The sequence below is a fragment of the Elongatibacter sediminis genome, from assembly GCF_037892215.1.
Taxonomy (GTDB): domain Bacteria; phylum Pseudomonadota; class Gammaproteobacteria; order Xanthomonadales; family SZUA-36; genus Elongatibacter; species Elongatibacter sediminis.
On the sequence record NZ_JAZHOG010000003.1, the window covers coordinates 1 to 57671 of the forward strand.

General features: G+C 64.8%; 51 protein-coding genes and 1 tRNA gene (1 of these 52 running past the window's edge). 29 read left to right on the plus strand and 23 right to left on the minus strand.

Annotation, left to right across the window (positions count from 1 at the left end; genetic code table 11):
• Positions 1–86: 86 nt before the first annotated feature.
• A tRNA-Met gene (locus tag V3330_RS04805) sits at positions 87–163 on the minus strand.
• 227 nt (positions 164–390) lie between these two features.
• Entirely contained in the window at positions 391–1323 is a 933-nt protein-coding gene (locus tag V3330_RS04810) for a carbohydrate kinase family protein (RefSeq protein ID WP_354694259.1), read from the minus strand.
• A 277-nt stretch (positions 1324–1600) separates the two neighbouring features.
• On the opposite strand from V3330_RS04810, the gene V3330_RS04815 reads away from it, so the two are divergent.
• The 13 genes from V3330_RS04815 to V3330_RS04875 all read left to right on the plus strand — a co-directional run bounded on the left by V3330_RS04815 (position 1601) and on the right by V3330_RS04875 (position 16423).
• Complete coding sequence (locus V3330_RS04815; RefSeq protein ID WP_354694260.1) at positions 1601–2650, plus strand: rod shape-determining protein; 1050 nt, start codon at positions 1601–1603, stop codon at positions 2648–2650.
• Between the two features lie 119 nt (positions 2651–2769).
• Positions 2770–3798, plus strand: coding sequence for a rod shape-determining protein MreC (gene mreC, locus V3330_RS04820; RefSeq protein WP_354694261.1), 1029 nt, complete (start codon positions 2770–2772; stop codon positions 3796–3798).
• Complete coding sequence (gene mreD, locus V3330_RS04825; protein ID WP_354694262.1) at positions 3795–4289, plus strand: rod shape-determining protein MreD; 495 nt, start codon at positions 3795–3797, stop codon at positions 4287–4289. Before mreC ends, mreD begins: the two co-directional genes overlap by 4 nt.
• Positions 4286–6163: a penicillin-binding protein 2 gene (mrdA, locus tag V3330_RS04830; RefSeq protein ID WP_354694263.1), complete on the plus strand. Its 1878-nt coding sequence runs from the start codon at positions 4286–4288 to the stop codon at positions 6161–6163. The genes mreD and mrdA overlap by 4 nt, the downstream gene beginning before the upstream one ends.
• The gene (gene rodA / locus V3330_RS04835) at positions 6160–7251 is read left to right on the plus strand and encodes a rod shape-determining protein RodA (RefSeq protein WP_354694264.1); all 1092 of its coding nucleotides are present in this window, start codon (positions 6160–6162) and stop codon (positions 7249–7251) included. The genes mrdA and rodA overlap by 4 nt, the downstream gene beginning before the upstream one ends.
• A gap of 112 nt (positions 7252–7363) precedes the next feature.
• Entirely contained in the window at positions 7364–8356 is a 993-nt protein-coding gene (mltB, locus tag V3330_RS04840) for a lytic murein transglycosylase B (protein ID WP_354694265.1), read from the plus strand.
• Between the two features lie 35 nt (positions 8357–8391).
• Positions 8392–9204, plus strand: coding sequence for a septal ring lytic transglycosylase RlpA family protein (locus tag V3330_RS04845; protein WP_354694266.1), 813 nt, complete (start codon positions 8392–8394; stop codon positions 9202–9204).
• A 38-nt stretch (positions 9205–9242) separates the two neighbouring features.
• On the plus strand, positions 9243–10490 hold the full coding sequence (locus V3330_RS04850; protein ID WP_354694267.1) for a D-alanyl-D-alanine carboxypeptidase family protein: 1248 nt from the start codon (positions 9243–9245) through the stop codon (positions 10488–10490).
• On the plus strand, positions 10480–10752 hold the full coding sequence (locus V3330_RS04855) for a YbeD family protein (protein ID WP_354694268.1): 273 nt from the start codon (positions 10480–10482) through the stop codon (positions 10750–10752). The genes V3330_RS04850 and V3330_RS04855 overlap by 11 nt, the downstream gene beginning before the upstream one ends.
• A gap of 2 nt (positions 10753–10754) precedes the next feature.
• On the plus strand, positions 10755–12263 hold the full coding sequence (locus V3330_RS04860) for an amidohydrolase family protein (protein ID WP_354694269.1): 1509 nt from the start codon (positions 10755–10757) through the stop codon (positions 12261–12263).
• Between the two features lie 102 nt (positions 12264–12365).
• Positions 12366–13064 (plus strand): lipoyl(octanoyl) transferase LipB, encoded by a 699-nt coding sequence (gene lipB / locus V3330_RS04865; RefSeq protein WP_354694621.1) that lies wholly within the window; start codon positions 12366–12368, stop codon positions 13062–13064.
• Positions 13065–13147: 83 nt separating this feature from the next.
• The gene (gene lipA / locus V3330_RS04870) at positions 13148–14071 is read left to right on the plus strand and encodes a lipoyl synthase (protein WP_354694622.1); all 924 of its coding nucleotides are present in this window, start codon (positions 13148–13150) and stop codon (positions 14069–14071) included.
• A gap of 183 nt (positions 14072–14254) precedes the next feature.
• Complete coding sequence (locus V3330_RS04875) at positions 14255–16423, plus strand: carboxy terminal-processing peptidase (RefSeq protein WP_354694270.1); 2169 nt, start codon at positions 14255–14257, stop codon at positions 16421–16423.
• Positions 16424–16533: 110 nt separating this feature from the next.
• On the opposite strand, the gene mscL is transcribed toward V3330_RS04875, so the two are convergent.
• Entirely contained in the window at positions 16534–16935 is a 402-nt protein-coding gene (mscL, locus tag V3330_RS04880) for a large-conductance mechanosensitive channel protein MscL (RefSeq protein ID WP_354694271.1), read from the minus strand.
• 174 nt (positions 16936–17109) lie between these two features.
• On the opposite strand from mscL, the gene V3330_RS04885 reads away from it, so the two are divergent.
• Positions 17110–19308 carry a primosomal protein N' gene (locus tag V3330_RS04885; protein ID WP_354694272.1) on the plus strand — a complete coding sequence of 733 codons (2199 nt, stop codon included), beginning with the start codon at positions 17110–17112 and terminating at the stop codon, positions 19306–19308.
• A gap of 39 nt (positions 19309–19347) precedes the next feature.
• On the opposite strand, the gene V3330_RS04890 is transcribed toward V3330_RS04885, so the two are convergent.
• Entirely contained in the window at positions 19348–19566 is a 219-nt protein-coding gene (locus tag V3330_RS04890) for a hypothetical protein (RefSeq protein ID WP_354694273.1), read from the minus strand.
• Between the two features lie 274 nt (positions 19567–19840).
• Here V3330_RS04890 and V3330_RS04895 point away from each other — a divergent pair, with 274 nt between their 5' ends.
• Genes V3330_RS04895 through V3330_RS04920 form a run of 6 tightly spaced genes read left to right on the plus strand, consistent with a single transcriptional unit; the run spans position 19841 to position 26945 of the window.
• On the plus strand, positions 19841–20881 hold the full coding sequence (locus tag V3330_RS04895) for an AAA family ATPase (RefSeq protein ID WP_435791391.1): 1041 nt from the start codon (positions 19841–19843) through the stop codon (positions 20879–20881).
• Between the two features lie 16 nt (positions 20882–20897).
• Positions 20898–21842: a DUF58 domain-containing protein gene (locus V3330_RS04900; protein WP_354694274.1), complete on the plus strand. Its 945-nt coding sequence runs from the start codon at positions 20898–20900 to the stop codon at positions 21840–21842.
• Between the two features lie 10 nt (positions 21843–21852).
• Positions 21853–22377, plus strand: a complete 525-nt coding sequence (locus V3330_RS04905) for a DUF4381 domain-containing protein (RefSeq protein ID WP_354694275.1) — start codon at positions 21853–21855, stop codon at positions 22375–22377.
• On the plus strand, positions 22370–23443 hold the full coding sequence (locus tag V3330_RS04910; protein WP_354694276.1) for a vWA domain-containing protein: 1074 nt from the start codon (positions 22370–22372) through the stop codon (positions 23441–23443). Before V3330_RS04905 ends, V3330_RS04910 begins: the two co-directional genes overlap by 8 nt.
• Entirely contained in the window at positions 23440–25170 is a 1731-nt protein-coding gene (locus V3330_RS04915) for a VWA domain-containing protein (protein WP_354694277.1), read from the plus strand. The genes V3330_RS04910 and V3330_RS04915 overlap by 4 nt, the downstream gene beginning before the upstream one ends.
• Positions 25164–26945, plus strand: coding sequence for a BatD family protein (locus tag V3330_RS04920; protein ID WP_354694278.1), 1782 nt, complete (start codon positions 25164–25166; stop codon positions 26943–26945). Before V3330_RS04915 ends, V3330_RS04920 begins: the two co-directional genes overlap by 7 nt.
• Positions 26946–26949: 4 nt before the next feature.
• Here the strand turns inward: V3330_RS04920 and V3330_RS04925 are convergent, their stop codons facing one another.
• Together V3330_RS04925 and argS are read right to left on the minus strand one after the other, a co-directional pair.
• Positions 26950–27513: an SPOR domain-containing protein gene (locus V3330_RS04925; RefSeq protein ID WP_354694279.1), complete on the minus strand. Its 564-nt coding sequence runs from the start codon at positions 27511–27513 to the stop codon at positions 26950–26952.
• Positions 27514–27535: 22 nt separating this feature from the next.
• A complete protein-coding gene (gene argS / locus V3330_RS04930) occupies positions 27536–29296 on the minus strand; it encodes an arginine--tRNA ligase (protein WP_354694280.1) in 1761 nt (586 codons plus the stop codon).
• A gap of 339 nt (positions 29297–29635) precedes the next feature.
• On the opposite strand from argS, the gene V3330_RS04935 reads away from it, so the two are divergent.
• Positions 29636–30262 carry a gamma carbonic anhydrase family protein gene (locus V3330_RS04935; RefSeq protein WP_435791396.1) on the plus strand — a complete coding sequence of 209 codons (627 nt, stop codon included), beginning with the start codon at positions 29636–29638 and terminating at the stop codon, positions 30260–30262.
• A 4-nt stretch (positions 30263–30266) separates the two neighbouring features.
• Positions 30267–31640, plus strand: coding sequence for a TRAP transporter large permease (locus tag V3330_RS04940; protein ID WP_354694281.1), 1374 nt, complete (start codon positions 30267–30269; stop codon positions 31638–31640).
• Positions 31641–31650: 10 nt separating this feature from the next.
• On the opposite strand, the gene V3330_RS04945 is transcribed toward V3330_RS04940, so the two are convergent.
• Genes V3330_RS04945 through ttcA form a run of 3 tightly spaced genes read right to left on the minus strand, consistent with a single transcriptional unit; the run spans position 31651 to position 34072 of the window.
• On the minus strand, positions 31651–32034 hold the full coding sequence (locus tag V3330_RS04945; protein WP_354694282.1) for a hypothetical protein: 384 nt from the start codon (positions 32032–32034) through the stop codon (positions 31651–31653).
• 15 nt (positions 32035–32049) lie between these two features.
• A complete protein-coding gene (locus tag V3330_RS04950) occupies positions 32050–33150 on the minus strand; it encodes a TRAP transporter substrate-binding protein (RefSeq protein WP_354694283.1) in 1101 nt (366 codons plus the stop codon).
• The gene (gene ttcA, locus V3330_RS04955; RefSeq protein ID WP_354694284.1) at positions 33140–34072 is read right to left on the minus strand and encodes a tRNA 2-thiocytidine(32) synthetase TtcA; all 933 of its coding nucleotides are present in this window, start codon (positions 34070–34072) and stop codon (positions 33140–33142) included. The genes V3330_RS04950 and ttcA overlap by 11 nt, the downstream gene beginning before the upstream one ends.
• A 101-nt stretch (positions 34073–34173) precedes the next feature.
• On the opposite strand from ttcA, the gene V3330_RS04960 reads away from it, so the two are divergent.
• Positions 34174–34386, plus strand: coding sequence for a YdcH family protein (locus V3330_RS04960; RefSeq protein ID WP_354694285.1), 213 nt, complete (start codon positions 34174–34176; stop codon positions 34384–34386).
• Positions 34387–34393: 7 nt separating this feature from the next.
• Here the strand turns inward: V3330_RS04960 and plsB are convergent, their stop codons facing one another.
• The 10 genes from plsB to pyrE form a co-directional block, all read right to left on the minus strand.
• On the minus strand, positions 34394–36901 hold the full coding sequence (plsB, locus tag V3330_RS04965) for a glycerol-3-phosphate 1-O-acyltransferase PlsB (protein ID WP_354694286.1): 2508 nt from the start codon (positions 36899–36901) through the stop codon (positions 34394–34396).
• Between the two features lie 450 nt (positions 36902–37351).
• Entirely contained in the window at positions 37352–38086 is a 735-nt protein-coding gene (gene pyrF / locus V3330_RS04970) for an orotidine-5'-phosphate decarboxylase (protein ID WP_354694287.1), read from the minus strand.
• Positions 38083–38973 carry an alpha/beta fold hydrolase gene (locus V3330_RS04975; protein WP_354694288.1) on the minus strand — a complete coding sequence of 297 codons (891 nt, stop codon included), beginning with the start codon at positions 38971–38973 and terminating at the stop codon, positions 38083–38085. The genes pyrF and V3330_RS04975 overlap by 4 nt, the downstream gene beginning before the upstream one ends.
• Positions 38974–38983: 10 nt before the next feature.
• On the minus strand, positions 38984–41173 hold the full coding sequence (gene uvrD / locus V3330_RS04980) for a DNA helicase II (protein WP_354694289.1): 2190 nt from the start codon (positions 41171–41173) through the stop codon (positions 38984–38986).
• A 3-nt stretch (positions 41174–41176) separates the two neighbouring features.
• On the minus strand, positions 41177–42466 hold the full coding sequence (gene purD, locus V3330_RS04985) for a phosphoribosylamine--glycine ligase (RefSeq protein ID WP_354694290.1): 1290 nt from the start codon (positions 42464–42466) through the stop codon (positions 41177–41179).
• A 34-nt stretch (positions 42467–42500) separates the two neighbouring features.
• Positions 42501–44075 (minus strand): bifunctional phosphoribosylaminoimidazolecarboxamide formyltransferase/IMP cyclohydrolase, encoded by a 1575-nt coding sequence (gene purH / locus V3330_RS04990; protein ID WP_354694291.1) that lies wholly within the window; start codon positions 44073–44075, stop codon positions 42501–42503.
• 91 nt (positions 44076–44166) lie between these two features.
• Positions 44167–44451, minus strand: a complete 285-nt coding sequence (locus V3330_RS04995) for a helix-turn-helix domain-containing protein (protein WP_354694292.1) — start codon at positions 44449–44451, stop codon at positions 44167–44169.
• Positions 44452–44569: 118 nt separating this feature from the next.
• The gene (locus V3330_RS05000) at positions 44570–45328 is read right to left on the minus strand and encodes a zinc-ribbon and DUF3426 domain-containing protein (RefSeq protein ID WP_354694293.1); all 759 of its coding nucleotides are present in this window, start codon (positions 45326–45328) and stop codon (positions 44570–44572) included.
• An 8-nt stretch (positions 45329–45336) separates the two neighbouring features.
• A complete protein-coding gene (locus V3330_RS05005; protein ID WP_354694294.1) occupies positions 45337–46020 on the minus strand; it encodes a DUF4124 domain-containing protein in 684 nt (227 codons plus the stop codon).
• A gap of 1 nt (position 46021) precedes the next feature.
• Positions 46022–46663, minus strand: coding sequence for an orotate phosphoribosyltransferase (pyrE, locus tag V3330_RS05010; RefSeq protein WP_354694625.1), 642 nt, complete (start codon positions 46661–46663; stop codon positions 46022–46024).
• A gap of 133 nt (positions 46664–46796) precedes the next feature.
• On the opposite strand from pyrE, the gene V3330_RS05015 reads away from it, so the two are divergent.
• Together V3330_RS05015 and V3330_RS05020 are read left to right on the plus strand one after the other, a co-directional pair.
• Positions 46797–47591, plus strand: coding sequence for an exodeoxyribonuclease III (locus V3330_RS05015; protein ID WP_354694295.1), 795 nt, complete (start codon positions 46797–46799; stop codon positions 47589–47591).
• A complete protein-coding gene (locus V3330_RS05020) occupies positions 47588–48958 on the plus strand; it encodes an AmpG family muropeptide MFS transporter (RefSeq protein WP_354694296.1) in 1371 nt (456 codons plus the stop codon). The genes V3330_RS05015 and V3330_RS05020 overlap by 4 nt, the downstream gene beginning before the upstream one ends.
• Before the next feature lie 60 nt (positions 48959–49018).
• On the opposite strand, the gene V3330_RS05025 is transcribed toward V3330_RS05020, so the two are convergent.
• The 3 genes from V3330_RS05025 to V3330_RS05035 form a co-directional block, all read right to left on the minus strand.
• Positions 49019–49399 (minus strand): YccF domain-containing protein, encoded by a 381-nt coding sequence (locus V3330_RS05025; RefSeq protein WP_354694297.1) that lies wholly within the window; start codon positions 49397–49399, stop codon positions 49019–49021.
• 425 nt (positions 49400–49824) lie between these two features.
• The gene (locus V3330_RS05030; RefSeq protein WP_354694298.1) at positions 49825–50949 is read right to left on the minus strand and encodes an anhydro-N-acetylmuramic acid kinase; all 1125 of its coding nucleotides are present in this window, start codon (positions 50947–50949) and stop codon (positions 49825–49827) included.
• Positions 50950–50979: 30 nt separating this feature from the next.
• Positions 50980–52302 (minus strand): OapA family protein, encoded by a 1323-nt coding sequence (locus V3330_RS05035; RefSeq protein WP_354694299.1) that lies wholly within the window; start codon positions 52300–52302, stop codon positions 50980–50982.
• 190 nt (positions 52303–52492) lie between these two features.
• Here V3330_RS05035 and tyrS point away from each other — a divergent pair, with 190 nt between their 5' ends.
• The 4 genes from tyrS to V3330_RS05055 are packed head-to-tail and all read left to right on the plus strand — an operon-like array spanning position 52493 to position 56348.
• Positions 52493–53692 (plus strand): tyrosine--tRNA ligase, encoded by a 1200-nt coding sequence (gene tyrS / locus V3330_RS05040; protein ID WP_354694300.1) that lies wholly within the window; start codon positions 52493–52495, stop codon positions 53690–53692.
• A gap of 36 nt (positions 53693–53728) precedes the next feature.
• Entirely contained in the window at positions 53729–54241 is a 513-nt protein-coding gene (locus tag V3330_RS05045) for an 8-oxo-dGTP diphosphatase (RefSeq protein ID WP_354694301.1), read from the plus strand.
• 34 nt (positions 54242–54275) lie between these two features.
• Positions 54276–55487, plus strand: a complete 1212-nt coding sequence (locus V3330_RS05050) for a dipeptidase (RefSeq protein ID WP_354694302.1) — start codon at positions 54276–54278, stop codon at positions 55485–55487.
• 57 nt (positions 55488–55544) lie between these two features.
• Positions 55545–56348 carry a TSUP family transporter gene (locus V3330_RS05055; RefSeq protein ID WP_354694303.1) on the plus strand — a complete coding sequence of 268 codons (804 nt, stop codon included), beginning with the start codon at positions 55545–55547 and terminating at the stop codon, positions 56346–56348.
• Between the two features lie 71 nt (positions 56349–56419).
• Here V3330_RS05055 and V3330_RS05060 read toward each other — a convergent pair whose 3' ends face one another.
• On the minus strand, positions 56420–57671 hold the end of the coding sequence (locus tag V3330_RS05060) for a hypothetical protein (RefSeq protein WP_354694304.1). 1919 nt of this gene lie beyond the right edge of the window; the window shows 1252 of its 3171 coding nt (coding positions 1920–3171); its start codon lies beyond the right edge, outside the window; the stop codon is at positions 56420–56422.

Consider the following 57671-nt stretch of genomic DNA (forward strand, 5'->3'; position numbering starts at 1 on the left):
TCCTGATCCGTTCGCGCCGGGCACAGTGTTAACCATGTGCCCGGAATAAGGTGTAAACCATGTGATCGGAATGCACCCTTTTGGACTGGTGGTGATGGGTGGACTTGAACCACCGACCTCAGCATTATGAGTGCCGCGCTCTAACCAGCTGAGCTACATCACCGGAAACTGGATTGTGCCGGTTGAAACCGGGCCGGCAATTCTGTCTCCGGCGCGCGGGAAAGTCAACAGGCGCGCCGTTCGGGCGGACGGTATCAATCGGCGATTCGGGGTGTCCTCCAGACGTTTCCGCGGAAACGCAGGAAGCGTGCCAGATTGCGGATGGCGGTTGGGTCAGGGGTTGATGTTGCGTTGTGCGCAGCGATGTGTCTCTTTTTGGGCGTTTCCCTCTCAGAAGCGGTAGCCGTAGGCGGCTTCGAAGCGGTCCTGGATTTCGTCGAGGCTGGGCGTGTGGTTCTGGGGGCCCTGGTGGGCGATTTTGATGGCGCCCATGACGGAGCCGATGCGGCAGCCGGTGACGAGGTCCATGTCGTTCAGCAGAGCGTGGAGGATGCCTGCGCGGTAGGCGTCGCCGCAGCCGGTGGGATCCTTGACGGCGTCTGCCAGGGTTGGCTCGATGTCAGTGTGGCCGTACGCCGTGATCAGTTCCGAGCCATCGGGGCCGCGGGTGACGATGAGGGCTTCGACCTGGCGGGCGATCAGGTGGCCGGGCATGCCGGTGCGTTCCTGCAGCACTTCGTACTCATAGTCGTTGACGATGAGCCAGTTGGCTTCGGAGATGAAGTTGCGTAGCTGGTTGCCGTTGAACAGGATCATGCCCTGGCCGGGGTCGAACAGGTGGGGGATGCCGGCCTCGACGAAGTCGTGGCTGTGCTGGATCATGGCTTCGCGGCCGTCCGGGCCGACGACACCAATGGTGATGCCTTCGGCATCCGCCACGTGGTTGAGATGGCTCTGTGCCATGGCGCCGGGGTGGAAGGCGGTGATCTGGTTGTCGTCGAGGTCGGTGGTGATGAAGGCCTGCGGCGTGAATTCGTCCTCGAGGTAGCGGACGTAGCGGTCCGAGATGCCCCACTTCGCCAGGTGTTCCCGGTACGGTTCGAAATCGGCGCCCACCGCGCCCATGGGGTAGGGCTCGCCGCCGAGCAGTTTCAGGTTGTACGCGATGTTGCCGGCACAGCCGCCAAATTCCCGGCGCATCTCCGGCACCAGGAAAGACACGTTCAGGATGTGCACCTTGTCGGGCAGGATGTGTTCCCGGAATCGTTCGGGGAAAACCATGATGGTGTCGTAGGCGAGCGAGCCGCAGATCAGTGCTGACATGTCGTGTCCCTGCCCGGATGGGTCATCCGGTGATATCCCAAACCCGCGCATTCTAGCGGAATTGTTGAAAAACAGGGAAATACGTTGCCCGGGAATTCGAAAAACTGATATATCAGTTACGCGATCCAGCCCGTTTTCGGGCCGGGTCCGATTCAGCGAGGTTCGGCTGCAGGCCGCGTAAATACTAGGTTTTGCTCGATTTTTTCCCTTGCGGCAGTCGGCTGCTGCTGATACATTAGCCAACCCCGGTCACCCCGACCCACTGGACTGTCTCGTCATGGTATTCAAAAGTCTTCGCGGCCTGTTTTCCAACGATCTGTCGATCGACCTGGGCACGGCCAACACCCTGATTTTCGTGCGTGGGCAGGGCATCGTCCTCAACGAGCCTTCCGTGGTGGCGGTGCGCATGGACCGGGGGCCGGGCGGCCCGCAGCACGTGGCGGCCGTCGGCATGGAGGCGAAGCGCATGCTCGGTCGAACACCGGGCAATATCCGCACGGTGCGCCCCCTGAAGGATGGCGTGATCGCCGACTTCAACATGACCGAGGCCATGCTGCAGCACTTCATTCGCAAGGTGCACACCTCGCGCTTTCTGCGGCCCAGTCCGCGGGTGCTGGTGTGCGTTCCGTGCAGTTCCACCCAGGTGGAGCGCAAGGCCATCAAGGAATCGGCCGAGGGCGCGGGTGCGCGCGAGGTGTTCCTGGTCGAGGAACCCATGGCGGCAGCCATCGGTGCCGGCATCCCGGTGCACGAAGCGCGCGGCGCCATGGTGCTGGACATCGGCGGCGGCACTTCCGAGGTTGCGGTCATTTCTCTGAACGGGCTGGTGTATTCCAACTCGGTGCGCATCGGTGGCGATCAGTTCGACGATGCCATCGTCAATTACGTGCGCCGCAATTACGGCACGCTCATCGGCGAGACCACGGCCGAACGCATCAAAATCGAGATCGGCTGCGCCTGGCCGGACGAGGAGCCCGAGACGATGGAAGTCTCGGGCCGCAACCTGGCCGAAGGCGTGCCGCGCAATGTCACCATCACCAGCAACGAAGTGCTCGAAGCGCTGAACGAAAGCCTTTCCAGCATTCTCGATGCGGTGAAAACCGCGCTGGAACAGACGCCGCCCGAACTGTGTGCGGACGTGGCCGAAACCGGCATCGTCCTGACCGGTGGTGGTGCGCTGCTGCGCGGCTTCGACCGCCTCATCAGCGAGGAAACCGGGTTGCCGGTGTTCGCCGCCGACGATCCGCTCACCTGCGTCGCCCGGGGCGGCGGCCGCGCACTCGAACTGATGGATCAGAATAACGGTGATTTCTTCACGGCCAGCTAGCAGCCGGTTTCGCGGGCCCGGCCGCGATGGCCGCGGCGGGCGCCACGACCCCGGGCTTTTCGCGCTGATGCGCCCGGCGCTGCAAGTCCGCGTGTCGATTCGGTTACGGGCCTGATCCCGTGGTCGGCGGCAGAGGCGGCGTTGGTGCGAACATCTCAGGCCAGGCCGCGCTCACCGCGCGGCTGATGCTGTATTCCCTGCTGGCCGTGGTCCTGATGGCGATGGATCATCGCGGCCAGTACGTTCCGAAGTTGCGCGGCATGGCCAGCTACCTCGTTGAACCCGTATATCACCTCGTTGAATGGCCGGTACAGGCCCTGCGCGGCGCGTTCGGGTTTTTTCAGACCACACAAACCCTGCGGGGCGAGAACCAGCGCCTGGAAGAAGAATTGCTGCGGAAACGGGCCGGCTTGCAGAAACTGGCCAGCCTGCGTGAAGAAAACGAGCGTTTGCGCGCCTTGCTGGACGGCTCGCAGACGCTGCGCGACGACTACCAGTTCGCCGAACTGCTGTCCGTGGACCTCGACCCCTTCGCGCACAAGGTGGTTATCGACCGCGGCACCAACGCGGGCGTGACGGTTGGCCAGGCGGTGATCGACGGGCACGGAGTGATGGGCCAGGTGGAGGATTCGAAGAAGCACTTTGCCACGGTTCGGCTGATTTCCGACCCGAACCATGCGCTGCCGGTGCAGATAAACCGCACCGGCCTGCGCACCGTGGCGTTCGGAACCGGCGACACCGGCCGCTTGCGCCTTCCCAGCGTCCCGCGCGAGGCCGATGTGCGTGAGGGTGACCTGATCGTCACGTCCGGTCTGGGTGACCGCTTCCCCGGCGGGTACCCGGTGGCTGAAATCGTGCGTATCGATCGTCGCGAAGGCCAGATGTTCGCCGCTGTCGAGGCCCGGCCTCTGGCGGCGCTGGATCGAGGGCGCGAGGTGCTTCTGATACGTACCGTTGCGGAATCGGATCATGAGGTTGCGGATAAAGCCGGGAGCACCGAAGCCCCGGCCGGAACGTCTGACGCAACGCAGTCGGGGGCCGAGGGCGCCGTGGCAGGCCAGCCAGATTCCGGTTCCGCCGCAGATGGTTCCGATACGAATGATGTAGTCACCGAGCCTGAGTCCGCTGAAGAAGGCGCCGGTCCGTGAACGCCAATCGCGACCGTTACGGCCCGATCCTGATCACGCTGGTGGTGGCGATGGTGCTTACCATCGTGCCGCTGCCGGCGATGGTGCAGCCCTTGCGGCCGTACTGGGTGGCGCTGGTACTGGTGTACTGGTGTCTCGAAACCCAGGACATGGTGGGGCTGGGTGGTGCGTTCGCGACCGGGCTGATACTGGATCTGCTCACGGGCAGCCTGCTGGGCATGCACGGCCTGACTCTGGTCATCCTGGTCTACCTCGTGACCCGCTTCCGCGCCCGGCTGCGGTTTTTCCCGCCCTGGCAGCAGGCGTTGTCGGTGCTGGCCCTGCTGATCAACGATCGCATAGTCGTGCTGTGGATCATCGGCCTGCGAGGCGACCCGTTCCCGCCGGTTTCTTTCTGGCTGGCGCCGGTGGTGGGTACCTTTTTGTGGCCGTGGATTTTTCTGCTGCTGGATCGCTACCGGGGCAGGGCACGGCAGCGGAGTACGGTATGAACGTGGCGCGCCTGCTGGGTGGGCCGCACCGTCACCCGATCAAGGATCCGGCGCAGGAGGTGCGGCTGTTCAGCCGCCGGGTTCTGGTGGGGTTCGGCTTCGTGGTGGCCGCGGTGCTGCTGTTGCTGATCCGCTATGTCTGGCTGCAGGTGGTGCGCCACGAGGAGTTCACCACGCGTTCGATCTCCAACCGCGTTCGTCTGGTGCCGGTCGCGCCGAACCGGGGATTGATCTATGACCGCCGTGGCCGGCCCGTGGCCGAAAATCGGCCGGCTTACCGGCTCGAGGTCGTGCCTGAAAAAGCCGGCGAACTCGATGCGGTGCTCGCGGCCCTGGCCGACATCGTGGACCTCCCCGATGATGTTCGCGAGCAGTTCGAGCGCGACCGGCGACGCTATCGCGACTTCGAGGCGGTGCCGCTGAAGTTCAATCTGAGCGAAACGGAGGTGGCGCGGCTGGCGGTCGACCGGCACCGGTTTCCGGGCGTGGACATCGTGCCCTACATTTCCCGTTATTACCCTTACGGCCCGCTGCTGACCCATGTGCTGGGCTACGTCGGCCGGCTGGATGAGAACGATCTGGCCCGGGTGAATGCCGACGACTACCGTGCCAGCACCCACATCGGCAAAAACGGCATCGAGCGCCAGTACGAGTCCCTGCTGCACGGCCGCAGTGGCCTGGAACGGGTGGAAACCAATGCCGAGGGCCGGCCGATCCGGACCTTGGAGCGAACCGACCCCGTGCACGGTGCCGACCTGGTTTTGTCGCTGGACATGCAGGTGCAGCGCGCGGCCTGGGAGGCTCTGGGCGACCGGCCCGGGGCCGTGGTGGCGATGGACCCGAATGACGGATCGGTGCTGGCTCTGGTGAGCAAACCGGCGTACGACCCCAACGAGTTCGTGCATGGCATCAGCGCGGCCGGCTACCGGGCCATTCTCGAGGCGCCCGGACGGGCCCTGTTCAACCGGGCCATCCAGGGCGGCTACGAGCCGGGTTCCACCCTCAAGCCGTTCGTTGGCCTGGCCGGGCTGGAACTGGGCGTGGTGACTCCGGAACAGACCATATTCTCCGGCGGCCGATTCTACCTGCCCGGCGTCGCCCGGCCCTACCGGGACTGGCGTCCCGGCGGACACGGTTGGGTCGCGGTGCGCGACGCGCTCGAACAGTCGGTGAACACCTACTTCTACCAGTTGGCGGTCGATCTGGGCATCGATCGCATGCACGACTACCTGCAGCAGTTCGGTTTCGGCAGCCCCACGCAGATCGACATGCCCGGCGAGAGTGCCGGTGTGCTGCCGTCGCGTGCCTGGAAGCGCGGCCGCTTCAGCCAGCCTTGGTACCCCGGTGAAACCGTGATCGCCGGTATCGGGCAGGGCTTCAATGTCGTAACGCCGGTGCAGCTCGCCAGTGCCCTGACCACGCTGATCAATGGCGGGATCCGCTACCAGCCCCGCCTGCTTTACGCCGCGAAGGGTGAGCGCGATCAGCCCGCCGCGCGGGTCGGTGCACCGGTGGCCGGCCGGGTGCCGGTGGCGGATCCGGAAAACTGGCGCGCGGTGCACGACGGCATGCGGCGGGTCATCCACGGCGTCAAGGGCACGGCGCGCGCGCTGCTGCCGATAGAAGGTTACGAGATGGCGGGCAAAAGCGGCACGGCGCAGGTCGTGGGGCTGAACCCCAACGAGGAATACGACGAAGAGGAAGTCGCGGCCCACCTGCGCCACCATGCGCTGTTCATCGCCTACGCGCCGGCCGACCGGCCGGTCATCGCCGTGGCCGCCGTGGTCGAGCACGGCGGCGGTGGATCGCGTAACGCGGCGCCGGTGGCCAAGGCCGTTATCGAGGCCTGGATGGCGCAGGAACCCGGTCGGTGAGACGTCGGGTTCCGGGATGGATTGGCCTGCCGCGGCTGGATTGGCCACTGCTGCTGGCCCTGTTGTTGTTGATGGGCGGCGGCCTCGCCGTCCTGTATTCGGCCAGCGGGGGCGATGGCGGCACCGTGCTGCGGCAGTGTGTGCGCATGGGCGCGGGCCTGGTGGCCCTGCTGACCCTCAGCCTGGTGCCGCCGCATATCCTGCGCACCTGGACTCCGTGGTTGTATGTTTTCGGCCTGGTGCTGGTGGTGGCCACGCTGTTGGCCGGGGAAGGGCGTGGCGCCAGCCGCTGGCTGGATTTCGGGGTGGTGCGCTTTCAACCCTCCGAGATCATGAAACTGGCGGTGCCGATGATCGTCGCCTGGTACTTCCACCCGCGGGAACTGCCGCCCGCCTTTCGCGACGTGCTGGCGGCGTTCTGCCTGCTGGCGGCGCCGGCGGTGTTGATCGCCCAGCAGCCCGATCTGGGCACGGCCCTGTTGATCGGCATCAGTGGTTGCATCACGATTTTTCTGGCCGGTCTGCGCTGGCGGATGATTTTCGGACTGGCCGGGCTGGCGGCCGCCGCGGCCCCCGCGCTGTGGCTCGTCATGCACGAGTATCAGCGCAACCGCGTGCGCACCTTTCTCAACCCCGAGTCCGACCCGCTGGGCACCGGCTGGAACATCATCCAGTCGGAAATCGCGGTGGGATCGGGTGGCTTGCTGGGCAAAGGCTGGCTGAACGGAACGCAATCACGGCTGGAGTTCATTCCGGAGCGCCACACCGACTTCATCCTGGCGGTTCTGGCCGAGGAATTCGGGCTGATCGGGGTCCTTGTGCTGTTGATCCTCTACGCTTTCATCACCGGCCGCTGCGCCTTTATCGCGGCCATGGCCAAGGACACCTACTCGCGCTTGCTGGCCGGCAGCCTGGGTTTCACCTTTTTCGTCTACGTCCTGGTCAACGCCGGCATGGTGTCCGGATTGTTGCCGGTGGTGGGGGTGCCACTGCCGCTGGTGAGCTACGGGGGCACCTCCATCGTGACCTTGCTGGCGGCTTTCGGTATCGTGATGTCGATCCATGGCCATCGGAAATTTCTGCGGTGATTCGTGGTCAGATCAGCCGTGCCCGGCACCGGGCCGGATTCCCGGGTTTCGGGTACACTGCGTTCGGATTCGGATTCCGAATTTGTCATACCGCATTCAAAGGTCATTACGCATGTTGCAAACCCTGAACCGGATAGTCCTGATGACGGTCGTCGCGATGACGACCGCGTCGTGTTTCGCCCAGGATCACCCGGGTGCCGATAACTTTGCCCGCCAGGCGGCCGAGGAACACGAGCTCGACGAAGCCGAGGTGCTGGAGCTGTTGCGCAACGCGCGGTTCAAGCAGTCCATCGTCGATGCGATCTCCCGTCCCGCCGAGGGCAAACCCTGGTACCAGTACCGGCCGATTTTCATCACGCCGGAACGGATCGAGGGCGGCGTCGCGTTCTGGCGTGAAAACGAAGAACGGGTGGCCGCGGCCGCCGAGAAATTCGGTGTGGACGCCGAATATATTGTGAGCATCATCGGCGTCGAGACCTATTACGGCCGCATTACCGGCAATTACCGGGTGCTGGACGCGCTGGCCACCCTGTCGTTTCACTACCCGGATACCGGCAACGACCGCTCCGGGTTTTTTTCCAGCGAGCTGATGAATTTCATCCTGCTCGGCCAGGAAGAAGGCCTGCCGCTGCAGGATGTAACCGGTTCCTACGCCGGCGCCATGGGTCTGGGCCAGTTCATGCCCAGCAGCTACCGCGCCTACGCGGTGGACCTGGATGGCGACGGCCGTCGTGATCTGTGGAGTTCACTGGATGATGTGATCGGGTCGGTCGCCAATTACCTGCACGTTCACGGCTGGGCCTACGGCGAGCCTGTGGTCGCTCCGCTCGAGGCCGGCCCGGAGGCCGACGGAAGCCTGGTCGCCCGGCGGAATTTCAAACCCGCCCACACGGTGGCTGAACTGAGTGCGGCTGGTTACCGAACGGATGATGTACTGGCCGCCGATGCGATGGGCGCGGTTGTGCGCCTGGACGAGGAGGAGGCACAATCCTTCTGGCTGGCGTTCAACAATTTCTACGTGATCACGCGGTATAACCGCAGTCCGCTGTATGCGATGGCCGTGCATGAACTGAGTCAGGCAATTCGCGAGGGGATGGGACGGTGAGGAGCCGACCGGCTGCCCACGGTGCGCGCTTGGCGATGCGCCGGTGGCGTGTGTGGAAGGCGGCTGCTCCGACAATTGTCACGGGCACGGTGCTGTGCTTTATGCTGGCGGCCTGTGCCGGCAAGGGCGACCGGCGCCCGGATGGCGGTGCCGAACCCGTGGACGGGCCATCCAATATCGGCCTCTCCGCCGCGGATGTCGTGGACGCCGTGCCGCGGCAGGAGCCGCGCGCCCGCTACGGCAATCACTCTCCCTACGAGGTTTTCGGCCGGAAATACTACGTGATGCCGACCGCGGATGGCTACGTCGAGCGCGGCATCGCCTCCTGGTACGGTACCAAGTTTCACGGCCGTCGCACGTCCAGTGGCGAGCCCTACGACATGCACCTGGCGACGGCCGCGCACAAGACCCTGCCGCTGCCGACCTATGCCGAAGTCACCAACCTGGAAAATGGTCGCCGGGTGGTGGTCAAGATCAACGATCGCGGACCGTTCAAGGACGATCGCATCATCGATCTGTCCTACGGTGCCGCGTTGCGCCTGGGCATGACCGGCAAGGGTACGGCCCGGGTCGAAGTGCGCGCCATCGACACGGCGGGACTGCAACTGGCCGACAGCCGTGATCCGGCCGGCACCTACCTTCAGGCCGGCGCATTCGGACAGCGCGCCGGGGCCGAGGCGCTGGTCGGACGGCTGAAGCGAGCGAGTCTGCAACCCGTCACCATCGACGATGGTGGTAACCTGTTCCGGGTCTGGCTGGGACCGTTCGACAGTACCGTGGAAATCGAACGTGTTATCCAGCGAGCCATTGAACTGGGCTTCGAGCGGCCGCATAGAGTGACCCGCTGAACGGTCCACAAACCCGAATCCGAACCGAACCCCATCCCATGAAGATACTCAGAGTGTTACTGCCGATGTTGCTTCTCAGCGCCGCGACCGCCATGGCGCAGGTGCCGCCGCGGCCGCAACCCGGGCCGCAGCCCGTGCCGGCGCCGCCGCAACTGGGGGCCAACAGTTACATCCTGATGGATTACTACAGCCGGCAGGTGCTGGTCGATCAGAATTCCGGGATGCGGGTGGAGCCGGCCAGCATCACCAAGGTGATGACGGCCTACGTGGTGTTCCAGGAACTGGCCCAGGGCAACATTACCCTGGACGAAACCGTGGCGGTGAGCGAGCGGGCCTGGCGTACCGGCGGTTCGCGCATGTTCATCGAGCCCAGCATGACGCCCACGGTCGAAGAACTGCTGCATGGCATGGTGATCCAGTCCGGCAACGACGCCAGTGTCGCGCTGGCCGAACACGTCGCCGGCACCGAGGAAGCTTTCTCCGATCTGATGAATCATTATGCTGAAGTGCTGGGCATGACCGGTACGCACTTCATGAACGCCACCGGCCTGCCGCACGAGCAGCATTACACGACGGCTCGCGATGTCGCTCTGCTGAGTATCGCGACCATCCGCGATTTCCCGGAATATTACGACTGGTATTCCGAGAAGGAATACACCTTCAACGAAATCCGCCAACACAATCGGAACACCCTGTTGTGGCGAGACCCGGCCATCGATGGTCTGAAAACCGGCCACACCGATGCGGCCGGTTACTGCCTGGCCGCTTCGGCGATGCGCGACGGCATGCGCCTGGTCAGCGCGGTAATGGGTTCCGCCTCGGAGTCGTCGCGAGCGAGCGAGAGCCAGTCGCTGCTCAATTACGGTTTTCGATTCTTCGAAACCGTGCAGCTCTACCAGGCCGGCGATGAACTGTCGCGTGCCCGGGTCTGGAAGGGGTTGAATGACGACGTGCCGCTGGGCCTGGCCGAGCCGCTGTTCGTTACCATCCCGCGCGGCCGCTACGACGATCTCGAAGCCCGGGTTGAACTCGAGCCGGAACTGACCGCGCCGCTGGAACAAAACAGCATCGTGGGCACCATATCGGTGAGGCTCGACGATGGTGAAATCGCCAGCCGCCCGCTGATCGCTCTGGAGGCTGTGGAGCAAGCCGGATTCGTCGGCCGTACCTGGGACGGACTGAAGCTCTGGGTCGGCGGTCTGCTCGAAGGCGACGAGGAAGGCGAGGCCGAAACGGGCGGGGAAGAGGAGGCCGAACCGGAAGCGGAATCCGCCGATGGCGAGTGACGTTCCCGATACCCTGCTCGAGTTTCCGTGCGCCTTCCCGATCAAGGCCATGGGCCGCCAGTCACCCGAATTCGAAAGTATCGTGGCCGGCATCATTTTCGAACATGCCGAACTGGTCGTTGGCGAGGAACTGCGCAGCGTGGCCAGCAAGGCCGGCAACTTCGTTTCGGTGACCGCCGTCATCGAAGCCCAATCGCGTGAACAGCTCGATGCCATCTACCAGGCCCTGACCGACTGCGAGCAGGTTCTGATGGCGCTTTGACCATGGGCGCGTCACCCTGGCCTGAACACCGGTCTCCGGGGTTGATCGTGGCCGCGCTGTGGTTGGCCGTGGCGCCGATTCAGGCGGCCCAGGCCGCCAGCCAGGCCGCTGAACCCATCACGGGTCCCACCGCGGAGCCCGTCACTGATCCCACCGCTTCCCGGCCAGCCCCCGAGCCTGCCGATCTGATCATTTTCAATGCCACCGTGCTGACCCTGAACGCGGCCGGCGACACCGTGGAAGACGGTGCACTGGTGGTGCGGGACGGACGCATCGAAGCCGTGGGCGGTGCCGGCCTGCTGGAGCGCTACGAGACCGAAACCCGGCTGGATGCCGAGGGCGGCATCGTCATGCCCGGCATGATCAACCTGCACAATCATCTGCCGATGGTCGCGTTTCGCGGACTGGGTGAGAACGGCGTGCCCAACCGCCTGGTCGACTTTTTCTTCCCGCTGGAGAAGGCCCTGCTGTCGCGGGAGCTGATCCGCACGGCCGCCCGGCAGGCGGCCATCGAGTCGGCGCTCGCCGGCGTGACCCTGGTCACCGACATGTATTACCACGAAGACGAGGTGGCCCGGTCGGTGAGCGACGTGGGTATCCGCGGCGTGCTGGGAGAAAGCGTGATCGGTTTCCCGGTGGTGGACGCACCGCAGCCGTACGGTGGTCTGGCCTACGCCGAGCGCTTCATCGCCGAATGGAAGGGGCATCCCCTGATCACGCCGGCGGTGGCGCCGCACGCGCCGTATACCGTTTCCCCGGAATGGCTGCTGCGGGCCCGCGAGCTGGCTGAGCGCGAAGCGGTGCCCTTGCTGATGCACGTGGCGGAAATGGTCGATGAACCCGATCGTATTCGGGCCGGCATCGGCCATTTTCCGGAGGACCGGACGGTGATCGCCTATCTGGCCGAAATCGGGTTTCTCAGTGACCGACTGGTGGCTGCCCACGTGATCCACGCGTCGGACGCGGACATCGCGCTGCTGCGCAGGCACGGCGTGGGCGTGGCTTACAACCCCAAGGCCAATGGCTTCGGCGCGCACGGCTTCGCACCGGCCTGGGACATGGCCCGGGCCGGGCTGGAAATGGGCCTGGGTACCGATGGCCCGATGAGTTCGAACCAGATGGACTTGATCAATGTGATGGGTTTCGCCGCTTATGCCGCGCGCAATCGCGGCGTGGCCGATTCCACTCGCTTCACGCCGTTCGATCTGGTTCGCATGGCCACACTGGGTGGCGCACGGGCGCTCGATCGTGAACACGAGCTGGGTTCGCTGGAGGCCGGCAAGTGGGCCGATGTGGTCATCGTGGACACCGCGGCGCCGAACATGCAGCCCAACTACGATCCCTACGCCACCCTGGCGTTCGCGGCTTATCCGCGGAACGTTCGCACGGTCCTGGTGGCGGGCCGCTTCGTGGTGCGCGACCGGGTGCCGGTACAGGTCGATCTCGATGCGCACCGGCGGGAATGGCGGGCCGTCACGGAGCGGGTCGCGGCGTTCGCGGAGCCGCTATAGGCGCCGGACACCGGCCGGGCGGGGTGTACAATGGGAAGACCGTTCCAGGCTGGATTCACCCCCGGTGACGAAATCTCAATGGCTGGTATCGACCCTCAAGAAATGACGGACGCCGCACCACCCGCGGACGCAGGTGGCGATGCCGCCGGTGGCGGGGATACCTTGCACGTGCGACGGCTCGGCCGGGCCGATTATCTACCCACCTGGCGGGCGATGCAGGACTTCACCGATGCCCGCGACGAGAGCACGCCGGATGAGTTGTGGCTGGTCGAACACCCGCCGGTGTTCACCCAGGGGCAGGCCGGCAAGGCCGAGCATGTGCTGGCGCCGGGGGATATCCCGGTCATCCAGGTCGACCGGGGCGGACAGGTCACCTATCACGGCCCGGGTCAGATCGTGGCCTACCCGCTGGTGAACCTGCGCCGCCGTGGCATTGGCGTGCGCAGCCTGGTGCGGCGCATCGAGGAAGCCATTCTCGACGTGCTGGCCGCATATGGGGTGAGCGGCGCGCGCCGCGAGGGTGCGCCGGGTATCTACGTCGACGGTGCCAAGATTGCGTCCCTGGGGCTGCGGGTACGGCGCGCTTGCTCGTTCCACGGTCTGGCCTTCAACATCGACATGGACCTGGAGCCGTTTCAGCGCATCAATCCCTGCGGTTTCGAGGGACTGCAGGTCACGCAACTGGTAACATTCACCCCCGTGAGCATCGAAGATGCGAGCCGGCGCCTGGTCCAGGCGCTGGCCGAACAACTCGAATACCGTGACGTCCGGGAAATCCGCGACGGGAAGGTGAATGCATGAGTGAACGCGACACGCTGCCGTTGCGGGTCACCGGTAATGCCGGGGGGCCGGTGGCGGGCCAGGCACAACTGGGTGAGGCCAAAATGGCGCGCAACACGGCGCGTTTCGACGCCGATGCGCCGCGCTTGCGCAAGCCCGACTGGATCCGGGTGCGGCTGCCGGCCGGCAATGCCGTGGGCGAGTTGAAGTCGCGGCTGCGCGAGCGCGAACTGGTCACGGTCTGCGAGGAAGCTTCCTGCCCCAACATCCACGAGTGCTTTTCCAAGGGTACGGCCACCTTCATGGTGCTGGGTGAAATCTGCACGCGGCGCTGTTCGTTCTGCGATGTGGCGCACGGCCGCCCGCTGCCGCCGGATTCCGCCGAGCCGGCACAACTGGCTCGCACGGTCGCCGAAATGAAGCTCCGCTACGTGGTCATCACCTCGGTGGACCGTGACGATCTGCGCGACGGCGGGGCCGGCCATTTCGCCCAGTGTATTGATGCCGTGCGGGCCGCGAGCCCGGGTATCCGGGTGGAAATCCTGGTGCCGGATTTTCGCGGCAAGGGTCGCATGGAACGGGCGCTGGATATCTTCGCCGCCTCGCCGCCCGACGTGTTCAATCACAACATTGAAACGGTCGAGCCCCTGTACCGCAACGTGCGGCCCGGTGCCGACTATGCCTGGTCGCTGACCCTGCTGCAGCGGTTCAAACAACGTCACCCCGCCATCCCGACCAAGTCGGGCATCATGCTGGGCCTGGGCGAGACTCGCGAGCAGGTGGAACAGACCCTGTCTGATCTGCGCGCTCACGACGTGGACCTGGTCACCATCGGGCAGTATCTGCAGCCCACCGCGCACCATCACCCGGTGCTGCGCTACTGGACCCCCGACGAGTTCGACGCGCTGGCCGACACGGCGCGCGCCATGGGCTTCACCCACGTGGCCTCCGGACCGCTGGTGCGCTCGTCCTACCATGCCGATGAACTGGCTCACGAATCCGGTCTGGTCGAACTCGCCGACGTTTGACCGGACAGTCGCCAATTCAGCACCGTTTGGCGTGATTTGGCGCACCTGCGGAACCTCCTGATTGTTTTCCGTGTCCGAAACAGGCATAAATAGCGGTCCGGGCACGATTTCCGCTTCGGCGTGGAGGCATTCCTGCGGAGCAGGGCATGGCTCAATGGACCGGACAATTCAGGAGATGAGTACGTGAAACGTCTGACAAGCCTGTTCGTCTTGTTTTGGGTCAGTACGCTGGCCGTTGCCGCGGTGCAGCCGCCCGAGGCGCTGGAACTCGAACCCCAGTTGGAACAGCGCTTCGCGACCAATCTCGCGACGCGATTTCTGACCAACTGGCATTACAAGGACACGCGGCTGGATGACGACCTGTCGAGCCGGATCTTCGACAAGTACATCGAATTGCTGGACCCCAACCGGAATTACTTCCTGGCGTCCGACATCGAAGGTTTCGAGCGCTATCGCGACAATCTCGACGATGCGTTGCGGCATTCGGACCTGCAACCGGCCTATGACGTCTTCAATGTTTACGTCAACCGGGTGCGTGAGCGGATCGACTATTCGGTGGACGCGGTCCACCAGCCGATGGATTTCACCGTCGACGAGTATTACGAGTTCGACCGTTCGGAAGCGTCCTGGGCCGAATCGCGGGCGGAACTGGACGAGTTGTGGCGCAAACGGGTGAAGAACGACTACCTGCGCCTGCTGCTCACCGACAAGGAGCCGGAGGCCATCGTGGAGACGCTCGAGGAGCGCTACGCGAACATGACCCGGCGGATCAACGAACTGAAAACCGAAGACGTGTTCCAGTTCTTCATGAATGCCTTCGCGCAATCCATCGAGCCGCATACCTCCTACCTGTCGCCACGGACATCGGAAAATTTCGAGATCTCCATGAAGCTGTCGCTGGAGGGCATCGGTGCGTTGCTGGGAAGGGTTTCCGAGTACACCACCATTGCCAGCGTCGTGCCGGGAGGGCCGGCGGACCAGGACGGCCGATTGCAGGCCGGTGACCGCATCATCGCGGTTGGCCAGGAGAACGATGGCAAACTGGTCGACGTGATCGGTTGGCGCATCGACGACGTGGTACAACTGATTCGCGGTCCCAAGGGCTCGGTCGTGCGCCTGGAAGTACTGCCCGAAGATGTCAGCATCAGCGGACCGAGCACGGTCATCGACATCGTGCGCAATGAAGTCAAGCTCGAAGAACAGGCAGCGAAGAGCCGGGTGCTCGAAGTGCCGGTCGAAGAGTCCGAGGAGCCGGTGCGGATCGGTGTGATCGACCTGCCTGTGTTTTACCTGGATTTCAACGGACGCGCCCAGAACCGGCCGGATTACCGCTCCAGTACGCGCGATGTGCGGCGGCTGATCGGTGAGTTGAAAGAACAGGGCGTGGCCGGGTTGGTCATCGACTTGCGGGACAATGGCGGTGGGTCGCTGCTCGAAGCCACCACGCTCACCGGTCTGTTCATCGACAAGGGGCCGGTGGTGCAGGTGCGGAATTCCAACGGTCGCATTTCACTGGAGGAAGACGTGGACGCCGGCATGGCATGGGACGGTCCTCTGGCCGTGCTGGTCAACCGCTACAGCGCTTCGGCTTCAGAGATTTTCGCCGCCGCCATTCAGGATTACGGCCGCGGACTGGTCATTGGCGAGCCGACCTTCGGCAAAGGCACCGTTCAAAGCCTGCTGGACCTGGACGACTACGCCCCATCGTCGGATTCGCCGTCCATGGGTCAGCTCAAAATCACCATGGCGCAGTTCTTCCGGGTCAACGGCGGTTCGACCCAGAACCGGGGCGTCATTCCGGATATCCGTTTTCCATCCGCGGGCGACCCGGCGGAATACGGTGAGAGCTCCCTCGACAACGCGTTGCCCTGGAGCAGTATCGATCCGGCGCGCTATCAGCCGGCAGGCGACCTCAGCCGCCTGGTGGCCGTGGCGGAAAACCGCTTCGAAGGGCGTATCGTCAACGATGAGGAATACAATTGGCTGCTGGCCGACATTGAAGAGTACAACCGCAAATCCGGCCGCACCCGGGTGTCGCTGCTGGAATCGGAAGCGCGGGCGGAAATGGAGCGCGAAGAAGAACGGCTCAAGAACCGCAAGGCCAAAAACGGTGAAGCTGAATCCCTGGTCGAGAACACCGAGATTCCGGATGGCTCCGAGTTCGACAACCTGACGGACGAAGAGGCGGCCGAGGACGATGACGAAAACGACGGTCCGGATCTGCTGCTGCGCGAAGCGGCGGAGATTGTCGCGGACGTGGCGGAGCTGGAATCCGACATGGAATTGCTGAACCGTCAGTTCTCACAGCTTCCGCCCAACGGCAAGAAAGGCGCGGCGCCGCAAATGAACTGAATCCGGTTCGACCCGGGAAGCGCCAGTTCGCGGCTAGCCCCGGGCCTGCACCTGAAAACGGGGCGGAGCAGCAATGCTCCGCCCCGTTTCATTTCATGGCGTGGTGTGGTTCAGGGTTTCTTCAGCAGATCGCGGATCTCGGTGAGAAGAACCTCTTCCTTGGACGGCGCGGGCGGTGCGGCCGGTTTTTCCTCTTCTTTCTTCTTCATCGAGTTCATGGCCCGGACCACCATGAATATCGCGAAGGCGATGATGACGAAGTCCACCACCGTCTGGATGAAGACTCCGTAATTCAGCGTAACGGCCTCGACTTCACCGGCGGCCTCTTTCAGGGTGACCGAGAGGTTGCTGAAATCCACACCTCCGAGCAGCATGCCGATGGGAGGCATCAGTACGTCACTGACGAACGACGACACGATCTTGCCGAATGCCGCGCCAATGACGATGCCCACGGCCATGTCGACCACGTTGCCCCGCATCGCGAAGTCGCGAAACTCTTTCATCATGCTCATGGCTTTCTCCTCTCTTGTTTGAACGCGATTGGCGACCGGAACGTCCGGTATCGCCATCCCCCGCATGGCCGGGGCCTGCCCGGACACGGTTTCATCATAGCAGAGGGCCGTACGGCGCCGTTCGGTGCTGGATCATGAACGCGCATGCCAGCGAAGCGGGTTAGAATTCCCGCGATGTCCGGCCCCTCCCCAAAGACGGTTCTCAAACTGGCCCTGCCGGTGCCACTGCCTCACCTGTTCGACTATCTTCCTCCGAAAACACCGGCCGCCAGTGAATCGCCAGTGGTGCCCGGCGTGCGTGCAGTTGTGCCGTTCGGGCGCCGCAAGCTGGTGGGGGTGGTGGTCGAATGCGGGGCACCGGCGGCGGTGGACTCGAAACGCCTGCTGCGGGTGTCGCGGATTCTGGATGATGGTGTGCCGGTCATCGACACCTCGTTGCTCGGGCTGCTGCGCTGGTGCTGGCAGTACTACAAACATGCCCCGGGAGAGGTCCTGCTGGCGGCGTTGCCGCCGGCTTTGCGCAAACCGGACGGACTCCTTCCGGAACCGCCGTTGCGGTTTCTCATCACTGAGGCGGGGCGGGAGCAGTTGGCCGGGCCGCCCGGGCGCGCGCCGGCGCAACGCGCGATGCTGAAGGCGCTGGCGGACGGTCCGCTCGGTGAAGATGAACTGGCCGCGACCGGAAGCCGATGGCGGGCAGTGCTCAAACGGGTGAGCGAGCAGGGCTGGGTGGAGTCCGAGCCGGAGCCCGCATCGACAGCCAGGCCGTCGGGTGGGCACGAATTGACCGGCGAGCAGGCATCGGCGGTGGCCGCGATCCGTGAAGATCTCGGGCAGTTCCGCTGCCACCTGCTCGACGGGGTCACCGGCAGCGGCAAAACCGAGGTGTACCTCAAGGTGCTCGAACAGGTGCTGCGCGACGGGGGGCAGGGTCTGGTACTGGTCCCGGAAATCGGCCTGACGCCCCAACTGCTGCGGCGCTTTCGCCAGCGGCTGGGGCTGGAGCCGGCGGTGTTGCATTCGGGCCTGAGCGCGGGCGAGCGCCTGGCAGCCTGGGACGCGGCCCGAACCGGGCGCGCCCGTCTGGTTATCGGCACCCGTTCGGCCCTGTTCACGCCGATGCCGGAACTGGGGCTGATCGTGCTCGACGAAGAGCACGACACCTCGTTCAAGCAGCAGGATGGCTTTCGCTACTCGGCTCGCGACGTTGCGGTCAAGCGCGCCGCCGACGGCGAACTGCCGGTGATTTTGGGCAGCGCCACGCCATCGCTGGAGTCCCTGAACAACGCGCAGTCGGGGCGCTATCGGCACCATCGGCTGCGCCATCGGGCCAACCGCGCCGTTCTGCCGGCCTGGCGGGTGCTGGACATGCGCCAGCAGGCCAATGTGCAGGGCCTGGCGGCGGCTTCGGTGGAGGCCATCGAGGAGACCCTGGAGCAGGGCGGTCAGGCGATGGTGTTTCTCAACCGGCGGGGCTATGCCCCGGTGCTGATGTGCCAATCCTGCGGCTGGCACTCGGAATGCGCGCGCTGTGACGCCAGCCTGACCTGGCATCGATCGACGCGGCAACTTTGCTGTCACCACTGCGGCAGCCAGCGCCGGGCGCCGGAATTGTGCCCCGATTGCCGGGCCGATGCCCTGTTCGGTCTGGGTGAGGGGACCCAGCAGATCGAAGAGGCGCTGGGCCGCCGCTTTCCGGGTGTTCCGGTGCTGCGCTTCGACCGCGACAGCACGGCCCGCAAGGGCCGTTTCGGGGAGCAGGTCGAAAAGGTCATGGAAGGAGAGCCCTGCATCCTGGTCGGCACCCAGATGCTGGCCAAGGGGCATCACTTTCCGGGCGTGACCCTGGTGGTGGTGGTCAACGTGGACCAGGCGTTGTACAGCGCGGACTTCCGCGCGCTGGAGCGGCTCGGCCAGACGCTGTTGCAGGTGGCCGGCCGGGCCGGGCGCATGGAACGGCCGGGCACGGTCATGTTGCAGACGTTTCATCCGGAGCACGAAGCGCTGGCGCTGCTGATCGGGGAGGGCTACGAGGCCTATGCCGGCTGGTTACTGGAAGACCGGCGGGCGGCCGGACTGCCGCCGTGCGCGTTTCAGGCCCTGTTGCGGGCCGAGGCGCATCTCAAAAGTGACGTGGAAACGTTTCTCCAGGCCGCGGCGGCGGTCTTTCCGGATGGCGGATGCCGGGTCTACGGGCCGTTGCCGGCCCTGATGGAGCGGGTCGGCGGCCGTTACCGGATGTATCTGATGGTGCAGGGTCCGGGGCGCCCGGAACTGCACCGGCAACTGGATGCCTGGTTGCCGCTGCTGCGCGGCCTGCGCGAAGGGCGCAGGGTGCGCTGGGCGATCGACGTCGATCCGCAGGAGGTCTGAGGGCTGCCCCAGGGCGCCGGCCGGCCGCCGGGATCTGTCTCAGTCTTCGTCGTATTCGTCGAGATCCTGTTCGGTGGGCGGATTCACCCAGTGAACTTCCACATTTTTGCGTTCGGCATTGAGATTGACCGCGCGGCGGTAGCGCTCGACGTTGGTCAGGGAATCGGGTGCCACCGAGGCCGTGCCGGCCGGCGCGGACGCGCAGGCGGAGAGTCCCAGGGCGATCAGTGCTGTAAGCAGAGCCATGACGGTTTTCATCGGCTACTCCTCGACGCGATGCGCCGTTACATTAACTACGAAACTAATCGTAGCATGAACTCCGGCAATTTCAAGCGGTCTGTTACCCGGTGCGGAGCCGAACCGTTGCATTGCCGCGTCAAAGCGATTGGCGGGCGCCATGACCTCTGACACGCGCGGAATCAGCGACGATCAGTCACATTCTGGCCACCGCCATGGCCAGAACGCCGTGAATCGGTATACTTCCCGGTTTACCTGGCGGCGCACCGCACCCCTCTTCAGCTGAAGGAAACCCATGGAACAGCCGGAACAGCATGCCAAACCCGACTACGTGAATCCCGAGCCGCGGCCGGTGGAAGCACGCGGCCGTGATGCCCACGCGGCCTTCATGCGCCTCAACGAGGCGGCCAACGAGCTCATCATCGGGCAGCACCGTCTGATGGAGCGCCTGCTCATCGCGCTGCTGTCGAACGGGCACCTGCTGGTCGAAGGGGCGCCGGGTCTGGCCAAGACGACGGCGATCAAGACCATCGCCGATCGCATCGAAGGCGATTTCCACCGCATCCAGTTCACACCGGACCTGCTGCCCGCGGACCTGACCGGCACCGAGATTTATCGTCCCCAGGAGGGCAGCTTCACGTTCCAGCAAGGTCCCATCTTCCACAACCTGATCCTGGCCGACGAGGTCAACCGCGCACCGGCCAAGGTGCAGTCGGCCCTGCTCGAGGCGATGGGTGAGCACCAGGTGACGGTCGGGCGCGTGACCTACCGGCTGCCGCAATTGTTTCTGGTCATGGCCACCCAGAATCCCATCGAGCAGGAGGGCACTTACCCATTGCCCGAAGCGCAGCTCGACCGCTTTCTGATGCATGTTTCGATCGGCTATCCCGACGCCGTGGCGGAACAGGAAATTCTCAACCTCGCCCGGCAACAGGCACGCGACGAACTGGACAAGTCCGAGGCCGCACCGGTCCTGGTGACCCAGGACGAAGTTTTTACCGCGCAGTCGGAAGTGCTGAACCTGTATCTGGCGCCGGCGCTGGAGGAGTACATCGTGCAACTGGTGCTCGCCACGCGTGAGCCCGGCCGCTGGGATTCCGAGCTGGCTGCGCTGGTCAGCTACGGCGCCAGTCCGCGCGCAACCATCGGACTCGATCGCTGCGCCCGGGCGCGTGCCTGGCTGGATGCCCGCGATTACGTGTCGCCCGACGACGTTCACGCGGTCATTCACGACGTGATGCGGCACCGTGTACTGCTGTCGTACGAGGCGGAGGCGGACGGCGTCACCGTCGATCAACTTGTGGACCGGTTGCTGGACCGCGTGCCCGTCCCCTGATGCGGAGTGTTCACTGATGGCACCTGCCGGCCGCAATCCCGGGCCTGACAGCGACGGCATTCACCTGACGGCCGCCGAACTGATCGCCTTGCGCCCGCGTTGCCATTCGTTGCGCCTGCCAATGCGCCAGCCGGCGGCTTCGGCGCTGGCCGGCGCCTACCGGTCGCGCTTCCGGGGGCGCGGGGTCGATTTCCTGGAGTCACGCAACTACCAGCCGGGCGACGATATCCGCAACATGGACTGGCGCGTGACAGCGCGCACGGGCCGGCCGCATACCAAGGTCTTCCAGGAAGAACGGGAGCGGCCCGTGCTGGTGGTCCTGGACGCCTCACCCAGCCTGTATTTCGGCACGCGACGGCAGCTCAAATCGGTGGCGGCGGGTCAGTTCGCCGCGGCTGTGGCCTGGTCGGCAGTGCGCCGCGGAGACCGCATCGGAGGATTCCTGTTCGCGCCCGGCCGTCATCGCGAGTTGCGCCCGGCCGGAGGGCGGCGCGGCGCCATGCGCGTGATTCAGTCCCTGGTCGACTGGCTGCGCCCGGAAGCCGAGCCTGGTCCCGCGGAACCGCTGTCGGCCTGTCTGGAACGGGTGCGCCATGCCGTGCGGCCCGGCAGCCTGATCATCGTCGTCAGTGATTTTTTCGGCCTGGACGAGGACACCAACCGCCATCTCTCGCGTCTGCGCCAGCACAACGACGTCATCGGCTGCCAGGTGCTGGATCGGGCGGAATACGAACTGCCATCGGGCCGGTATCCCATCACCGACGGACGCGAGTCGACGATCCTGAATACCGCCGGCGGTGGCGGTGAGCGTGATTTCCGAGCCATGGGTTTGCGGCATATCGAAGAGCCTCGCCGGATGTTCCAGCGCCACCAGTGTGGCTGGATCGTGCTGCATACCGACGACGACCCGGTTGACGTGTTGGGCCGTGAACTGCGCATTCTGGTCGGACGTCCCCTGTAGGTTGCCGCCGATGAACGCCATCATGGCCGCGAATCCGGGCACCGGTTCACCACCCCCCGCGGGTGGGGCCGGGCAGGATCTGCTGGCCGGTCTGCGCGACATTCACGGCGCGAGCGAGCCGGGCTGGTGGCCCCCCGCGCCGGGGTGGTGGGTGCTGGCGGTGCTGATTGCGCTGGCCGCATTCTTCGCCCTGCGCTGGCTGGGTCGCCGCTGGTCCGAGCGCAAACGCAGGCGAGCGTACCTCGCCGCGCTGGAACGTATCGAGCGTGAGGTCGATGCCGTCCGGGATCCGGCCGCATTTCTGGCCGCGATCAACCGCCTCTTTCGCGCCGTCGCGCTACGCGCCTTTCCACCCTCCCGCAGCGCCCGCCTGCAGGGCCGGGAATGGGTTGCTTTCGTGCGCGAACATTTGCCCGCGGGAGCCGATGGCGAGGCACTGGACGCGCTGGCGGCCGGACCGTACCAGCCGAATCCGGACTTCGATGCCGTGGCGCTGCGTGCCGCCGCGGAAACCTGGGTGCGGCGCCATGGCTGAGCCGGAAACCGTCAGCGGGCTGATTCTGGCGTGGCCGTGGCTGCTGGTGTTGCTGCCGCTGCCGTGGCTGCTGCGGCGGTGGATGACGCCGGCGCGGCAATCCGACCAGCAGGCCCTGAGGGTGCCCTGGTTCAGCCAGGTCGAAGGCGCCTCGACGGGCTGGGTCCGGCGGCCGTGGATCGCCGTGCTGGCGACCCTGGCGTGGATCGTGCTCTGCGTGGCCGCGGCCCGGCCGCAGTGGGTGGGCGAAATGGAGCAACTGCCGGTGTCCGGCCGCGACCTGCTGCTGGCGGTCGACATCTCCGGCAGCATGGACACCCAGGACATGGTGCTGGAACACACACCGGTCAATCGTCTGGCCGTGGTCAAGAAGGTGGCGGGCGAATTCATCAAGGGCCGTCGCGGCGACCGGGTCGGTCTGGTCCTGTTCGGCAGCCGGGCTTATCTGCAGACTCCATTGACGTTCGACACCGAGACCACCGCCATTCTGCTCGAGGAATCGGAAATCGGGCTGGCCGGCCGCGAGACCGCGATCGGCGATGCGATTGGTCTGGCGGTAAAGCGCTTGCGTGACGACGCGGCGGCGGAGCGGGTACTGATTCTGCTGACTGACGGCGCCAACACGTCGGGCGAAGTACAACCCATGCAGGCGACCGAGTTCGCGGCGCGCGAGGGCCTCACGATCTATACCGTGGGCGTCGGCGCGGACGAAATGATGGTGCGGGATTTCTTCGGCTCCCGGGTGGTGAATCCTTCCGCGGATCTCGACGAGGAGACCCTGCGCGCCATTGCCGACCGGACCGGCGGCGCTTACTTCAGGGCGCGGGACGCGCAGGCACTGGCCGAGATCTATCAGCGGCTGGATGAACTGGAACCCGTGGCCAGCGATCAGGAAACCGTGCGCCCGGTGGACGAACTCTTCCACTGGCCACTGGCCGGCGCACTGGTCATGGCCCTGCTGGCCGGCCTGGTGAGCCTGTGGCCCTCGCTGCGTCCGGCATTTTCCCCCAGGGCGTCGCGCCCGGCGGGACGGGGTCGATTCCGATCGGAGGCCGAAACGGCATGACGATCCTGGAGACCCTGCACTTCATTCGCCCGTTGTGGCTGGTGGCGCTGCCGCTGGCCGTGCTGTTGCCGTGGATGTGGCGGCGGCTGCGGCGGCCCAGCGGCGACTGGGAACGGGTATGTGATCCGCACCTGCTCCGCTGGCTCAGCGTGGCGCAGGGTGGCGGCCGTGCCATCCGCGCCGGGGCCTGGCTCGGCGCGGCCGGTCTGGCGGTCGCCGTAATCGCCCTGGCGGGGCCGAGCTGGCAGCAATTGCCGGAAAGCACCTTGTCGGCCCGCGAGGCGCGGGTGATCGCATTCGATCTGTCCGCCTCGATGATGGCCGAGGATCTGCGGCCCAACCGCCTCACCCGGGCCCGGTTCCGAATCGCCGACCTGCTGCACGAGATGGCGGAAGGGCAGACGGGACTGGTCGCCTACGCCGGTGATGCCTATGTGGTCTCTCCCCTGACCAACGACATGAACACCATCGCCAATCTCTTGCCCGCCCTGGGGCCGGAAGTGATGCCGGTGCGCGGGAGCCGGGCGGACCGGGCATTGGAACTGGCGGCATCCCTGCTGGAACGGGCGGGCTTCAGCCGCGGTGAAATTCTGCTGGTCACGGATTCGGCGCGGGCCCGGGATGCGGCGGCGGCGCGTGCCCTGGCTGACCGGGGTTTCGTGACCTCTGTGCTGGCGGTCGGCACGCGCGAAGGTGCTCCCATTCCAAGCGGTGGCGGATTCGTCAGCGACCGTTCCGGAAGCGTCGTCATCGCGCGCCTCGATGCTGGATCTCTGGCGGACGTCGCCGAGGCCGGTGGCGGGCGCTATTCCGAGATGGCCAGCCGCGACGGCGATGCCCCCTGGGTGACCATGGACGGTGGTGCGTTCGAGCGGCGCGATGAGGCTTTGGACCAGCGCTGGAAGGACGCGGGACCCTACCTTGTCCTGTTGTTGTTGCCGCTGGCGGCGCTGGCGTTTCGCAAGGGTGCCGTGTTCGTTTTGCCGCTGATGCTGCTGGGCGGTCTGGTGCATGCGCCCGGCGCACAGGCTTACGGGTGGGACGATATCTGGCAGCGCAAGGATCAGCAGGCCTGGGTGGCCCTGCAGGCCGAGGAAGCCGAACGGGCCGCGGCATTGGCGCGGGACCCGGAACTGGCCGGAGAGGCGTGGTACCGCAGCGAAAATTACGACAGTGCGGTGTCCAACTGGCAGGGGCTCGACTCCGCCGATGCCCATTACAATCGCGGCAATGCGCTGGCCAAACTGGGCGAGTTCGAGGCCGCGCTGGATGCCTATGACCAGGCCCTCGAGCAGCAGCCCGATATGGCGGATGCCCGGCATAACCGCGAACTGGTCGAGCGCGCGCTGGAGCAGCAGCGACAGCAACAGGAGCAGGAACAGGAGCAGGAGCAGTCCGAAGACGGTGATGAGGGCGAGTCCTCGCAGGAGGCCAGCGACGAGAGTTCGCCCGGGGATTCCGAGTCCGAGCCCGCCGAAGGGGACGAGAATCAGCAGGGCGAGGAAGGCCAGGAGGGCGAGCAGGAGCCGCAGGAAGCCGAGCCTGGTGAAGAAGGCGAGGGACAGGAAAAGACCGATTACGAGCAGGCCTGGTCGGAGGAAGATGCCCAGGCCATGGAACAATGGCTGCGGCGCATTCCGGACGACCCCGGCGGTCTGCTGCGGCGCAAATTCATCTATGAACATCAGCGTCGCGGGGCGCCGGAGGAAGAAGCCGACCCATGGTGACCATGTTGAGCGGATTGAAACGGAACGGCCGGCCCAGACCGGTACCCTGGATAGTGCTGTTGGCGGCCCTGTGGCTGTGCGCGCCGGTTCGCGCGGATGTGACGGTCACCCTGGACCGGGACCGCATCGTCGAGGGGGAGACGGTGACCCTGGTGGTGCAGACCAACGACCCGCAACAGAGTCTGGATCCCAACCTCGCCGAGTTGCAAGAGGACTTCGTGGTTCTCGACCGGCGCACCGAGACGCAGATGTCCATCGTCAACGGTCGCCAGTCCGCGGTGATGAAACTGCTGCTGACCCTGGAACCCAAACGCGCCGGTTCCCTGACGATTCCACCGCTGCGCTTCGGCAACGTGGCCACCCCCGCGCGCACCCTGCAGGTCGATCCCGCGCCGGAACCGGAGCCGGGCGCCCTGCCACCGGTGTTCATCGACGTTGAACTCGATCCCGCCGAGGGGCCCCATTACGTGCACGCGCAATTGCGCCTGACCGTGCGCGTGCACTATCTGCCCAACCTGGCGGAAGCCGCGATCACCCCTCCGGAGCCGTCACCGGCGTCCGTTCGGCTGTTGGATGAGGTGCCGTACCAGGCAGAACGCGGCGGTGTGCGCTATCGGGTTCTCGAACGCCATTACGCCGTGTTCCCGGAGCGTTCCGGTCCGCTGGAAATTCCGGCGATGCGCCTGACCGGCCGGTTGGTTGAACGGCGGTCGGATCAATTGTGGCAGCCGGCCGTGAAGGGCCGCCGCATCCAGGCCAGCAGCGAGCCGTTGCAGCTGGATATCCTGCCGCGTCCGGATACCTACGTCGGGGACTCGTGGCAGCCGGCCCGTGCGCTGGAGGCATCGCAGAACATCTCGTCCAGTGAAACCCTGAGTGTCGGCGAGCCGGTGACACGCACTGTCATCATCGACGCCATCGGCCTGGAAGAGAACATGATTCCCGAGCCCGGCCAGCCGGATATCCCCGGCGCGCGCATCTACCCGGATCAGCCACAGGGCATCACCCGTGACGACGGTAAATGGGTGCTGGGCCACAAGGAGTTCCGTTACGCCATCGTGCCGGAGAACCCGGGAGAACTGGTGTTGCCGGAGCTGACGGTGCACTGGTGGGACACGGTCAACGACCGCCAGGCCGAGGCGGTGCTGCCGGAAGTGCGCCTCGAGGTTCTGCCCTCCACCCTGCCGACAGCGGCCACGCCGGCCGCCCCGTCGGCGGCAAGTGCGCCCGCAGGGCCGGCGCTTCCCGGCGCCGTGAATGTGAGTAGCGGCCGCAATTACTGGGTGGGGTTGAGCGCGCTGTTCGCGCTGCTGTGGCTGGTGACCCTGGGGCTGTACCTGCGCCGTCCCCGGCCGGCCGGCCGGCCGGACTCCACCGCCTCGGAACCGGCCGGCGACGAAAAGGCCCTGCTGGACCGGTTGCAGCGCGCCTGCCGCGCGGACGACGCCGCGCAGGCCCGGCAGGTGCTGGGGCAATGGCTGCGCCGTTACGGCCCGGGCCGCTACCGCGGCAGCATCCGGGCGCTGGCCGGCGAACTGGAGGGTCAGGCAACGGGGGGTGGCGCCCGCGACACGCATCCCGAACTGGGCGCTGAGCTGGTACGGCTCGATGCGGCCGGCTTCCAGCCTGCCGGGGTCGCCGGCGGTGCCCCGGGCTGGGATGGCGCGGCACTTTGGAACGGGTTTTCGAAATGGCGGGCCGAACAACTGCGTCCGGAACGCACGATGCGGGATCCGATGGATCTGTATGGTGCGGGCGGTCAAGCCCGGGTCTGAAGTCTCAGGGGTTCTTCATGACCAGGCTGTCGATGTCGCTGTCCTGAAGCTGGCGACGGATTTTGTCGGCTTCACGCGCGCCCTGTACGGGCCCCACCCGAACCCGGTGCCAGGTGGCATCGTTCACGGTCACGGTCTGGACCTGTGCGACGATGCCCATCAACGCCAGTCGCGCCTTGAGTTGGTCGGCGTCATCGGCCGAGCGAAACGAGCCGACCTGCAACAGGTAGGAGCCGGCACCCGCTGGCGGCTGAGCAGTTGCGGATTCGGGTTCGCGGCGGTTGGCCAGTTCCTGTTCGGGCACCACCACTTCCATTTCGGGCAGCACGGTAAAAAAGTCGTAGCGGGATTTTTCCGGTTTGTCGCCCGCGTCAACCGGGTCTTCGGCGATGGGGGGTTCGTCGCGCTCGGACGTGGTTGCCTGCGGCTGTTCGACCGAAGGCTGTGCGATGTATCCGCGGGCCGCCAGGTACCAGGCGAGCGCCAGCCCCATCAGAAGGCCGATGAACAGCCAAAGCAACGCCGGCGTCGACTTGCGTGCCCCCCTGCTTGCTCCTCTGCGTGCCACTGATAACGATCCGCCCTGTTGCCTACATTTCTTCCGGCGCCGAGACTCCGAGGAGCCTCAGTCCGGATGCGAGCACGATACGTGTGGCGAGCACCAGATTCAATCTCGCATTGCGCAGATTTTCGTCGTCGACGAGGTACTGATGCGCGTTGTAGTACGCATGGAAGTCGGTGGCGAGTCCGTGCAGGTAGTGGGCGATCTGATGCGGTGCGCGCATTCGCGCGGCGGTCTCGATGGCTTCCGGGAAGCGAGCCAGGTTGCGCATCAGGGCCAGTTCGTGATCCTCGGTGAGCAGATCGAGGGCGGCCTCGCCAATGGCCTCGTTGTGGCGTTCGTCCATCTGCTCCAGGTTGCGGAACACGCTGCAGATACGCGCGTGTGCGTACTGGATGTAATACACCGGATTTTCGTTGCTGTGGGATTTGGCCAGGTCCAGGTCGAAATCCAGGTGCTGATCGTGAGAACGCATCACGTAGAAATAACGGGCCGCGTCGGAGCCGACTTCCTCCCGCAGTTCGCGCAGGGTGATGAACTGACCCGAGCGCGTGGACATCTGCACCTTTTCGCCGAAACGGTACAGCACCGCGAACTGGACCAGCAGGATTTCCAGCCGGTCGGGGTCCTCGCCCAGGCCCTGGGCGGCGGCGCGCAGCCGCGCGACGTAGCCGTGGTGATCCGCTCCCAGCACGTAGACCGCGCGATTGAAACCGCGTGACAGCTTGTTCTGGATGTAGGCGATGTCGGAAGCGAAGTAAGTGGAGCGGCCGTTCTCGCGAATGACCACGCGATCCTTTTCGTCACCCAGTTCCGAGGCGCGGAACCAGGTGGCTCCGTCCTGGACGTAGAGGTGACCGTTGTCGCGCAAACGCTCGATGGCCTGTGCGACCGCGCCGCTGTCTTCCAGCGCCTGCTCGGAGAACCAGGAGTCGAAGCGGACGCCGAAATCGCCCAGGTCGTCTTCGATGTCCTTGAGAATGGTGTCCAGCGCCGCATTGAAAAATACGGCATAGCCGTCTTTGCCCAGCAGTTCACGTGCCCGTGCGATCAGTGCATCGATATGCACTTCGCCGTCCCCGCCCTCATTGGGCGCCGGTGGCAGTCCTTCGGTGATTTCGAAACCGCCGTGACGCCACTTGTCGCCGTGGTCGGCACGCACCAGGCGGGAGATGTCGTAAATGTAGTCGCCGCGGTAGCCGTTCTCCGGAAAGGCCACCTTCTCGCCACACAGTTCCAGGTAGCGCAGCCACACGCAGACCGCGAGTATGTCCATCTGGCGGCCGTTGTCGTTGACATAGTATTCGCGTTCGACCCGGTAACCGGCCAACTCGAGGATGTTGCCCAGCGTGGCGCCGTAGGCCGCTCCACGTCCGTGTCCCACATGGAGGGGGCCGGTGGGGTTGGCGGAAACGAATTCCAGGGTCACGCTCTCGTCCGGATCGGCCATGGGCCGGCCGTATTCGTCGCGTTGGCGCAGCACGTCCTTGAGCGCGGCGCGCAGCGCGCAGTGATCCATGAAGAAATTGATGAATCCGGGGCCGGCGATTTCGATGCGGGCAACCTGCCGTGAGCGAGGGATGTGATCGATGATGGCCTGGGCCAGTTCGCGCGGCGGCATGCCGGCCTGGCGGGTCAGCACCATGGCCAGGTTGGATGCGAAATCACCGTGCTCGGGCGAGCGTGTGCGTTCGAGACCCACGTCGGGGTCGAGGTCGGCAGGGAGCACCCCGTCGCGCTGCAGGTGCAGCAGGGACTGGGCGAGCAGCTCTACAATGTGTTCTCTCACGGCTGGGTCCGATCCGGCGTCATGGGCGCAGCCCTGTGAGGCGGCCGCTCAGAAAAGAGGCATATTGTAAACCTTCGCGGGTGTCATAAGAAGCACCGGGATTCCAGCCCGTGCCGGTGGTGATGAGCCTGTGGATAACTCTGTGCGAAAGTTGCGGTCGATGGCATCTTTGCACGGCCGCTGAATTGCGGTACTGCGGGAAGCTGTGTAGTCGGCGTGAATTGAACTCCAAAAAACAAAGAGTTGCGGGGTTGTTTGAAGTGGGGGTCGCGAAGGGGGGTGGTAAGCTGCTGATTTTTCGTTTGCGTGGCTGTTGTGAATAAATTCCAGGGCACCCGAGTGCCGATTGCGGCCGTGCTCTGGTACCATCGCTCCGACGTGAGCGCCCCGGACCCCCAGAATCCCTATCGTTTCCAGCGTGAAAGGCCACGGCTGGGCCGTGGCGTCTACCTGTCCCCCCAGGCTTTCGTCGCGGGCGATGTCGTGCTCGGTGACGATGTTTCGGTATGGCCCATGGCCGTGATCCGCGGTGACGTCAACCGTATCGTGGTCGGAGCGCGCTGCAATATCCAGGATGGTGCGGTTCTGCACGTCACGCATGAAGGTCCGGCCACGCCCGAGGGCGGTCCGCTCGTGATGGGCGAGGATATCACCGTGGGTCACCGGGCGATTCTGCACGCCTGTACGGTGGGCGCGCGCTGCCTGATCGGGATGGGTGCGATTGTCATGGATCGCGTGGTGGTGGGCGACGATGTGATGATCGGCGCCGGCGCGGTTGTCACCCCGGGAACGGTGCTGGAGCCGCGTACCCTGTGGAAAGGCAGTCCCGCCCGGCTGGCACGCCCGCTGAGCGACGCGGAAGTCGACATGCTGCGCTACAGCGCCGGCCACTACGTTCGGCTCAAGGATCGATACCTCGAAGACCTGGCCCTCGCCGCTTCGCCCGGTCCGGATCCGGAGGAATGAACCGATGGAAGCGGTGATGTCGCTGGGCCTGTTCGTGGCGGTCGGCCTGGCGCTGATGGCCGGTTTCCCGGTGGCCTTCACCCTGGCCGGGGTCGCACTGCTGTTCGCCGGCATCGGGGCCGCGACGGGAACCTTCGACCCGGCCTTCCTTGGCGCGCTGCCCAACCGCATCTTCGGCATCATGTCCAACGAGACCCTGATCGCGGTCCCGGTATTCGTATTCATGGGCGTGATGCTGGAGCGCTCGCGGGTGGCCGAGCAGTTACTGCAATCGCTGGCGCGTCTGATGACTCACGTTTCCGGCGGGCTCGGCATCGCCGTGGTGCTGGTCGGCGCCATGATGGCCGCCAGCACCGGAATCGTCGGTGCGACCGTGGTGACGATGGGGCTGATCTCGCTGCCCACGATGCTGAATCGCGGCTATCATCCCAGCGTCGCTACCGGCACGATCTGCGCCGCGGGCACCCTGGGTCAGATCATTCCCCCTTCCATCGTGCTGGTAATGCTGGCGGATGTGCTGTCCAACGCGTATCAGCAGGCCCAGTTGCAGATGGGGAATTTCGCGCCCAAGACCGTATCGGTGGGCGAACTGTTCGCCGGATCGCTGGTGCCCGGACTCCTGCTGGTTCTGGTTTACCTCGTGTACCTGGCGATTCTGGCACGCGTTCGCCCGGACTGGATGCCGGCCGCCCGCGAGCAGGCATCGGAGCGTGTCGGTATCGGCCGGGTTCTGCTGCTGGTGCTCGGTCCGCTGATGCTGATAGTCGCGGTGCTGGGGTCCATTCTGAAGGGCATCGCGACCCCGACCGAAGCGGCCGCCGTCGGTGCCGTGGGCGCCATGGTGCTGGCGCTGATCCAGGGCGTGTTTCGCTGGTCGACCCTGCGTGAGGTGGTGCAGCGCACCGCCGCGATTTCATCGATGGTGTTCCTGATTCTGATCGGCGCATCGGTGTTCAGCCTGGTGTTTCGCGGCTTCGGCGGCGACGAGCTCATCGCGCAGTTGTTGCACTCCCTGCCGGGCGGCGTGATCACGGCGATGGTGCTGGTGATGGTCGTGATGTTCCTGCTGGGGTTCGTGCTGGACTTCATCGAGATCACGTTCGTCATCGTGCCCATTGTCGGGCCGGTGCTGATGGCCATGGGCCTGGATCCCATCTGGCTCGGTGTGATGATCGCCATCAACCTGCAGACGTCCTTTCTCACCCCGCCGTTCGGCTTCGCGCTCTTCTACCTGCGCGGCGTCTGTCCCGAAACGGTACGCACATCGCAGATGTACCGCGGGGTGATTCCATTCATCGCGATGCAACTGGCCATGCTGATCATCCTGGCCCTCTGGCCGCAACTCGTGACCTGGCTTCCGGGCGTGATATACGGCTGACCGGCGCGCCTCAGCGCAGGTAGTGCCATGCCAGCAGACCGCCGAGTACGGCAAGGACGGCGCCGCCGCAACGGGTGTACAGCATCAGGAAACGGTCGGACAGCCGCGAGACCAGTTGCCGCACCAGCGCCGGCGCCAGCAGCAGAAAGGCGCCTTCGAGTGCGATTAACCAGCCCAGCACCGTGACGAAAACCGGCCAGGTGCCGTACCAGTTGTCGTAGCCCGGCCCGATGACCACGCCGGCGGCGAGCATGACCAGCCCGGTGGGGAACAGGCGTTCGGGATGTGCGGCCCAGGACCGCAGCAGGCGCAGCCATCCCGGCGCGTTGAGCAGGTAGGACAGACCCAGCACCACGAGCACGACCGCGACGACGGTAGGGATCAGGGTGTACACCGGGCGTGGCGCGGGTCAGCGGTGGTTCAGCATGTAGCGTTCACTCACGTCGGTCCAGCGCCTGACCGTGTTCATGTAGGCGCGGAACGAATCCCAGGTCTCGCGCACCATTGCGTCCTCGGCCGCCAGTTCATCGAGGATGTCGAAGGTGTGGCCGCGCAGTTCAGCGAGCACGTCGTCGGGGAATGCCAGCAGTTCCACGCCGTGGTCCTCGACCAGGGTGCGCAGGGCTTCGCCGTTACTCGCTTCGAAATCGGCATACATGTCGGTGGTGACCGCCTGACACGCCACCTCGACGATTTTTTTCAGGTCTGACGGCAGGCTGTTCCAGGCGGCCTCGTTGACGATGCACTCGAGCACGCTGCCCGGTTCCTGCCAGCCGGGATAGTAGTAATAAGGCGCCGCCTGGTGCAGGCCGAGTGCGAGGTCGTTCATCGGACCCACCCATTCGGCGGCATCGACGACGCCGCTCTGCAGCGCGGTGAACACTTCACCGCCAGGCACGTTGACCGATGTGCCTCCGGCGCGCTGCAGGGCTTCGCCGCCGATGCCGGGGATGCGCATTTTGAGGCCGTCCAGATCGGCCACGCTTTCAATCTTCTTCTTGAACCAGCCGCCCATCTGGGTGCCGGAGTTACCGGCCGGGAAAGGCACCAGGCCGTAAGGTGCGTAAGCCTTGCGGTACAACTCGTTGCCGCCGCCGTAATACAGCCAGCCGTGAATTTCCGTTGCGGTCAGGCCGAACGGAATGCCGGTGAACAGCAGGCCTGCCTTGACCTTGCCGCGCCAGTAGTAGGCCGCGCCGTGGCCCATTTCGGCCGTGCCCTGCTGGACCGCGGAAAATACTTCCAGCGGTGGAACGAGTTCTCCGCCGCCGTAGACCTTGACGGTCAGGCGTCCGTTACTCATTTCACCGATCATTTCGGCCAGGCGGGCGGCTCCGCGTCCGAGACCCGGAAAGTCCCGTGGCCAGGTGGTGACCATTTTCCAGGTGAAGGTCTGGTCATAGTGGCCGGCCTCCCCCGGAGCGGCGGATGAATTGCCCTGGCCGCAGGCTCCAAGCAATCCCGCGGCGCCCGCGGCGCCGGCTGTCTTGACGAATATTCTACGATCCATGGATCACTCCCCGGGTTCGTGGAGCGCTGACGGCTCCGCTGGTTACGGATATCGTTGTGTCTGGGTCCGGGCGCTGCTGTGTGGCCGGCGGACGCAGCCAGTCCTCTCCGGCCACTGAAGGCTGCTCGCCGACGGCGCCCAGGCCGCGGAAATCGAACAGCTCGTGGTCGGCGAGCTGGGACGGAGAAACGTGGCCGATGGCGCGGAAAATATTCTCCACCCGGCCCGGATGCCGGCGTTTCCATTCCGTCAGCATCTCCTTGATGACCTGGCGCTGCAGATTGGGCTGTGATCCGCACAGGTCGCAGGGGATCAGCGGAAAGTCGCGCAATTCGGCGTAGCGGCGGAGGTCTTCCTCACTGCAGTAGGCCAGCGGCCGAATCACCACGTGCCGACCGTCGTCGGACAGCAGCTTGGGCGGCATGGCCTTGATGCGGCCGCCGTTGAACAGATTCAGGAACAGCGTCTCGATGATGTCGTCACGGTGGTGTCCGAGCGCGATTTTCGTGAACCCGTGTTCGCCGGCATACCGGTACAGCGCGCCGCGGCGTAGCCGGGAACACAGGCCGCACGTGGTCTTGCCCTCGCGGATCACGCGGCGAACCACGCTGTAGGTATCCTGTTCGATCACTTCAAAGGGGACGCCGCGGCCGGCCAGATAGGTGGGCAGTACCTGCTCCGGAAAGCCGGGCTGCTTCTGGTCCAGGTTCACCGCGACCAACTCGAAATCGACCGGTGCGCGTTGCTGCAGGGCCAGCAGAATGTCCAGCATGGCGTAGGAGTCCTTGCCTCCGGACAGGCACACCATGATGCGGTCGCCCGCACTGATCATGTTGAAATCGCCGATGGCCTGACCGGTTTTACGATGCAGGCGTTTGACCAGTTTGTCGTCGGCGTACTTTTGTTTCTGGGCCGTTCGCATTGCAACTCCCTGCCGGGCACGGAAAACTCCGCGCATTCTACCGCGAGTGGGCCGGCTTGGCGTCGCGGCAGCGTGCGGCTGGCCGGAGTACACTTGAAGAAGTGGACCTCAATTCCAATGATCCCGGTGAAATCGTCCGCGTACTCGAAGAGTTGCGACAGGAACATCGTGACCTCGACGAAGCCATCGCGCGGCTGTCTGAAGACCCCACGGTCGACCAGCTTCGACTCACCCGCATGAAGAAGCGCAAGCTGAAAATCCGGGACTGGATGACCTATCTCGAATCCAAGCTGATCCCGGACATCGACGCCTGAGTCCGGTTCAGTCGGTGTCGGCTTTCTGCAGTACCTGGGGCGCGACCCGGATGATGCCGTGGCGGATGTCCTTGCTGAGCAGCGTCTTGGCATCCTCGGTGATGGATTCGATGGTGTCGTCGAACTCCAGGCGGCCTTCCGGCCCGGTGACCAGGACATCGCGCTGCTTGAGCAGTTCGATGAATTGGCGGAACAGACTGCGGTCGTAGAATTCCGGCGCGTCGAACTCGCTCAGCAGGGAGATTCGTTGCGCGGTGAGGATGCACAGGCGCTCGAGCTGGGCGCGGGTCAGCGAACCCGACCCGTTCTTGGCCAGGACCGCGATGGTGATGAAATAGCGCTCGAATGTCTGCAGCAGCGCGCGTCCCAGCATTTGCAGCTGCAGGGCCTCTTCGGTGCTGCCTTCGGTGCGTTCGAGATGATCATCGTCGCCGTTATCGAGCAGCAGGCCCTGGCGCTTCATCCACCTGATGGTCCCGTTCATGGCGCGCAGGAAACCCGCTTCATCCCAGGGCAGGTATAACTCGTGCTTGAGGAACGGATAAAGGGCCGATGCGATGCGGCGTAGCCGCTCGCGTTCCACCCGGCGGGCATTCAGCAGGCTGGCGGCGATCAGCGAGGGCAGCGCGACCAGGTGAGATATGTTGTTGCGAAAATAGGTGAGCAGAACGGCCTGGTCCGGCTTGATTTCGATGATGTCGCCCAGCGGGTGTTCGCGCGACTGCAGAAATTCCAGTTCGATGCCATGGTCGATGATTTCATCCGGACTCTGGTCCGTGAACGTGACCCGGTCCGAATAGCGGCAATTTCGCAGCAGATCCAGGTACAGATCCAATTGGGTCAGCAGCTCGGCACGGCCGAGCGCGTGCTTCGGCGCGGCCAGCAGGATAACGGCCAGCAGGTTGGTCGCATTGACGTGAGCCGCTTCGTTCATACCGGTCATGATCTGGTTGCCCAGGCGGTCGATCAGCGGATTCAACCAGGCCGGGCGCTGGTCCGGATTCACACCTTCCTTCCAGCTTGGTTCGTGTTTGTCGAGCAGGTCGTTCAGAAAAACCGGCTCGGCGAAACTGACGTGCACCTTGCCGTACTTGCGCCGCAGAACGCCAAAGACCTTGAACAGGTCACCCAGCGATTCGGACTTCTTGGCCTTGCCCGAGAGTTCGGCCGTGTAGCTGCGGCCTTCCACCAGGCGTTCGTAGCCGATGTAGATGGGCTGGAACAGGATGGGCCGCACCGGCGAGCGCAGGAAGCCGCGTACCGTCATCGACAGCATGCCCGCCTTGGGTGAAAGCAGGCGCCCGGTGCGGCTTCGGGTGCCCTCTACGAAATATTCGATGGACGTGCCCTGGGCCAGGATGCGGCTCAGGTACTCGTTGAATACGGCTGCGTAGAGCTTTTGCGATCTGAAGGTGCGGCGCACGAAAAACGCGCCACCCTTGCGCAGGAACCGGCCGACCCCGGGCAGGTTGAGGTTGACCCCGGCGGCGACGTGCGGCGGGACGAATCCGTTGTGATAGATGAAATAGGACACCAGGAGGTAGTCGATGTGACTGCGGTGGCAGGGGACATAGATGACCTCGTAGTCGGAGGCGATTTTCTGGAAATCCCGGAAATGGTGCAGATCGACTCCGTCGTAGATGCGGTTCCAGAACCAGGACAACGCCATCGAGGCCACGCGCACGAAGGCGTAGGAATAGTCCGCCGCGATCTCGAAGGCATGTGCCCGGGCCCGCTTCCACGCCTTGTGTACGCTGACCTTGTTCGCGCTGGCGTGGTCATCGATGGCTTTTTCGACGGTCGGGCTCAGCAGGATGGTATCGATGACGGTGCGGCGATGCGACAGGTCGGGGCCGATGGCCGCGGTGCGAACCTGGGCGAAGTGTACGCGCAGGATCCGCGAGATTTTGCGCAGGGTGCGGCCCGGTCCGATACCCTCGTCCGCCATCTGGCGCAGCGAGATGGGCTGGCTGAAACGCACGAAAGTGTTGCGGCCGTTGACCAGGGTCGAGAACAGACGGCGCAAGCGGCCGCCAATTTCCCAGGACTCCGAAAAGAAAATCTTGGCGATGCCGGTCTCCTTGTCGGGCGCACGGCCTAACAGGATCGTGACCGGCACGATTTGTACATCGGTTTGGTCGCCGTCACACACCCGGTCCAGCAAATGCTTGAGAATCTCGGAGTGCGTGCGCGGGCGGGTGCGCTGGATAATCAGGCCGCGTTTGCGTTTGAGTACTCCGTAGCTGCGTTTGATGGCGCCGCGATCCAGTTGGAGCGGCAGCAACGGCCGTGGCATGTCGTGCTTGCGGCAAACACGGTCGAGTATCAGCAACGACGAGAGCGCATAGGAATCCAGCATGTAGCAAACCGGGCGCTCCGGGTCGATGTCGAGATCGGCCAGAGGGTCGGGAAGCACGCGGGTGCGCACCCAGGTGTGGAGAATGGACTCCAGCATCTGGTGCCAGCGCAGTTTCAGGGATGCGAGGAAACCCGGCTTGATGGGGTGGGTGTTCATTCGCCCGGTGATTCGCCTTGCGTAGCCGCAGGGACTGGTCATTCTAGTGGTCTGACCCGCAAATAACTATGCCAGGCGGTTCGATGTGGGCCGGCGACGGTCCGGCTGGGTGACTGTATTTGGGCATTTGGCGTGCCGTGGCCGAGCGCCTCACGGGTTTCGGCGAGCGAAAAAAATCCGGGCTGGTCACAGGGACCCGCCCGGAAGTCCGGCAGAGCCGGAGAGGATCGTTGCTGTTCTGTTCAGTGATTGGTTTTGTTGCAGTCCACCACGTTTGCTATTTTCGCTGAATGCTTTGTTTTTCAGTTTTATTATGAAGTTACGCGCGTATCGTAATGTGCGGCATTAAGACTTGTCAACCCCTGGAGACGGGGCGGCCAGCCGCGATGGCCGGTTTCGGCAGATTCGGGCCGGTTCGTAGCTGTCGAATCGGGTGCGGAGTACCCTGAATCAGGCCCCGGCCTGCAAGGCCTGGAGGATTTCGTCCTGGATGGCCTGGGCGGCGGCGGCCGGGTCCGCGGCATCCCGGATGGGGCGCCCGACCACCAGATGATCGGCGCCGCTGGCGATCGCCCGGGCCGGCGTAACGACCCGTGCCTGGTCGTCTTCTTCGTCATTGCGGATGGGGCGGATGCCCGGGCAGACGGTGATCAGGGCATGGTCCACGGATTCGCGCAGGGCCGGTACTTCCAATCCGGACGAAACCACGCCGTCGCAGCCGAGTTCCAGCGCCCGGCGGGCGCGAGAAAGCACCAGGGTGCGGGCGTCGCACTGGAAGCCCAGATCGTCCAGGTCGCCCTGGTCGAGGCTGGTCAGTGCGGTTACTGCGAGGATCTGCATATCGCCCTTGGCCTCGACGGCGGCGCGCAGCATGCTGTCGTTGCCGTGCACCGTGCAGAACTGGACGTCCTGCCGTGCGAGTTGGCGCACGGCGGCGGCGACGGTGGCGGGAATGTCGAAGAATTTCAGATCGGCGAAAACCTTCTTGCCGGCGGCGCGCAGTTCCGCGGCCAGTTCGAAGTAACTGCCGGACAGAAAGAATTCCAGACCCAGTTTGTAGAAGCACACCGTGTCGCCGAGTTGTTCGACCAGTTGGCGGGCGCGGGCGGCATCGGGAACGTCGAGGGCGAAAATCAGCCGCTCGGCGGGTGGAATGTCTTTTTTGACGGGCGTTGACGGAGTCATGTCGAGTCCTCGTTCCGTGTCTGCTGTTCGAGAATGAACTGGCGGATCGTGGAGCTGACGGTCTCCGCCTGGTCCATGTGGAAATGGTGGTTGCCGTGCACTGTACGGTGATGTCCGGCCGGCACCGCGTCGATGCGGGCTTGCGCCTGCTCCGGCGTGATCCATCGCGCCAGCGGCACGGCGCCGATGCTCAGAACCGGGGCGGTAATGGCATTCAGGCAGTCGAGCACCTGTTCTTCGGCCATGAAGACCGGAGATACCCAGTACAGCGCGGGATCGAATCGCCAGCGAAAGCCGTCCTCGTCCCGGCGGGCGGACCGCTCACACAGGAGCCGGGCGGCTCCGGGGTCGAGATCCGTGGAATTGGACAGGCGCGCGCTCACCATGGCGTCGAGGGACTCGTAGACCTTGCGCGGCGAATGCGGCCTGCGGTTGCGGTCCAGGCTCTTGCGCAGCCGGGATGCGGTTTCGCCCGCGGCGGCGCCGGGAGGGCCGAGGCCGTCCAGTGTGGTCAGGCTGAGAACACGTTGTGGGGCGGCCGAGGCATACAGCGAGGTGATCGCGCCGCCCAGCGAATGACCGAGCAGGTGGCAGCTGTCCCAGCCCAGGGCGTCGAGCGCCGCGTCGATGTCGAACAGATAATCGGTCAGATAGTAGTTGGCGCTCTCGTGCCGGTGATCGGAATGGCCGTGACCGGGCAGATCCAGCGCCACCAGGTCCAGGCCCGGCAGGTGGGCGGCGAGCGGGACGAACGAGGCGGCGTTGTCCAGCCAGCCGTGAATGGCCAGAACCCGGGGACCGTCGGGTGAGGCCCAGTGCAGTCCGGCCATCGCCCCACGGGGTGTCTGCAGCCGGATGTCCAGGGGTTCTGCGGGCGCTTCATTCATGTCCGGTCCCTCAGCGTGCCTCCAGGTGCGCGTAGGCCAGCACCAGCCATTTCACGCCCGCTGCGTCGAAATTGACCTGCACGCGGGTGTGTTCCCCGGAGCCCTCGAAGGCCAGTACCGTGCCTTCGCCGAATTTGCGGTGCGTGACCGCCTGGCCCAGGCGGAACGGCCACTCCTGGCCCTTGAAGCCGCCCCCGCTGCGCTTCGGTGCGGATGGCCGCGCCGGCACGTAGGGCCGTTCGGCCGACACCCGCGGACGGATTTCCCGCAACAGGCTGGAGGGCATCTCGTCGATGAAACGCGAAGGCCGGGAATGGGACTCCGAGCCGTGCATGCGGCGCACCTCGGCGTAACTCAGGCACAGTTGCTCGCGCGCGCGGGTCATGCCGACATAGCACAGGCGGCGCTCTTCTTCGAGGCGGCCGCCGGACTCCTCGATCGATCGCTGGTGGGGAAACAGCCCGTCTTCCATGCCGGCGATGAATACCAGCGGAAATTCCAGGCCCTTGGCCGAGTGAAGCGTCATCAGCTGGACGCAGTCGTCCCATTGTTCGCCCTGGGTTTCGCCGGCTTCCAGGGCCGCGTGACTGAGAAAGGACTGCAATTCGCTCAGCCCGGCATCGGCGTCCTCGGGCGGTAACACGAAGGCATCGGCCGCGTTGACCAGTTCGCGCAGGTTCTCCAGCCGGGTCTCCATGCGCTCGGGCGGTTCCTTCTCGTAATGCGATGCCAGCTTGCTGTCGTCGATCACGCCCTGCATCTGGTTGCCGAGGGTCCAGTCGCGCATGCGCTCGTGCATGCCCGTGAGGAGGTCGATGAATCCCTGCACCGCATTGGCGGCCCGGGCGGCGAGCAGCTTCTGATCGATGCAGGCCCCGGCGGCCTGCCACAGGGGGATGCCGGACTCGCGCGCCTGTGCGCGCAACAGGGAAACGGTCTTGTCACCGATGGCGCGGGTTGGTTTGTTCACCACCCGCTCGAAGGCCGCGTCGTCATCCGGGTTGAGCAGCAGGCGGAGGTAGGCCAGCGCATCCTTGATCTCGACCCGTTCGAAAAAGCGCAGGCCGCCGTACACCCGGTAGGGAATGCTCTCGCGCAGCAGATATTCCTCGAACAGCCGCGATTGCGCCGTGGTGCGGTAAAGGATGGCGGCCTCGTCGGCGCGCCGTCCCTCGTCGATCCACTGGCGGATCTGTTCCACCACGAAGCGTGCCTCGTCCTGCTCGTTGTAAGCCGCGTACAACTGCACCGGATGGCCTTCCGGCCCCTCGGTCCAGAGCTTCTTTCCCATGCGGCCCTGGTTGTGCGAGATCAGGGCGTTGGCGGCTTCAAGGATGGTTCCGGTGGAGCGGTAGTTCTGCTCCAGACGCACGGTCGCCACATCCGGGAAGTCGCGCATGAAGTGCTGCACGTTTTCGACCCGCGCGCCGCGCCAGCCATAGATGGACTGGTCATCGTCGCCGACCACGAACACCCGCCCGGTATCGCCGGCCAGCATCCGCAGCCAGGCGTACTGGATGGCGTTGGTGTCCTGGAACTCGTCGATCAGCAGGTGCTGCAGCCGGCGCCGGTAGTGATCGAGCACGGCGGGCTGTTCCAGCCAAAGCTCGTGCGCGCGCAGCAGCAACTCGGCGAAATCGACCAGGCCACCGCGGTTGCAGTAATCCTCGTAGCGCTCGTAAATACGCACCCAGGTGGCCGTGACCGGGTGATCCCCGTGCTCGATATGCCGGGGGCGTTCGCCTTCGTCCTTGCGGGCGTTGATGAACCACTGCGCCTGCCGTGCCGGCCAGTGCGCCTCGTCCATGCCCTCCTCGCGAATGATTCTCCGCAGCAGGCGTTGCTGGTCCTCGGAGTCGAGGATCTGGAAGGCCTCGGGCAGACCGGCTTCCTTCCAGTGCATGCGCAGCAATCGGTGCGCGATTCCGTGGAAAGTGCCGATCCAGAGCGGCCGGGTGGAAACCTGCAGCAACTGGCTCGCGCGTTCGCGCATTTCACCGGCGGCCTTGTTGGTGAACGTCACGGCCAGCACGCCCAGCGGGGAAACGTGTTCGACCTGTATCAGCCAGGCGAGCCGGTGGATGAGCACCCGGGTCTTGCCGCTGCCGGCTCCGGCCAGGACCAGCACGTGCCGATCCTCGGCGGTCACCGCCCGACGCTGGGCTTCGTTCAGCGGATCGAGCAGGTGGGAAACGTCCATGTCTCAGCGCTGCTCGCGGGCGATGGCGCGGTAGCCGATGTCGGTACGGTGGAAGACTCCGGGCCAGTGGATCGATTCGCAGGCCGCATAGGCGGTTTTCTGCGCGGCCGCGACCGTTTCACCGAGCGCGCATACGCACAACACGCGTCCGCCCGAAGTGACGACCTGCCCCTGGTCGTCGAGCGCCGTGCCGGCGTGAAAGATCTTGACCGAGTCGTCACCCGCTTCTCCGAGGCCGGTGATGACTTCGCCCTTGCGGTATTTACCCGGGTAACCTTCGGCGGCCAGAACCACGCCAAGGCTGGGGCGGGGATCCCAGTCGGCGCGTTCCTGGTCGAGCCGTCCCTCGAGCGCCGCGCGGCAGTGCTCGACCAGGTCGGAACGCAGGCGCATCAGCACCGGTTGCGTTTCCGGGTCGCCGAAGCGCACATTGAATTCGAGTACCCGCGCGGAGCCGTCCGCGCCGATCATCAGGCCGGCATACAGAAATCCGGTAAACGGGTGGCCCTCGGCGGCCATGCCGTCGACGGTGGGGCGGATGACCGTGTCCATGACCTGTTCGTGCAGCGCGCCGTCGATCACCGGCGCCGGTGAATACGCGCCCATGCCTCCGGTGTTCGGGCCGGTATCGCGATCGCCCACGGCCTTGTGGTCCTGGCTGGTGGCCAGCGGCAGGATGTGACGGCCATCGGCCATGACGATGAAACTGGCTTCCTCGCCCTCGAGAAACTCCTCGACGATGATGCGGTGGCCGGCTTCGCCGTATACGTTGCCCGCCAGCATGTCGAACACCGCCGCTTCGGCTTGGGCGAGATTGTGGGCGACGACCACACCCTTGCCCGCGGCGAGACCGTCGGCCTTGATGACGATGGGCGCGCCGTGTTTGCGGATGAAGTCGATGGCTTCGCTGACATCCGTGAATTCACCGTAGGCTGCGGTCGGAATGCCGTGGCGGGCCATGAAGTCCTTGGCGAAGGCCTTGGAACCTTCCAGCCGGGCGGCCGCGGCGCTGGGTCCGAAACAGCGAAGACCGGCGGCGGTGAAGCGGTCGACAATGCCGCCCGCGAGTGGATCCTCCGGGCCGACGATGGTCAGGTCGATGCCCCGCTCTTTGGCGAATTCGGCCAGTCCGTCGATGTCGCTGGCGGAAATCGCCACGTTTTCAACACCCGCCTCTCCGGCCGTGCCGGCGTTGCCCGGGGCCGCGAAGACCTGCGTGACGCCACGGCACCGGGCTGCTTTCCAGGCCAGCGCGTGTTCCCGTCCTCCGCCACCGACAATCAGTATCTTCATGCTTCGTGCGCTCCCGCCCCGTGGAGAGGCATCTTCAATGCCGGAAGTGGCGTACGCCGGTGAATATCATCGCGATGCCGTGCTCGTCCGCGGCGGCGATGACTTCCTCGTCGCGCATCGACCCTCCCGGCTGGATCACGCAGGCCACGCCGGCTTCCGCCGCGGTATCGATGCCGTCGCGAAACGGAAAGAAAGCATCCGAGGCCAGCGCGGTTCCGTTCAGTTCCAGGCCGGCTTCGCCAGCTTTCCAGCGTGCGATTCGGGTGGCGTCCACACGGCTCATCTGGCCGGCGCCAATGCCGCGGGTCTGGCCATCCGCGGCGAATACGATGGCGTTGGACTTGACCGATTTAACGACTTTCCAGGCAAACAGCAGGTCCGCCCACTGCTCGTCGGTCGGTTGCATCTTCGTCACGATCCGGCAATCGTCGCGATCGACGGAGGCGGCATCGGCGGATTGCAGCAGAATGCCGCCGGAGATGCGTTTGATGTCCGGGCCGGCGCCGCCGGAGCCAGGGGGAGCCGCGAGTAAGCGTACGTTGGGCTTGGCCGCGAACGCGGCCTGGGCGTCGGCATCGAAGTCCGGGGCGATGACCACCTCCACGAACTGCCGGTCCATGAGGTCACGGGCGGTGTCTCCGTCGAGTGGCTGGTTGAACGCGATGATGCCGCCAAACGCGGATGTGGGGTCGGTTTCGAAGGCCCGGCCGTAAGCATCGCGCAGGCTGCCGGCGATGGCCACACCGCACGGATTGGCGTGCTTGACGATTACGCATGCCGGTCCGTCGAAGGCGGCGACAGCGCCCAGAGCGGCATCCGCGTCGGCAATGTTGTTGAAGGACAGTTCCTTGCCCTGGAGTTGCCGCGCGGCGGCCAGTCCGGTGGGTTCAGCGCCGGCGGTCCGAAACCACGCGGCTTTCTGGTGCGGATTCTCGCCGTAACGCAGGTCCATGATTTTCTCGAAACAGCCCGTGGCCTGCTGCGGGAATTGCAGGCGTTCGCCGTCTGGTCCAATGGCCGACAGGTAGTTGCTGATGGCTGCATCGTAACGGGCGATGCGATCGAACGCATGCACCGCGAGTTCGAACCGGTAGGCCGCATCCAGGCGTCCGCCGTTGTCGCTGAGCATGGCGAGCACGCGCGGGTACTGGTCCGGGTCGGTCACGATGCCGACCGAAGTGTGGTTCTTCGCCGCGGACCGCACCATGGCCGGTCCGCCGATGTCGATGTTCTCGATGGCGGTTTCCAGTGAGCATTCCGGGTCGGCCGTCACGGACTCGAAGGGGTAGAGGTTGATGACCGCGAGTTCGATCCGTGGGATGTCGTGTTCGCGCATCACGGCCTCGTCCGTGCCTTCGCGGCCCAGCAGGCCGCCGTGCACGCGGGGGTGCAGAGTCTTGACCCGTCCGCCCATGATTTCCGGGAAGCCTGTGAAGTCGTCGATGGCCGTGACTTCAAGGCCGGCTGCTTCGAGCGCCCGGGCGGTACCCCCGGTGCTGAGGAGGTGGAAACCGTGGTCCGTCAGGCCGCGTGCGAAGTCCACGATATCGCGCTTGTCGGAAACACTGATGAGCGCCCAGCGTGGGGCGGATTCACTCGAGCCATTCATCCGGGGTGTCGTTCCTGTCGTAGAGGTTCAATCTGCCTGCGTCCGACGTGTCGCGCCAGACGTGAAAAACCGTCCTGCTCTTCAAGCCGCGCTACCAGACCTTGCCGTTGAGAGGCTTGCCATTCGTAACGGGAATATCGTAGCGGGTCAGTTTGGATCGCAGTGTATTGCGGGTGATGCCAAGTATGCGTGCCGTGCGGGACTGGTTGCCTTGCGTGTAACGCAGGACTTCCTCGATCAGGGGCGGTTCCACCTCGGAGAGCAGTGTCTGGTAAAGGCTCTCGGTCTGGCAATTGCCCATGTCTTCCAGGTACCGTCGGATCGCGAGTTGTACGTTTTGCCGCAATGGGATGGTGTGATCGGTTTCGGTTGCCATTGGGTCGATTTATTCTCGGTTTAACCGATTGGTTCTTGTGGATGAAGCCCTTGGGTCGGACCGTTAACCCTACCACAAATTGATTGGCGACTGCCTGCCGCTTCGTCTCAATTGATGCTCAGTGGAACGTGATTTCGAAGCCGACGGCCTCGACGCCCGGATCTTCAATCTCCAGGGAAAGGCCCACGAAGGCTTCGGGCGTCATGTCGGAGTTCTGCGCGGCGGTTGATGTCAGATAGTCATCGGGTGAGAAGCGCTGCTCGAGTATCGGCTGGTTGTCGAAATCGAGCAGGGCGATGGCGATTTCCGGGTAGGGTTGGGCGCGCCCGGCGCGGTTGACGATGGTCGCGTTCAAGACCAGCACGTCGGATCGGACGGGATGGGAGATCATCTCGCGATTGACGATTTCGATGAGCGCAGGATCCCGGAACGCGGGGCGGGGAGGGGGTTCGACCAGCCCGCTCCGCTCGAGCGCGCTGATGACCGCGGGATGTTCCGCCGGCGACATGCCGAAGTAACTGGCGACGTTCAGTCCCACGATCAGCACCAGCACGAGGGCGGCGGTGATCCATACAACCCGAAACAGGCGGCGCGACGTGTCGGCGGCCTCGTCACCCGGATCTTCGTCCCCGTCGCCCGGGCCGTCGTCGGAATCGTCATTTTCGTCCGGCGCGTCGAGATCGATTGGTGTGCCGAGTTCCGGCATGCCGCTCGCCGCCGGGGGCTGTTCGCCGGCATCGGGCCAGACATCGAACAGGGATTCGAACGCGTTGTTCACCTTGCGGCATTTGCCGCAGCGGTAACGACCGCGTCCGCTGGCCAGCAGGGCGGCGTTGACCGGGTGGACCGTATGGCAGCCCTGGCAGCGGGTGAACATGTCAGGCGTCAGCCCTGGTCGCCGTCATCCCCGGATTCGGCTTCCTGTTCTCTGGTCAGCCGGCGATAGCGCTCGAGTTCGGATTCGAACATGGTCTTGATCGAGGACTCGCGTTTCTCCAGCCCGGCCAGGGACTCGGCGTTGGATGCCAGCCGCCGCTTCAATGATTCCAGTTGCTGAATTTCTTCCGGCTTGACGTCGACGCCGGCCCGTTGCCGGTCGGCTGCTTCACGCACGTTGCCGCGGTAGGCATCCTGCAGACTGTTGCGGGATCCGGTCAGCAGGCGGCGGTCGTAAGCCAGTTGGTTGATTTCGACCTGCATGGCGTCGAGGATTTCCTGCTCGGAATCGTAGCGCAGCAACAGCAAGGCATCCTGTTTGGCGCGCAGTTGTTCCGGCGTGTACAGCGGTTCGGGGCGTTCCAGTCCCGAGGAGTCGCGGGGCAGTTGCCCCTTCTCGCCGGTGTCAGTGGTCCTGGGCGGAGGTGGAACCAGGCTCTTGCCCGTTTCGCGGGTAATGCCCTGGTCGTCGAGTACGTCGTGGGTCTTGTCATGGAAATCAGGCGGCAGAGTTTCGCTGTAGTGAACCTCGCCTTCCTCGTCCACCCAGCGGTACACCTTGCCCTGCTGCGCGTGGGCACTGGCGGCCACGACGAAGGCCGCGGCGAGTGCGATGGGGATCAGGGTTTTCATGTCACACTCCGTACTGTTCACGGTATTGCCGCAGGGCCGTGGCGTCGAAGCCGGGGTGCCCTCCGGTGCCGAGGAAATCGATCAGGTCGGCCAGCCCGGCGATGGCGATGCAGGGAATGCCGTGGTCGCGGCTGACTTCCTGTGCGGCCGACAATTCGCCCTGGCCGCGCTCCTGGCGATCCAGCGCGATGGCGACGCCGGCCGCCTTCGCTCCGGCGGCCTCGATGATGTCCAGCGATTCGCGCACCGAGGTGCCGGCCGAGATGACGTCGTCGATGATCAGCACGCGGCCCGCCAGGGGAGCGCCGACCAGTTGCCCGCCCTCGCCATGGTCCTTGGCCTCCTTGCGGTTGAAGGCGAACGGAACATTCCGCGCGTGCTGTTGATGCAGCGCGACGGCGGTGGCGCTGGCCAACGGGATGCCCTTGTAAGCCGGTCCGAAGAGCATGTCGAAGGCGACATCGGAATCGAGAATCGCGTCCGCGTAGCAGGCGGCCAGGGTCGCCAGCGAAGCCCCGTCGTCGAACCCCCCGGCATTGAAGAAGTAGGGGCTTTGACGGCCCGACTTCAGCGTGAACGATCCAAAGGCCAGATTGCCTTTGTCGAGCGCCAGTCGAAAGAACCGTTTCTGGTATGTCTTCATCACAGAATCCCTTCCTGATCGTTTTCAGTATATCGCGCGGTGGCCGCCCCATGCAGCGCCCCGATGACAGTCCGGGGACGGGCAGGTATGCTGGCGCCCTTCAGATCCCGCCAGCCCGAACTGCAACGAGAATATGCGAATCATAACCCTGAACGCCAACGGCATCCGGTCCGCCGCCAACAAGGGCTTTTTCGACTGGATGCACGCCCGCGATCCCGACGTGGTCTGCATCCAGGAAACCAAGGCACAACACCAGGTGCTCAAGGACCGCATGTTTTTCCCCGAGGGCTATCACACCTATTATCACGACGCCCTCAAGAAAGGCTACAGCGGTGTCGCCATCTACAGCCGTCATCAGCCGGACCGGGTTCATTATGGTCTGGGCTGGGATGTGATGGATCACGAAGGCCGCTGGCTGCAGGCGGATTTTGGTGATCTGTCCGTCATTTCGCTCTACCTGCAGTCGGGTTCCAGCAAGGAGGAACGGCAGCAGGTGAAGTATTCGGCGATGGATTACCTGATGCCCCGCTTGCGTGAAATGGCCGCGGACGGCCGCGAATACATCATCTGCGGCGACTGGAACATCGCGCATCGCAACATCGACATCAAGAACTGGCGCAGCAACCAGAAAAACTCCGGCTTCCTGCCCGAGGAGCGCGCCTGGCTGGACGAACTGTTCGACGAGGCCGGCTGGGTGGATGTGTTCCGGCGCGTGGACGATCGCGAGGAGCAGTACACGTGGTGGTCCAATCGCGGCCGCGCCTGGGACAACAACACGGGGTGGCGCATCGATTACCACATCGCCACGCCGGGTGTGGCCGAGCGTGCCGTCAGTGCGGAAATCTACAAGGATCAGCGCTTCTCCGACCACGCGCCCCTGACCCTGGATTACGAATTCACCGTGCCGCAGCGGAGCCCGGTCGAGTGAACGAACCGGTCGCAGGCTGGCGGGAGGCGGTCGCGGTCTACCTGCGCGCGCCGGTGCTGCGGATGCTGCTGTTCGGGTTTTCCGCCGGGCTGCCCTACCTGCTGGTTTTCTCGACCCTGACGGCGTGGCTGCGTTACGCCGGAGTGTCGCGCACCGCGATCGGGTTGTTTTCGTGGATCGGCATCACCTATTCCATCAAGTTGCTGTGGTCGCCGTTCGTCGACAAGCTGCGCCTGCCCCTGCTGACCCCGTGGCTCGGCCAGCGCCGCGGCTGGATGGTGCTGGCCCAGGTGGTGCTGGTCGGTGCGCTGGGCGCGATGGCCATGACGGATCCGGCGACCGATCTTCGATTCATCGCGTTGTTCGCCGTCATCGCGGCATTCGCCAGCGCGACCCAGGACATCACCATCGACGCGTTCCGGATCGAATCGGAGGCCGAGGAATTCCAGGCCGCCATGGCGAGCACCTACGTGCTGGGCTACCGGGTGGCCACCCTGGTCGCCGGCGCCGGAGCCCTGTACCTGGCGGATTTCTTCAGTTGGCAGGTCGCCTACCTGGCGATGTCCGCATGCATGATCGTCGGTCTGATCGCGGTCGCCATTTCGCCGGAGCCGTCACGCCAGGACCGGCTGACCGATCTGCGGCAGGATCCATGGGTCATCCGTTTCGCGGGCACCGGTGGCACCGGTCACGGACACGACCTCCGGGTATGGATCATCGGTGCGGTGCTGGCGCCGCTGCTGGCCTTCGTTCAGCGGTACCGGCTTTACTCGATCGCAATCCTCGGCCTGGTCGCGTTGTACAAGATGTCGGATATTTCCATGGCGGCGATGGCCAACCCGCTTTACATCGATCTCGGCTTCTCGCTCAGTGAGATCGCTTCGGTGACCAAGGTGTTCGGGTTGTTGATGACCATCACGGGCGGCTTCGTGGCCGGCGTTCTGGTGGCCCGCTACGGGATTGCGCCCATGATGCTGGTTGGAGCCCTTCTGGTGGCCGTGACCAATCTGCTGTTCGCTTGGCTGTCGACGGTGGGATACTCGCTGCCGGCACTGTTTGTCACCATTGGCGGCGACAATTTCTCCAACGGCTTCGCCGCCGTCACGCTGATCGCGTGGCTGTCGTCGCTGGTCGACCGCCGTTACACGGCGACCCAGTATGCGCTGCTCAGTTCGCTGATGACCTTGCCGGGCATGTTCGTCGGGGGATTGTCGGGATTCGTGGCCGACGGATACGGCTACACGGTTTTCTTCTTCTACGCGGCGGCGCTGGGGATTCCGGCCATTTTGCTGTGCCTCTACTTTCTGGTGCTCAAGTTGCGGGGTATCGACTACACGCTCGCTTCGGCTCCCGCCGTACCGGAGTGATTGAAGACGGGGAGTCTTCGCCGCGGAAAACTTCGCAGCGGTCGTCTCGCCGTGGCACTTCTAGATCACGCGATCGCGCGCCTCGAATCCAAACGGAAGCAGGGCCAGCCGTGTCATTTTGAGGTGCTGGGCCGCGATCGGCAGGCCGATGATGGTGATCGCGAACAGCGCGGCCATCACCAGGTGGAACGCCGCCAGTTCCAGTCCGGGCAGAATGATCCAGATGACGTTCATGATGACCGCGACGGGGCCGCCCGGCGGCTCCTTCTCGCGGATTTCCGCGCCGAACGGCATCAGGGCCAGCCCCGCCAGTTTGAAACACTGGATGCCGAAGGGAATCCCGATGATGGTGATGCAAAGCAGGATGCCGCCCAAAAGATAGGCGATCACCACGATAAAGCCCCCCAGTATCAGCCACACCAGGTTCAGCAACAGATTCATTGGCTTCGCTCCCTCCCGTAATACCAGCGATTCATGATAGCACTCGGTCTGCATGGGCCCGCGAAGCCCCACGCTCTGCCGAAGGTAAATTGGAAAGTGCTGCGAAAAACCCCGGAGCCATTGGGCGGGTATCCCCTTTCGCGGTCTCTGGTAGCCGCCGAGTGGGTGGCCGGACCCGGGGTCGAGGGCACAGGGATGTGCCCGAGAGGCCCGATCGAGCAGGGATGCGAGTCGGGCCGACCCCGGCAGCCGGCCGCCCGCGAGGGAACCGCGAAGCGGCGGCGGACTCGAGACCGCGAAAGGGGATACCTGCCCGATGGCGTTCCCCGTGTGAGAGTTTTGCAGGTTCCCCCTCATCGAGCCAAACCGGGTGCCGGTTTTCGAGCGAAAGCCCGACCGCGGCACCAAGTGACGCGAGTCCGGGGTCAGTGGGGTTGGAAGATCTCGCCGAGAATGACCGGCTCGCGGGCGCCGGTGATGGGGGGTGTGTCCTGCGGCCGCCCGGCGATGCGTTCGCGGGCCAGCCAGGCGAAAAGAATGGCTTCCACCCAGTCCGGGTCGAGACCGTAGGCGGCCGTGGTGGTGACGCGCATGCGGGGAAGCAGCCGCTTCAGGCGCCGCATCAGGTCGGTGTTGTGCGTGCCGCCGCCGCACACCAGCAATTCGTCCGAAGCGGCGTTGAGCACCGCCTCGGCCACCGAGGCCGCCGTGAATTCGGCCAGGGTCGCCTGCACGTCGCGTGGATCGGTCTCGGCTCCGCCCGGGCCGCGTTCGCGCAGGTGCCCTTCCAGCCAGTAGAAATTGAAATACTCGACCCCGGTGCTCTTGGGTGGCGGCAAGACGAAATACGGATCCGCCAGCAGTTGGTCGAGCAGTAGCCGGTCCACCGTGCCGCTTTCGGCCCAGGCTCCGCTGGCGTCGTAGTTCTCTCCACGTTGCTTGTGCACCCAGGCGTCGAGCAGGCAGTTGCCGGGTCCGGTGTCATAGCCGGTGACATTGCCGTCGGGGTCGAGCAGGGAGACATTGGCGATGCCGCCGATGTTCAAAACCGCCCTGCGCCCCGATTCCGGACACAGCAGCGCCCGATGCAGCAACGGCGCCAGGGGAGCGCCCTGGCCGCCGGCTTCCAGGTCCGCCTGCCGGAACCGCCCAACCACGGGAATCCCGGTCAGGTCGGCGATACGCTGTGGATCGCCGAGCTGTATGGATTCGGGATGGTGGCCCGCCGGGTGGTGCCATACGGTCTGGCCGTGGGAGCCGATGGCGCGGACCGCGCTTCGCTCGACTTCGTAGCGATCGAGCAGACCCCAGGCGGCTAGGGCGAAAAATTCGGCCAGTTCGCGATCCGCACGGGCCATTTCCTCGTCGTCGGGACGGCGGCGGCGCTCCACCATGCGGCGCAACAGGGCCGCCAGGTCATCGGGGTATTCAACGCACTGGGTTTCGACCCGGACCGGGCGCCCGCTCTCGAAACGAACCAGGGCCGTGTCCGCGCCGTCGCGGCTGGTCCCGGACAACATGCCGATAAAATAAGTGGGCGCTTCCGACATGTCCCGAACCCGTCGCGGCTGGCCGCGGCTTCAGTCGCGCGCGGCGTACAGCGAGGCCGATTCCAGCCGGGCGAGCTGATTCAGCATGGGCGCGGCCTGGCTTTGAAAACCGGTCAGCAGCTTTCCTTCGAGCGGTTCGACCTTTGGTAAAGGCACGGTGCGGGGATTGCGGTGCACGCCGTTGAGAACGAATTCGTAATGCAGGTGAGGGCCGGTGGCCAGGCCGGTGGAGCCCACGTAGCCGATGGTCTGCCCCTGTTTCACCTTCTGTCCGCGTTTCACGGCGCGCGAAGAGAAATGGAGGTACTTGGTTTCGATGCTGTTGGCGTGCTTGATGAATACGTGATGTCCGTTGGCGGCGGAATAGCCGGAACGGGTGACGGTCCCATCGCCGGCGGCGTAGACCGGGGTACCCCGGGGCGCGTAATAGTCGATGCCATTGTGGGGCCGTACCCGCTTGAGCACCGGGTGCATTCGGCGCGGATTGAAACCGGAGCTGATGTAGGCGAAGTTCAGCGGCGCGCGCAGGAAAGCCTTGCGCATCGGGCGGCCGTCCGGAGAGTAGTAATCGGCGATGTCGCCGTTCTCGTACCACACGGCCTGGTAGCGCTGGCCCTGGTTCAGAAACGTGGCGGCCAGAATGCGGCCGTCGCGCAGAAACTCACCGTCGCGGTAGATTTTTTCGTAGACCAGCAGGAAACGGTCACCCGCCCGGATATCGAGCACGAAATCGATGTCCCAGCCAAAAATATTGGCCAGTTTCATGATCATCTGGTCGCTGAGGCCGGATTGCTTGGCGGCGAGAAACAGTGAAGAGGTGATTTCGCCCTCGGCTTCGAGGACCTCGGTTGTGATATCGCGTTCCCGGGTTTCCGTGTCCAGGGTGTCGCCGGCCAGGCGCACCAGGAGGTAGCGGTCCTCGCCCAGCGCCGAGCGCATCGCTTCGAATGCACCCTCCGCGGTACGCTGGAAATCAAAGGTGTCGCCCGGGCGGATGTTGGCCAGGTTCCGGGTATGGTCGTCGAGGTCGAGAATACGGTGCAACAGGCCGATGTCGAAGCCCTGCTGCCGGAATATGGTGTCCAGGGTCTGGCCGGATTTGACCGTGACGGTGTCCCAGGATGCCTCGGCCGCGGCCTGGTTCCCGTCATCAGCCTCTGGCTGGAACGCCTCCGCCGGGCCGAGCGGATGTTCGGGCAACGGAAGCTCCATCACCGCACCCGGGCTCGGGGCGGCCGGATCCCCGGGTTCCAGTACCGACCACAGCACGCCGACGGCGATCATCGTGATGCCGATCAGTTTCAGGCGGCTTTGGGTCAGCCACGGCAGGGCTGCCAGGGCGCGGTTTTCCATCATCTCGCGGCTCGAATACGTGTCATGGGCGCGGCCGGCTTCCCTGGCCGTGTCGTCTCAGGCCCGCCTAAGGTACCCACAGGTCCGCGTGCGGTCAATCATCGTCCGCTCGGGTGAATGCCGGTCACTGCGGGTGGTGGCCGACCGCGCAAACCCATAAAATGCCCCGATCCCGTTTCGGACCCAAGCAATGAGTGAAGTACGCGAAGCCCTGGATTTGATCGGCCGCGGCACGGATGAAATCACCAAGCCCGAGGAACTCGAAGAGCGTCTGAAGTCGGGACGTCCGCTGCGGGTCAAGGTCGGTTTCGACCCCACCGCGCCGGACCTGCACATCGGGCACACCGTCATTATCAACAAGATGCGCCAGTTCCAGGATCTGGGCCACCAGGTGATTTTCCTGGTCGGCGACTTTACCGGCATGATCGGTGATCCCACGGGCAAGAACGTCACCCGCAAGCCGCTGACCGAAGAGGAAATCAAGGCCAACGCGCAGACGTATGCCGACCAGGTTTTCAAGATTCTCGACCCCGAAAAAACCGAGATTCGCTTCAATACCGAGTGGTTCCGGGAACTGGGTGCGGACGGCATGATCCGTCTGGCGGCGAAGTACACGGTGGCGCGCCTGCTCGAGCGTGACGATTTCGAGAAGCGCTTCAGCGAGAATCAGCCCATCGCGGTGCACGAGCTGCTGTATCCGTTGTCGCAGGGTTACGATTCGGTGGCCCTCAAATGCGATGTCGAAATGGGCGGTACCGACCAGAAATTCAATCTTCACGTCGGCCGCCATTTGCAGCAGCATTACGGCCAGCCGCCGCAGGTCATCATCACCCTGCCGTTGCTGGAAGGTCTGGATGGCGTCCAGAAGATGTCCAAGTCGCTCGGAAACTACGTCGGCATCACTGAGCCGGCCGAGCAGATCTTCGGCAAGTTGATGTCCATTTCGGATGAATTGATGTGGCGGTACTTCGACCTGCTCAGTTTCCGCAGTAACGCCGATATCGCCCGGCTGAAGGCCGAAGCCGAAGGCGGTCGCAATCCACGCGATATCAAGTTCGAACTGTGCGAGGAAATTGTCGAGCGGTTCCACAACCGGGAGGCCGCCGTGGCGGCACGTGAGGCATTCGTCGCGCGTTTCCAGGGTGGTGCCATGCCCGAGGACATTCCCGAAAAGTCACTGGACACAGACGGCGAAGGCATCGGCATCGCGGCGGCGCTGACCCGGTGTGGGCTGACTTCGAGCAATTCCGAAGCCTTCCGGATGATCAAGCAGGGCGGGGTGCGAATCGACGGCGAAAAAGTCAGCGATCGTGGGCTGGTCCTGCAGCCCGGTTTCAGCGGGGTTCTGCAAGTCGGCAAGCTCAAATTCTGTGCCGCTCGTGTTTCCTGACCTCACCACCCGGAACGGTATGCGAGGAGACCTCGGGTGAAACAGTTGTCCGACCTGGACTGGAGTACGTGGGAAGCCCGGGATCCGGCCACCCTGGTGTTCGTCATTCGCGACGGAAAAATTCTGCTCATCGACAAGAAGACCGGTCTCGGCAAGGGCAAGGTCAACGGTCCGGGCGGCAAGGTCGATCCCGGGGAGACGCCGGAACAGTGCGCGGTGCGCGAGTGCCAGGAAGAACTCGGCATCACCGTGTCCAATCTGGAGTATTGCGGTGAACACCGCTTCCAGTTTGTCGACGGTTATTCCATTCACGTGTGGGTTTACCGGACGAGGGATTTCAGTGGCGAGCCGGTGGAAACCCGCGAGGCACGGCCGAAGTGGGTGTCCCTGGATGCCATTCCCTACGACCGAATGTGGGAAGACGACCGCCTGTGGCTGCCCATGCTGATTCGCGGCGAACGCTTCCAGAGCCGATGGATTTTCGATGGAGATTCCATGCTCGACTATGAGATTCGGCCCGATGGTCAAAATGAACCCTGGGTGGAATGAATCCGCCGAGCGGCCCCTGTTAAGGAGTCCATTTATGAACCTGTTCACGAAATTCATACTGCTGGCGTTTTTGGTTCCGGTGCCGGCGGCGGCGCAGGAAACGCAGCACGACCTGGCGGCCTCGGCCAGCCAGATCACGCAGCAGTCCTACCTTGTCGACACCCACATCGATGTTCCCTATCGCCTCAAGGAACAGTGGTCCGATGTCAGCCACCGTACCGACGGCGGCGATTTCGACTACGAGCGCGCCCGGCAGGGAGGGCTGGATCTGCCGTTCATGTCCATTTACACACCGGCCGAGTCGGAAGACGACGGCACGGCGTGGCAATTGGCGAATGAACTCATCGACAGTGTCGAAGCCCTGGCGGCCCGGGCGCCGAAACGGTTCGCCCTGGCCAGAAATACCCAGGAGGCGGAAAACGCGCGCCAGCGCGGCCTGATCGGCCTCGCCATGGGAATGGAAAATGGTGCGCCCATCGACGGCGAACTGGAAAATCTGGCGTATTTCAAACAGCGCGGCATTTCCTATATCACGCTGGCGCATTCAAAGAGCAACCACATTTCCGATTCGTCTTACGACCCGGAAAAGAAATGGAATGGTCTGAGCCCGTTCGGCCGCGAGGTGGTGGCCGAGATGAATCGCCTGGGCATCATGATCGACATTTCGCACGTTTCGGACGAGGCCTTTTACGATGTCCTGGAACTCAGCCGGGCGCCGGTGATCGCCTCGCACTCCTCGGCACGTCACTTCACGCCGGGTTTCGAGCGCAATATGAGCGACGACATGATCCGTGCGCTGGCGGCGAATGGCGGTGTCATCCAGATCAATTTCGGTTCCAGTTTCCTGACGTCCGAGGCGCGCGCCTGGTACGAACGGCTCAGTGAGTTGCGTGAAGCCTGGGCCGAGTCCACCGGGCTGCCGATGGAAGGGGATCACGCCTCGGAATGGGTGGCCACCTACCGGGAGCAGAATCCCATGCCCTACGCCACCCTGTCGGATGTGGTCGACCATTTTGATCACGTGATTGGTCTGGTGGGTGTGGAGCACGTGGGGATCGGTTCGGATTTCGATGGCGTGGGCGACAGTCTGCCGGAGGGAATCAAGGATGTTTCGCAGTACCCGGCCCTGGTGGAGGAGTTCCTGCGCCGAGGGTATGAAACCGAAGATATCGAGGCCATCCTGGGCGGCAACCTGATGCGGGTATGGGCGGATGTGGAACGCGCGTCCGCCGCGAACCGGGACTGACCGACGCGCACCCGGGCGTATCCGGGCGTCGGGAGCGGAAATCGGAGTGCGACGGTCATGGATCTGAGCACAACCTCATTCGTCGCCGTCAGTGCGGCCGCCCTGCTGGCGGCGGGCCTCACACTGTATTCGGGCTTTGGCCTGGGTACCCTGCTGCTGCCGGTGTTCGCACTGTTCTTTCCGGTGGAAATCGCCATTGTGGCGACGGCGCTGGTACACGGTGCGAACAACGTCTTCAAAGTGCTGCTGCTGGGGCGCGGGGCGGACCGCGGCGTGGTGTTGTACTTCGGGGTTCCGGCCGTGCTGGCAGCGCTTGCCGGGGCCCTGGCACTGGGCTGGCTGGTCAGCGCGGATTCTCGGCTCACGGTCGGCACCGATGTTGGGCCTGTAGCGCAGGTGACCCCGGTCAAGCTGATGGTGGGCTTTCTGATGGTGGTGTTCGCGGTGTTCGAACTGTTGCCGCGCTTCCGGCGCCTGGCGTTCGATCGTCGTTACCTGCCACTGGGCGGGGTGCTTTCCGGATTTTTCGGTGGTCTGACCGGACATCAGGGCGCGCTGCGATCCGCATTCCTCGCCAAGGCTGGCCTGGATACCCCTGCCTTCGTCGGCAGCAATGCCGTCATCGGTTTTCTGGTCGACCTGACCCGGATCGGTGTCTACGCGGCCCTGTTCTCAGCGGCCGGTGCCGGACTGTCCGGCTTCACCGGCTGGCCCCTGGTGGCCACCGGCGCGGCCTCCGCGTTTGCGGGTGTGCTGATCGGCAAGCGCTACCTGCACAAGGTGACGATGCGCAGCGTGCAACTGCTGGTCGGATCGTTTCTGCTCGCGGCGGGTGTCGCGCTCATGCTGGGCCTGATCTGAAACGCCCGGAAGGCGGATTCAGCGGTATTACCCCGATTCCGCCGTCCACGCGACCGGCCAGTCGTTTCGACTTAGTCGTTTCGACTTCGGCGGCCGTTTGCCCGCTCGCCTCCCCGGCGCCCCGCGCTTTCAGCCCCCCGGCTACGGGCCGGCGCCTTGCGCTGTGTCGGTTTCGGCGCCGCCGACCGGGACGGCGTGTTGCGGCTTGGCGCGGCGGCGCGTTGCGTCGCCTGCCGACGCGGCGCCGAACGTGATGGCGCCGACACTGACCGCGAGGCTTGTGGCCGAGCCTGCCTGGCGGGAGCGCTCCGGCTCGGAGCGCTGCGGGGCGTGGCCTGGCGCGCGGCAGGCGAAGCGGATCGTTTGGGTGCCTGGCGCGTTACGGTGCGGCGTTCCGGAATGGAAACCGGTCGATTCTGGCGCGAAGAAGTCGTCCGCGTGTTGGTGCTCGCCCGGCGGGTGACGGGGGCGGGTGTCCGTCGAGCCTGAGTACTGCGAGGCGTCGCCGGCACCGCGCGCGAACGTGTTTGTGTTTGCGAGCGGTTCTGCGAACTCGACCGTGATTCCGGCCGCGTAGCGCTGCGTTGGTTCAGCGTCTTGTTCCTGGCCGGTTGGGTCTTGTTGCCCGCCTTGCCAATCTGCGCGGCGCGCGCCTGCAAGGCACCCCGGCTGACCGGGACCGTTCGATTTCGGCGGGTCGTTTCCCGGTCGGTTCGACCGCTGGCAGTGCGCGACGCTTGTGTCGGGTTGCTGCTCCGCTTGACCCGGTCCGCACGTGTCTGTAACTCATTGCGGCTGACCGGTCCGGTCCGGTTGCGTGCGGCAACGGATTTGTCGGTCCGGGCGGGTGCGCTGCGCTGTTGCGGCGTGCGTACCACCCGGTTCCGGGCCAGGTTGTCCGCTCGCGCATGCAGTTCGGAGCGGGTAACGGGTTCGGTTCGGTTACGGCCCGGTTTGGCGGAAGCTGCGCTCCGGGTCAGCCGGGTTTCTTTGCCGCCGGCCAACTGCTTTTGCCGGCTGCTTGACCGGTCGTCGCGTACCCGGGCTTTCATGCGCAGATCGGAGGTCTTTACCGGTCCCGCCCGATCAAGCCCGATCTTGCGATCCTCGATCACCCGTGATCGTGCATTGCCGCGGCTCCGGTTGCCGGCATCTGGGCCGGAGATTACCCGGTTGGCGGGGTTGTTCCGGTCACGGCTGTCATTGCGTGCGAATCCACGGTTCCTGTCGGCAACCGGTGCGCGCTGGTGCGCGTCGTGGTAGAGATTGCGGGTGCGCTCGCCCGGCCGGGCGCGCCTGTCGTACCGGCCGTATCGGTCGCGG

Coding starts and splice junctions, on each gene's coding strand:
- V3330_RS04810 (WP_354694259.1), bottom strand. CDS start 1,323: ATGTCAGCACTGATCTGCGGCTCGCTCGCCTACGACACCATCATGGTT.
- V3330_RS04815 (WP_354694260.1), top strand. CDS start 1,601: ATGGTATTCAAAAGTCTTCGCGGCCTGTTTTCCAACGATCTGTCGATC.
- mrdA (WP_354694263.1), top strand. CDS start 4,286: ATGAACGTGGCGCGCCTGCTGGGTGGGCCGCACCGTCACCCGATCAAG.
- mltB (WP_354694265.1), top strand. CDS start 7,364: ATGTTGCAAACCCTGAACCGGATAGTCCTGATGACGGTCGTCGCGATG.
- V3330_RS04845 (WP_354694266.1), top strand. CDS start 8,392: ATGCGCCGGTGGCGTGTGTGGAAGGCGGCTGCTCCGACAATTGTCACG.
- V3330_RS04850 (WP_354694267.1), top strand. CDS start 9,243: ATGAAGATACTCAGAGTGTTACTGCCGATGTTGCTTCTCAGCGCCGCG.
- V3330_RS04855 (WP_354694268.1), top strand. CDS start 10,480: ATGGCGAGTGACGTTCCCGATACCCTGCTCGAGTTTCCGTGCGCCTTC.
- V3330_RS04860 (WP_354694269.1), top strand. CDS start 10,755: ATGGGCGCGTCACCCTGGCCTGAACACCGGTCTCCGGGGTTGATCGTG.
- lipB (WP_354694621.1), top strand. CDS start 12,366: ATGACGGACGCCGCACCACCCGCGGACGCAGGTGGCGATGCCGCCGGT.
- lipA (WP_354694622.1), top strand. CDS start 13,148: ATGGCGCGCAACACGGCGCGTTTCGACGCCGATGCGCCGCGCTTGCGC.
- mscL (WP_354694271.1), bottom strand. CDS start 16,935: ATGAGCATGATGAAAGAGTTTCGCGACTTCGCGATGCGGGGCAACGTG.
- V3330_RS04885 (WP_354694272.1), top strand. CDS start 17,110: ATGTCCGGCCCCTCCCCAAAGACGGTTCTCAAACTGGCCCTGCCGGTG.
- V3330_RS04890 (WP_354694273.1), bottom strand. CDS start 19,566: ATGAAAACCGTCATGGCTCTGCTTACAGCACTGATCGCCCTGGGACTC.
- V3330_RS04895 (WP_435791391.1), top strand. CDS start 19,841: ATGGAACAGCCGGAACAGCATGCCAAACCCGACTACGTGAATCCCGAG.
- V3330_RS04900 (WP_354694274.1), top strand. CDS start 20,898: ATGGCACCTGCCGGCCGCAATCCCGGGCCTGACAGCGACGGCATTCAC.
- V3330_RS04905 (WP_354694275.1), top strand. CDS start 21,853: ATGAACGCCATCATGGCCGCGAATCCGGGCACCGGTTCACCACCCCCC.
- V3330_RS04910 (WP_354694276.1), top strand. CDS start 22,370: ATGGCTGAGCCGGAAACCGTCAGCGGGCTGATTCTGGCGTGGCCGTGG.
- V3330_RS04915 (WP_354694277.1), top strand. CDS start 23,440: ATGACGATCCTGGAGACCCTGCACTTCATTCGCCCGTTGTGGCTGGTG.
- V3330_RS04920 (WP_354694278.1), top strand. CDS start 25,164: ATGGTGACCATGTTGAGCGGATTGAAACGGAACGGCCGGCCCAGACCG.
- V3330_RS04940 (WP_354694281.1), top strand. CDS start 30,267: ATGGAAGCGGTGATGTCGCTGGGCCTGTTCGTGGCGGTCGGCCTGGCG.
- V3330_RS04950 (WP_354694283.1), bottom strand. CDS start 33,150: ATGGATCGTAGAATATTCGTCAAGACAGCCGGCGCCGCGGGCGCCGCG.
- ttcA (WP_354694284.1), bottom strand. CDS start 34,072: ATGCGAACGGCCCAGAAACAAAAGTACGCCGACGACAAACTGGTCAAA.
- plsB (WP_354694286.1), bottom strand. CDS start 36,901: ATGAACACCCACCCCATCAAGCCGGGTTTCCTCGCATCCCTGAAACTG.
- pyrF (WP_354694287.1), bottom strand. CDS start 38,086: ATGACTCCGTCAACGCCCGTCAAAAAAGACATTCCACCCGCCGAGCGG.
- V3330_RS04975 (WP_354694288.1), bottom strand. CDS start 38,973: ATGAATGAAGCGCCCGCAGAACCCCTGGACATCCGGCTGCAGACACCC.
- uvrD (WP_354694289.1), bottom strand. CDS start 41,173: ATGGACGTTTCCCACCTGCTCGATCCGCTGAACGAAGCCCAGCGTCGG.
- purD (WP_354694290.1), bottom strand. CDS start 42,466: ATGAAGATACTGATTGTCGGTGGCGGAGGACGGGAACACGCGCTGGCC.
- purH (WP_354694291.1), bottom strand. CDS start 44,075: ATGAATGGCTCGAGTGAATCCGCCCCACGCTGGGCGCTCATCAGTGTT.
- V3330_RS04995 (WP_354694292.1), bottom strand. CDS start 44,451: ATGGCAACCGAAACCGATCACACCATCCCATTGCGGCAAAACGTACAA.
- V3330_RS05000 (WP_354694293.1), bottom strand. CDS start 45,328: ATGTTCACCCGCTGCCAGGGCTGCCATACGGTCCACCCGGTCAACGCC.
- V3330_RS05005 (WP_354694294.1), bottom strand. CDS start 46,020: ATGAAAACCCTGATCCCCATCGCACTCGCCGCGGCCTTCGTCGTGGCC.
- pyrE (WP_354694625.1), bottom strand. CDS start 46,663: ATGAAGACATACCAGAAACGGTTCTTTCGACTGGCGCTCGACAAAGGC.
- V3330_RS05015 (WP_354694295.1), top strand. CDS start 46,797: ATGCGAATCATAACCCTGAACGCCAACGGCATCCGGTCCGCCGCCAAC.
- V3330_RS05025 (WP_354694297.1), bottom strand. CDS start 49,399: ATGAATCTGTTGCTGAACCTGGTGTGGCTGATACTGGGGGGCTTTATC.
- V3330_RS05030 (WP_354694298.1), bottom strand. CDS start 50,949: ATGTCGGAAGCGCCCACTTATTTTATCGGCATGTTGTCCGGGACCAGC.
- V3330_RS05035 (WP_354694299.1), bottom strand. CDS start 52,302: ATGGAAAACCGCGCCCTGGCAGCCCTGCCGTGGCTGACCCAAAGCCGC.
- tyrS (WP_354694300.1), top strand. CDS start 52,493: ATGAGTGAAGTACGCGAAGCCCTGGATTTGATCGGCCGCGGCACGGAT.
- V3330_RS05050 (WP_354694302.1), top strand. CDS start 54,276: ATGAACCTGTTCACGAAATTCATACTGCTGGCGTTTTTGGTTCCGGTG.
- V3330_RS05055 (WP_354694303.1), top strand. CDS start 55,545: ATGGATCTGAGCACAACCTCATTCGTCGCCGTCAGTGCGGCCGCCCTG.